At 34.9% G+C, this 57,671-nt stretch carries 42 protein-coding genes (1 of these 42 running past the window's edge); 12 read left to right on the plus strand and 30 right to left on the minus strand.

Features of this window, described 5'->3' with window-relative positions; all coding sequences use genetic code 11:
* Positions 1-232: 232 nt before the first annotated feature.
* From lpdA to truA, 9 genes are all read right to left on the minus strand, one after another.
* On the minus strand, positions 233-1,621 hold the full coding sequence (gene lpdA, locus ACFS3A_RS25725; RefSeq protein WP_379828453.1) for a dihydrolipoyl dehydrogenase: 1,389 nt from the start codon (positions 1,619-1,621) through the stop codon (positions 233-235).
* 460 nt (positions 1,622-2,081) lie between these two features.
* Positions 2,082-2,666, minus strand: coding sequence for an NUMOD4 domain-containing protein (locus ACFS3A_RS25730; protein ID WP_379828455.1), 585 nt, complete (start codon positions 2,664-2,666; stop codon positions 2,082-2,084).
* A gap of 224 nt (positions 2,667-2,890) precedes the next feature.
* Positions 2,891-3,655, minus strand: coding sequence for a LytR/AlgR family response regulator transcription factor (locus ACFS3A_RS25735; protein ID WP_379828457.1), 765 nt, complete (start codon positions 3,653-3,655; stop codon positions 2,891-2,893).
* A 115-nt stretch (positions 3,656-3,770) separates the two neighbouring features.
* A complete protein-coding gene (locus ACFS3A_RS25740) occupies positions 3,771-5,090 on the minus strand; it encodes a RagB/SusD family nutrient uptake outer membrane protein (protein WP_379828459.1) in 1,320 nt (439 codons plus the stop codon).
* A 12-nt stretch (positions 5,091-5,102) separates the two neighbouring features.
* On the minus strand, positions 5,103-8,441 hold the full coding sequence (locus ACFS3A_RS25745; protein WP_379828461.1) for a SusC/RagA family TonB-linked outer membrane protein: 3,339 nt from the start codon (positions 8,439-8,441) through the stop codon (positions 5,103-5,105).
* Between the two features lie 15 nt (positions 8,442-8,456).
* Complete coding sequence (locus ACFS3A_RS25750; protein WP_379828463.1) at positions 8,457-11,054, minus strand: zinc-dependent metalloprotease; 2,598 nt, start codon at positions 11,052-11,054, stop codon at positions 8,457-8,459.
* 85 nt (positions 11,055-11,139) lie between these two features.
* On the minus strand, positions 11,140-12,717 hold the full coding sequence (locus tag ACFS3A_RS25755) for a histidine kinase (RefSeq protein WP_379828465.1): 1,578 nt from the start codon (positions 12,715-12,717) through the stop codon (positions 11,140-11,142).
* 16 nt (positions 12,718-12,733) lie between these two features.
* Positions 12,734-14,488, minus strand: a complete 1,755-nt coding sequence (locus tag ACFS3A_RS25760; RefSeq protein WP_379828467.1) for an ABC transporter ATP-binding protein — start codon at positions 14,486-14,488, stop codon at positions 12,734-12,736.
* Positions 14,489-14,639: 151 nt separating this feature from the next.
* Positions 14,640-15,374, minus strand: a complete 735-nt coding sequence (gene truA, locus ACFS3A_RS25765) for a tRNA pseudouridine(38-40) synthase TruA (RefSeq protein ID WP_379828469.1) — start codon at positions 15,372-15,374, stop codon at positions 14,640-14,642.
* Positions 15,375-15,688: 314 nt separating this feature from the next.
* On the opposite strand from truA, the gene ACFS3A_RS25770 reads away from it, so the two are divergent.
* The gene (locus ACFS3A_RS25770) at positions 15,689-16,183 is read left to right on the plus strand and encodes a metallophosphoesterase family protein (protein ID WP_379828471.1); all 495 of its coding nucleotides are present in this window, start codon (positions 15,689-15,691) and stop codon (positions 16,181-16,183) included.
* 2 nt (positions 16,184-16,185) lie between these two features.
* Here ACFS3A_RS25770 and ACFS3A_RS25775 read toward each other — a convergent pair whose 3' ends face one another.
* From ACFS3A_RS25775 to ACFS3A_RS25785, 3 genes are all read right to left on the minus strand, one after another.
* Positions 16,186-17,103, minus strand: a complete 918-nt coding sequence (locus ACFS3A_RS25775) for a sensor histidine kinase (protein ID WP_379828473.1) — start codon at positions 17,101-17,103, stop codon at positions 16,186-16,188.
* Between the two features lie 11 nt (positions 17,104-17,114).
* Entirely contained in the window at positions 17,115-17,774 is a 660-nt protein-coding gene (locus tag ACFS3A_RS25780) for a response regulator (RefSeq protein ID WP_379828475.1), read from the minus strand.
* A 122-nt stretch (positions 17,775-17,896) separates the two neighbouring features.
* On the minus strand, positions 17,897-18,307 hold the full coding sequence (locus ACFS3A_RS25785; protein ID WP_379828477.1) for a DUF4293 domain-containing protein: 411 nt from the start codon (positions 18,305-18,307) through the stop codon (positions 17,897-17,899).
* A 183-nt stretch (positions 18,308-18,490) separates the two neighbouring features.
* Here ACFS3A_RS25785 and rho point away from each other — a divergent pair, with 183 nt between their 5' ends.
* Entirely contained in the window at positions 18,491-20,329 is a 1,839-nt protein-coding gene (gene rho, locus ACFS3A_RS25790) for a transcription termination factor Rho (RefSeq protein WP_379828479.1), read from the plus strand.
* Positions 20,330-20,493: 164 nt separating this feature from the next.
* Here rho and ACFS3A_RS25795 read toward each other — a convergent pair whose 3' ends face one another.
* From ACFS3A_RS25795 to ACFS3A_RS25810, 4 genes are all read right to left on the minus strand, one after another.
* Positions 20,494-21,510 carry a M28 family peptidase gene (locus tag ACFS3A_RS25795; protein WP_379828481.1) on the minus strand — a complete coding sequence of 339 codons (1,017 nt, stop codon included), beginning with the start codon at positions 21,508-21,510 and terminating at the stop codon, positions 20,494-20,496.
* Positions 21,511-21,520: 10 nt separating this feature from the next.
* A complete protein-coding gene (locus ACFS3A_RS25800) occupies positions 21,521-22,489 on the minus strand; it encodes a DUF3667 domain-containing protein (protein WP_379828483.1) in 969 nt (322 codons plus the stop codon).
* A 40-nt stretch (positions 22,490-22,529) separates the two neighbouring features.
* Positions 22,530-23,303: a dienelactone hydrolase family protein gene (locus ACFS3A_RS25805; RefSeq protein WP_379828485.1), complete on the minus strand. Its 774-nt coding sequence runs from the start codon at positions 23,301-23,303 to the stop codon at positions 22,530-22,532.
* Positions 23,304-23,411: 108 nt separating this feature from the next.
* Positions 23,412-23,864 (minus strand): Lrp/AsnC family transcriptional regulator, encoded by a 453-nt coding sequence (locus ACFS3A_RS25810; protein WP_379828487.1) that lies wholly within the window; start codon positions 23,862-23,864, stop codon positions 23,412-23,414.
* 223 nt (positions 23,865-24,087) lie between these two features.
* Here ACFS3A_RS25810 and rocD point away from each other — a divergent pair, with 223 nt between their 5' ends.
* On the plus strand, positions 24,088-25,341 hold the full coding sequence (gene rocD, locus ACFS3A_RS25815; protein WP_379828489.1) for an ornithine--oxo-acid transaminase: 1,254 nt from the start codon (positions 24,088-24,090) through the stop codon (positions 25,339-25,341).
* A gap of 139 nt (positions 25,342-25,480) precedes the next feature.
* Here the strand turns inward: rocD and ACFS3A_RS25820 are convergent, their stop codons facing one another.
* The 14 genes from ACFS3A_RS25820 to ACFS3A_RS25885 form a co-directional block, all read right to left on the minus strand.
* A complete protein-coding gene (locus ACFS3A_RS25820; protein ID WP_379828491.1) occupies positions 25,481-27,412 on the minus strand; it encodes a family 2A encapsulin nanocompartment cargo protein cysteine desulfurase in 1,932 nt (643 codons plus the stop codon).
* The gene (locus tag ACFS3A_RS25825; protein ID WP_379828493.1) at positions 27,396-28,316 is read right to left on the minus strand and encodes a family 2A encapsulin nanocompartment shell protein; all 921 of its coding nucleotides are present in this window, start codon (positions 28,314-28,316) and stop codon (positions 27,396-27,398) included. Before ACFS3A_RS25825 ends, ACFS3A_RS25820 begins: the two co-directional genes overlap by 17 nt.
* Positions 28,317-28,381: 65 nt before the next feature.
* The gene (gene cysK / locus ACFS3A_RS25830; protein WP_379828495.1) at positions 28,382-29,293 is read right to left on the minus strand and encodes a cysteine synthase A; all 912 of its coding nucleotides are present in this window, start codon (positions 29,291-29,293) and stop codon (positions 28,382-28,384) included.
* Positions 29,294-29,305: 12 nt separating this feature from the next.
* Entirely contained in the window at positions 29,306-30,130 is an 825-nt protein-coding gene (gene epsC, locus ACFS3A_RS25835; RefSeq protein WP_379828497.1) for a serine O-acetyltransferase EpsC, read from the minus strand.
* Between the two features lie 568 nt (positions 30,131-30,698).
* Complete coding sequence (locus tag ACFS3A_RS25840) at positions 30,699-32,351, minus strand: arylsulfatase (RefSeq protein ID WP_379828498.1); 1,653 nt, start codon at positions 32,349-32,351, stop codon at positions 30,699-30,701.
* A 218-nt stretch (positions 32,352-32,569) separates the two neighbouring features.
* A complete protein-coding gene (locus tag ACFS3A_RS25845; protein ID WP_379828500.1) occupies positions 32,570-34,018 on the minus strand; it encodes a RagB/SusD family nutrient uptake outer membrane protein in 1,449 nt (482 codons plus the stop codon).
* Positions 34,019-34,028: 10 nt separating this feature from the next.
* Positions 34,029-37,076, minus strand: coding sequence for a SusC/RagA family TonB-linked outer membrane protein (locus tag ACFS3A_RS25850; RefSeq protein WP_379828502.1), 3,048 nt, complete (start codon positions 37,074-37,076; stop codon positions 34,029-34,031).
* Between the two features lie 701 nt (positions 37,077-37,777).
* On the minus strand, positions 37,778-39,037 hold the full coding sequence (locus ACFS3A_RS25855) for a YeiH family protein (RefSeq protein ID WP_379828504.1): 1,260 nt from the start codon (positions 39,035-39,037) through the stop codon (positions 37,778-37,780).
* A 211-nt stretch (positions 39,038-39,248) separates the two neighbouring features.
* The gene (locus ACFS3A_RS25860; protein ID WP_379828506.1) at positions 39,249-40,871 is read right to left on the minus strand and encodes a sulfatase-like hydrolase/transferase; all 1,623 of its coding nucleotides are present in this window, start codon (positions 40,869-40,871) and stop codon (positions 39,249-39,251) included.
* A 175-nt stretch (positions 40,872-41,046) separates the two neighbouring features.
* Positions 41,047-41,763: a thioredoxin domain-containing protein gene (locus ACFS3A_RS25865; protein WP_379828507.1), complete on the minus strand. Its 717-nt coding sequence runs from the start codon at positions 41,761-41,763 to the stop codon at positions 41,047-41,049.
* 11 nt (positions 41,764-41,774) lie between these two features.
* Complete coding sequence (locus ACFS3A_RS25870; protein WP_379828509.1) at positions 41,775-42,833, minus strand: sterol desaturase family protein; 1,059 nt, start codon at positions 42,831-42,833, stop codon at positions 41,775-41,777.
* Positions 42,834-43,128: 295 nt separating this feature from the next.
* Positions 43,129-45,045: an arylsulfatase gene (locus ACFS3A_RS25875; RefSeq protein WP_379828511.1), complete on the minus strand. Its 1,917-nt coding sequence runs from the start codon at positions 45,043-45,045 to the stop codon at positions 43,129-43,131.
* Between the two features lie 195 nt (positions 45,046-45,240).
* Positions 45,241-46,713 (minus strand): RagB/SusD family nutrient uptake outer membrane protein, encoded by a 1,473-nt coding sequence (locus ACFS3A_RS25880; protein WP_379828513.1) that lies wholly within the window; start codon positions 46,711-46,713, stop codon positions 45,241-45,243.
* A 15-nt stretch (positions 46,714-46,728) separates the two neighbouring features.
* A complete protein-coding gene (locus tag ACFS3A_RS25885; protein WP_379828514.1) occupies positions 46,729-49,860 on the minus strand; it encodes a SusC/RagA family TonB-linked outer membrane protein in 3,132 nt (1,043 codons plus the stop codon).
* A gap of 926 nt (positions 49,861-50,786) precedes the next feature.
* Here ACFS3A_RS25885 and ACFS3A_RS25890 point away from each other — a divergent pair.
* The 9 genes from ACFS3A_RS25890 to moaA all read left to right on the plus strand — a co-directional run.
* Positions 50,787-51,959 (plus strand): molybdopterin molybdotransferase MoeA, encoded by a 1,173-nt coding sequence (locus ACFS3A_RS25890; RefSeq protein WP_379828515.1) that lies wholly within the window; start codon positions 50,787-50,789, stop codon positions 51,957-51,959.
* Positions 51,960-52,064: 105 nt separating this feature from the next.
* Positions 52,065-52,811, plus strand: a complete 747-nt coding sequence (locus ACFS3A_RS25895; RefSeq protein ID WP_379828516.1) for a sulfite exporter TauE/SafE family protein — start codon at positions 52,065-52,067, stop codon at positions 52,809-52,811.
* A gap of 211 nt (positions 52,812-53,022) precedes the next feature.
* A complete protein-coding gene (locus ACFS3A_RS25900; protein WP_379828517.1) occupies positions 53,023-53,595 on the plus strand; it encodes a molybdenum cofactor guanylyltransferase in 573 nt (190 codons plus the stop codon).
* 6 nt (positions 53,596-53,601) lie between these two features.
* Positions 53,602-54,390 (plus strand): uroporphyrinogen-III C-methyltransferase, encoded by a 789-nt coding sequence (gene cobA, locus ACFS3A_RS25905; protein WP_379828519.1) that lies wholly within the window; start codon positions 53,602-53,604, stop codon positions 54,388-54,390.
* Positions 54,391-54,392: 2 nt separating this feature from the next.
* Complete coding sequence (locus tag ACFS3A_RS25910) at positions 54,393-54,632, plus strand: MoaD/ThiS family protein (protein ID WP_379828521.1); 240 nt, start codon at positions 54,393-54,395, stop codon at positions 54,630-54,632.
* Positions 54,633-54,636: 4 nt separating this feature from the next.
* Positions 54,637-55,704 (plus strand): molybdopterin-synthase adenylyltransferase MoeB, encoded by a 1,068-nt coding sequence (gene moeB / locus ACFS3A_RS25915; RefSeq protein WP_379828523.1) that lies wholly within the window; start codon positions 54,637-54,639, stop codon positions 55,702-55,704.
* A gap of 122 nt (positions 55,705-55,826) precedes the next feature.
* A complete protein-coding gene (locus tag ACFS3A_RS25920; protein ID WP_091491608.1) occupies positions 55,827-56,258 on the plus strand; it encodes a molybdenum cofactor biosynthesis protein MoaE in 432 nt (143 codons plus the stop codon).
* Entirely contained in the window at positions 56,258-57,172 is a 915-nt protein-coding gene (gene moaCB, locus ACFS3A_RS25925; protein ID WP_379828525.1) for a bifunctional molybdenum cofactor biosynthesis protein MoaC/MoaB, read from the plus strand. The genes ACFS3A_RS25920 and moaCB overlap by 1 nt, the downstream gene beginning before the upstream one ends.
* Positions 57,159-57,671 carry the 5' portion of a GTP 3',8-cyclase MoaA gene (moaA, locus tag ACFS3A_RS25930; protein WP_379828527.1) on the plus strand. 495 nt of this gene lie beyond the right edge of the window, so 513 of the gene's 1,008 nt are visible here — the first part of the coding sequence; the start codon lies at positions 57,159-57,161; its stop codon lies off the right edge, out of view. The genes moaCB and moaA overlap by 14 nt, the downstream gene beginning before the upstream one ends.

Below are 57,671 nucleotides of genomic sequence, written 5' to 3' on the forward strand. Positions count from 1 at the left end.
GGAAAAAACAAAATGAGCGTTTTAAATGCTGTGAGAAATAAAATAATCCATCGGGTTTTTGCGGTAATAAAAAAACAAACCTCTTATCAAAAAGATTTGGTTTTATCATAGAAATCGGAATGACAAAAATTGTGCGAATAAAAAAATCCGATTTGTGAAAACAAATCGGATTTTATAAATTGAAAATTATATATAACTCCGTAAAGATAATTAATCTTTACATTGTATATTTTTACAAGTGAATTACTTCGCCGTAAGCATCAGCTACAGCTTCCATAACAGCCTCGCTCATTGTTGGGTGAGGGTGGATTGATTTAAGGATTTCATGACCTGTAGTTTCCAGTTTACGAGCTACAACAGCCTCAGCAATCATATCTGTAACACCAGCACCAATCATGTGGCATCCTAACCATTCTCCGTATTTAGCATCGAAAATTACTTTTACAAATCCGTCAGCATTTCCGGCAGCTTTAGCTTTTCCAGAAGCTGAGAATGGGAATTTACCAATTTTTAATTCGTAACCTTTTTCTTTTGCTTGTTTTTCTGTTAAACCAACAGAAGCGATTTCTGGAGTTGCGTAAGTACAACCCGGAACGTTTCCGTAATCGATTGGGTCTACGTGAAGACCTTTGATTTTCTCCACACAGTTAATTCCTTCAGCAGAAGCCACGTGAGCTAAAGCCTGACCTGGAGTAACGTCTCCAATTGCGTAGTATCCTGGAATATTAGTTGCGTTGTAAGCGTTTACTAAGATTTTATCTCTGTCAACCGCGATTCCAACTTCTTCTAATCCGATGTTTTCAATGTTTGTTTTGATTCCAACAGCAGAAAGAACGATATCAGCTTCTAAAACTTCTTCTCCTTTTGCCGTTTTAACGAACGCTTTAACTCCAGCTCCTGATGTATCGATACGTTCAACAGAAGAGTTTGTCATTACTTTAATTCCGGATTTTTTCAAAGAACGCTCAAATTGTTTTGAGATATCTTCGTCTTCTACAGGAACTACGTTTGGCATAAATTCTACGATAGTAACATCTGTTCCCATTGAGTTGTAGAAGTGAGCGAACTCAACTCCAATTGCTCCGGAACCCACAATGATCATAGATTTTGGCTGAGTTGGCAATGTCATTGCCTGACGGTATCCAATTACTTTTACACCATCTTGAGGTAAGTTTGGTAACTCACGAGAACGAGCACCAGTTGCGATGATAATGTGATCAGCGCTATATTCTGTAACTTTATTGTCTTTATCTGTAACGTCAAGTTTTTTTCCTGGTTTTAGTTTTCCAAAACCTTCGATAACGTCAATTTTATTTTTTTTCATTAAGAATTGAACTCCTTTGCTCATTCCCTCTGCAACACCACGGCTACGTTGAACAACAGCTGGGAAATCTTTATCGAATTCAGAAACTTTCAATCCGTAATCAGAAGCGTGTTTAAGGTAATCAAAAACCTGAGCTGATTTTAGTAATGCTTTTGTTGGGATACATCCCCAGTTTAAACATACACCTCCAAGGTTTTCTTTTTCAACTACAGCTACTTTGAAGCCTAATTGTGAAGCTCTAATTGCTGTAACATATCCGCCAGGACCACTTCCTAAAACAATAACGTCGTATTTCATTTTTTTTGCTTTTAGTATTAACTATCGAAAAATGAATTCTACAATTCCGAAACTCATCTTTCGATTTATTCTTTTGTTATTTGTGCTTGCGAATTTAAGGATTTATTTTAAATGAACGCCCGAAAATTTGTTTTTAAAGTCGGAGATTTTGACCTTTTCACAGAAACTGAAGGAATTGTGAATTGTAAATTGTGAATTATGAATTGATTTTTGTGATTTAATGATTAGTTCTTAGTAATTAGTTCTTAGTAATTAGTCCTTAGTCCTTAGTTCTTAGTCTTTAGTGAATAGAGAGAAGTGCTTTTAATTAAAAAAAAAGCCACAGATTATAAAGATTAACACAGATTTTTTAAAAATCCTTTTAATCCAAATAATCTGTGGCTAAATATAAGTTAAAGCGTTATAAGTTAAAGATTAAGCGTATTTAACTATAAACCAAAAACTATAAACTGTAAACATTTTAAACCTTAACGTGTCCCCAGTTTTCACCGCTGGCAATTCTTCTGATTTGCATTTCGCTTACGCCGAATTGTTTGGCGATCATTTTAAGACGTGTTTTTTGTTCCGGTCTTGCTAATATTTTCTTGATTAACATGACTTTTGTTGTGGTCAGTTTTCTTCCGTCTGCTTTTAGGTTATGTTCGATCAGGTTCTTTTTGGCCTGAATTACACGTGGACTTTTACGGCTGTGCGCCATCATTTCCTGTTTGGTTGCCCAACGTAAGTTACTTATGTCATCATTGCTTCGGTTGTAATCGAGGTGCAATACATAAGTTTGGTCTTCAGATTGTTTTGGGATGAAATACTGGGCAACTAACTTGTATAAGAAAAGATATTTATTGACGATTTTATCATCTTTTTTAACCTTAAAACGGAAAGTTGGGTATCCGTCACTTAAACCGCCTTTTAAGATTCGGCCGTTTTCAATTTCGTCAGTAAAGCTTATTAATCTTCCTCTGTTTGAAATTGCATATTTAAGTTGTAATGAGGCGTTTATTTCTATTTCTTTAAATTGTTCATTCGGATAAAATCGATTGTGTGGCATATTCTTTTACATTTGATTTCTATACTCTCAAAGATAAAGAATAAACGAAAAATTTTTGCTATCTCATTGATTGTGAAACCTCAATTTTATGATTTCTATAACGCTAATTTAACGTTTTAAAGTGTTTTTGACAGTTTTTAGTGGGATTTTAAATCACAAATTATCAAATATGCAGTTTTTTAATTTTGAAATTAACATCAAATTATGGCTAAATAATGATTAAATTATTGATCGAGCCAGTTTTTAAAGTTGTGGATTTCCTTTTTACTGATAAAAATAGGATCGTTTTCTACAGATGGAACAGTCAAAATGAGTTCTACTTTCTGATGAGAATGTTTCACAACTTCTTTAATACTATTTCGATGAACGATATACTTTCTGTTTATTTTAAAGAAATGGAAAGAATCTAAACTGTTTATGATATCGGTTATCGTACTATTGTATAAATAACTGTTTCCTGATTTTAAGTAGATAAATAAATGTTTCCCAGTTGCGGCAAAATAAGTGATTTCGCTTTCGCTGACAGAAATTAGTTTATAACCGTGATTAACTAAGAAATGACGCTGTATTTTACTGCTTTCGGGATTTTCTATTGCTACTAAAGATTGAAGCGTAGAATTGCTGTTGAAGCTGTCTTTAATTTTTTTGAATTTGTGAAGCGCTTCCAATAATTCTGATTCTTCAAAGGGTTTTAAAAGATAATCAATGGTAAAATGTTTGAAAACAGAAATGGCGTAAGAATCGTAAGCCGTAATAAAGATGACAGGGCAGGCGATAATCGTTTTTTCAAAAATTTCGAGACTTTTTCCGTCTCCCAAATGAATGTCCATAAAAGCCAGATCGACTTTGTTTTCGCTAAAAAAAATAACAGCTTCTTTTACCGATTTTAGAACACTGATTTCTGTAATTGGTAAAATATCCTGCTGTTCTAAAATGGATTTTAGATAACTGGACGCCAGATATTCGTCTTCGACGATTGCAACTTTCATTTTTTAGACATTTGGTTTTCTCTAATTATTTGCAAAGATAATTCAGTAATTAGTTTTTCCAATAAAAAAAGGTCCAGCTTAAAAAAACCGGACCTTCTTAAAAAACAAATAGGTATTATAGATTGGGATTGTTCAATCTCGCGTTTGCAGGATAGATAATCGTATAACGCGGATCATTTTGTATCAAAGTATATTCGTCTCCATCTACAGTGTGAATGATTTGTTTTTGAGAAGTTCTTCTCAAGTCAAACCAACGGTGTCCTTCGGCAGCAAATTCACGGCGTCTTTCGTCACTGATAAAAGTTGCTAAATCTGCAGCGTTCATTGCGTTAACAGAAGCTGTAAGGTTGCTTAGACCTGCAGGAGTATAACGTTTTGCAATAAAAGCTAATACAGTCGTTTTCGCATCGGCCATATTATTTAACTCCAATAAAGTTTCTGCTTTTGTCAGATATAATTCAGAAGATCTAAAAGAACATTTTTGAGCATCTTCTCCTCCTTTTTGAATTCTGAAACGGCTTCCGTTTGCTAAAAAGTAAAGCGAGTAACGTATATCTGTTGTTTTGTTGTAAGCCGAAAGTAAATCAGGAGAAGCATATGAAACTGATTTCAAACTATTATTAAATACATTTTCAAGTGCTAAGATCGATTCTACACCATCAAATCTGTTGGCTAAAACTTTAGTTGAATTTAAATCAACTAAATCATTCTTGATTGCCAATGCTTTGTTTGCAGCTTCAAGAGATTTTTGCCATTGTTTTTGATACAAGTAAATACGGCTTTCTAAACTATATAAAGAAACTTTTGAAAAACGATAATTTAATCCTTTTGGCTGAGATGCTACATTAAGTAATTTCTCTGCTTCATTGGTATCAGAAATAATTTGGTTGTAAATTACTTCTACACTTTCTGGAATAAACGCCTGTTCTAAATCTATTTCTAATGCTAAAGGAACTGCTTTGTCGCTTGCTGCAGTTGCTGCATTGTAAGGTTTTGCAAAAAGGTTAACCAAATCAAAATAAGCCATTGCTCTCAATGCATAAGCTTCTCCAATTAATTGATCTCTTTCTGCAGAAGCTTCTATTTTTTTAGACGCTTCGTTGATTAATACATTCGTGTAAAAAATTACAGTATATAAATTTTGATATTGAAAAGAAGTGGTAATCTTATCGGGATTTGCATCTTTCCAAATGTAAATATCTCTGAAATAGATAAAATCGTCGAAGAATTCATTCAATGTAAGCTCGTCTGCACGAACTGCGCTCAATGATTTATGTTGTGGATAAGCAGAATATCCTGTAGTTAAAACGGCACGAAATTGTGGTAATGTTTCCGGAATTACTTTACCAATAGGTGTTACATCCAGATAATCATCACAGCTGCTTATGGTTAACGCTGCGATAAAAAACAATATATATTTTGAGTATTTTTTCATCTTTTGATAGTATTAAAAAGTAACATTACAACCTACAGTAAATGACTTAGGAACGGGCTGAGAATAAATATTTCCATAAGTTTCAGGATCAAAGTAACCTTTGAAATCAGAACTAATTACAAATAAGTTTCTTGCTTCAACATTAAGTCTAATACTCGAAATATTAATGTGATCTGTAAACGCTTTTGGAAGTGTATAACCTAAACGGATACTGTTCAGTCTCATATAACTCATTTTACGAACCCATGTATCCAGATAATTCATAGTTATAATATTGTTTCCTCCAGAATACCATTGGTATGCCATCCAAGAATCTCCTGTTCCAGAAGTCATGCTTGTAATTCCTGGTAAGTTAGAAGATGTATTAGTTGGTGACCAAGCATCTAAAATTCTACTTGAATAATTTCGTCCTCTGTCTACTTCAGCTCCGTTGTAAGGTGGAGTTTCTACAACAGTTTGGTCTAAAGTAAATGAAGCCACAACTGCTAAATCAAAATTACCCACTTTGAAAGTATTGGTAATACCTCCTGTAAATTTAGGGTCTCTATCTCCTAAATAAGTGAATAAATCTCTAAACTCTGCAGCAGATAATTTTGATTGCGAAAATTCTCCTGGTAAGAAATCTGCAAATAAATCATATAAGCCAAAGAAAGTCTGACTGTTTACTGTTTCTCCTTTTTTGTTTACGAATAAAGGATTTCCGTTTTCGTCGATTCCGTTTGTTTTAAATCCGAAAACTGCATTTACAGGACGACCTTCTCTGCTTGGCATATAATCAGTATCACGAACTTCTATACGGTCAATATTACTCTTGTTTTGTGCAAGATTGAAGTTGGTAGTCCATTTAAAATTTGGACGATCGATATTTCTTGTTGCAATAGAAAGTTCAAAACCTTTGTTGGTTACCTGCGCCCAGTTCATGTTTGTAAATTCAAAACCATTTTCTAGAGGTAATGCTCTATTACCTAATAAATCGGTACTTTTTCTTCCGTAAACATCAGCAACAATGCTAATACGGTTATGAAACAATCCAAGATCTGCACCAAAGTTTGTATTCGTAGTTTTTTCCCAACGCAATTTTTCGTTCGGAGGACTAACCACTACAATTGTAGGTTCTGTTTGTCCTGGAAGAATAGTTGTAGTTTTGTTTTCTCCTACAACAAATGGAGAAGTATTTTTGTCGATATTTCCTTGTAAACCATAAGAAGCACGTAGTCTTAAGTTAGAAATAACGTTGCTGTCTCTTAAGAAGTTTTCCTGAGAAACCAACCAAGCTCCAGAAGCAGACCAAAGTGGCAAGTATTTGTATTTCGGGTCTACACCAAATAAATCTGAACCATCATAACGTGCACTTCCAAAGAAAGTATATTTTTTGTTATATGTGTAAGAAGCAGTTGCAAAGAAAGAAGCAAAAGCATTTTCATTTTGAGATTTCAGGTACGTTCTGTATTCAGGGTTGTTTGCAAAATCCGAATTTGGGAAAACGATTTGCTGAGTTGTCAATGTATTTTCATCAAAACCGAACCCTCTAGTTTCTATAATTGTTTGGTAATTTCTTCTCAGCTCATTACCAACCATAATTTCAACTTCGTGCTTGTCAGCAAAATTGTTCGAGTAATTAAGCGTTGTTTTTAAATTGTATTGAAAAAAGTCGTTATTAGAATTTTCGATTACACCACCTGTCGGAAGGAAATAATTGAAATTACCATTCGAAAAATAACGTGATTTTTCTTTGTATCTTCTTGTATAATAACTGTTTTGACCAGCAAATTTATCAGTAGAAGTCTGGTCCAACTGAAGACCAAGCTGACTATTTGCTTTTAAATGATCTGTAATTTTATATTCAGCATCCAAAAGTGCTTTTATGGCTCTTGCTTTCAGCTCGTAAGAGGTGTTTGCTCTTTCTTCAAAAAGATTATATGGAACGTAACGGTCAGAATATCCTGTAATATCCTGGTCGTAATTGTAACTTCCGTCAGCATTATAAGGCGTAAGATACGGATTTACGTTTCTTGAATAATTAGCAGGATTTGTATTTCCACTTGCTTCTGTAAGGTAAGATTTTTTTATAGATTCTGAACCAAAAAGCCCAACACCAACTTTAAATCTGTCCGATATTTCGTAGTTGTTTTTTAATGTTAAATTGTAACGTTTGAAACCAGTTCCAATAGTAGTTCCTTGTTCATCATAAAAACCTGCAGAGAAATAGTAATCTGATTTTTCGCCTCCACCAGACATGCTTAAACCATGCTGTGTATTGATTGCATTTTGGTAAATTAAATTACCCCAGTTCAAATTATTGTTTCTTAAAGCATTAATAGAATTTTGAGTAGCTGGACTCAAAGCAGAGAATCCGCCAGTTCTGAAAGCGCTTAATTCATTAGCTCCATTTAAAATACGAGCTACCTGTCCACCAGTATCTCTGTATGTTAAATCTGAACGACTAGCCATGCCAAGTTCAAAATCAACTTTTTGGTTAGAGTTCATTAAATTCAATTTATCGAAATCTGGTCTTTGCGTGATAAAAGTGTTAGTGTTGATATTGATTACCATTTTACCGCTTCTTCCTTTCTTAGTGGTAATTACAATAACTCCATTGGCAGCACGTGCACCATAAATAGAAGTTGCAGCAGCATCTTTTAGAATGGTAATATCTTTAATATCATCAGGGTTTAATCCTGCGATAGAATAATTTGCCAATAAATCTATGTTGTCTTTATCGTAGTTTGTAGGAACATCTCGACCTTCTAATGGCAATCCATCCAAAACCCAAAGAGGATCCTGAGAACCATTAAGTGAAGCAGTACCTCTAATTCTAATTTTAGCTGGTGCTCCTGGTGCTCCGGATGGTGTGGTCACAACAACCCCCGCCACTTGTCCTAATAACATTTGGTCAACACTGGCAACTCCGGCTTGTTGGATGGAAGCCATATCAACTTTCGCAATTGCACCGGTAACTTTTCTTTTTTCAATTTTTTGATAACCTGTAACTACAACCTCCTGAAGTTTTGCTGTTTCAGATGTTAAGTTAACGGTATAATTTTTTTGACCGTCTAATTCCAAAGTATACGATTTGTATCCCATGAAAGTAACTCTCAAAGCAGTAACATTTTTGGCAACTTTCAAAGTGAATTTACCGTCGAAATCTGAAGTAGTTCCAATAGCTTCACTATGAATAATTCCTGCCATAGCAGTTTTGTTTGAAATAGAATTATTCTCAACGAAGATGGATGCACCTGGAATTGGCGAAGAATCTGTCGCATCTTGAATTATCCCCGAAATGGTTCGGGATTCCTGCGAGTATCCTGCGATGGCAAGGAACAGCAGTAAGGCTTGTAAAATTTTTGTCATGTTTTTTGTTGTGTATTAAAAGGTTGTATTATTTAGGGCTTTATCGATTCGTTGTATCAAATCGCGGTAATGGTTTTGAGTAGATTGATCTCCGGTACTTTTTTTAGTTTTTAATAATTGAAGGATTTTATTTAGTTCTCCTTTTTTATCAGAAGTCACTTCAGTAACTCTTTTTAAAGAAGACTGATTAATGTTCCTCGCCATATGAGCATCATCTAAATAACTGCACAAATGAGGCATATTTAAAGTCTGCTGAATATCCAGTAATTTTTTAGCATCTGTTTTTTCAAATAATTTGTTTGTTGAAACAATTAAAACATCCACATAATTCTTTTGTGTCATTCGTTCCAAAATGCTCAAAGATTTATTCTGAATCGTTCCCGCAAAAACACTTTGATGCATTTTTTTAAACAAGTCATTTACGGTAAAAACAGGGTCTTTGGTTTTGTTACGCTGATACAATTCGTTTTCGGTCATTCGAAGCAAACGATCATCGCTAAACAAATCGTATAAGATGCTGTACTGCAATTCTCTCGAAAGTGTGTAAGGCGTATATTCGTAAGGACCAAGAGGAGAATCTTTCAACGGATTGGTTTTGTCTAAAATGTCATTAAAAAATAACCACTGCGGAATTGTAATGACATTTTTAGCTAAATAATCAGTCGCTCTTTTCTGCATTGCTGCCGGAACCGGAACGTAACTTTGTTTGTTGTCTCCATGAACCGTTTCGTTTAAATAAACACCACCAATATTGTTCATCACATGACGATTGTATAACTGCCATTGACCAATAGTCCCGATGTATAATTTTCCGGTTTCATAATACGACTGATCTTTGTCGTACGTCCAGCTTAAAATATTATCGACAACACGTTTTAGGTTTTTCAAGCCATATTCACTCGCTTTTACAGCATCATTTCCTAAATCTTCAGATTGAGAACGTGGATCAACAATAGTTTCCTGTTGTTCTCCGTAAAAGTAAATCGGATCATTCTGATGTTTTGTAATTAAAGTATTTAGGTTTAAAGTCTCATTATCATTTGGACCATACCATCTATATCCCCATTCGATAGCATATTTGTCATATTCACCAATTTTTGGCGTAATTACAGTTACGTTATCTTCTGGCTGTGCTACATAATTATAACGGGCATAATCCATAATAGAAGGAGCAGTGCCACCCATTTTTGCTGTAAATTCTTTAGAACGCAAGGATTCAACATCATAAGCAAAAGAAGAACCCATATTATGTTTTAGACCAAAAGTATGACCCACTTCGTGAGACGAAACAAAACGAATTGCCTCTCCCATATGCTCATCACTAAACTTATTGCCTCTCGCTTTTGGATCGATTGGTCCAGTCTGAATGCGCATCCAGCTTTGAAGCGAAGTCATCACATTATGCCACCAAATGATGTCGGCTTCAATAATTTCACCGCTTCTTGGGTCAACCACAGATGGTCCCATTGCATTCGATTTTGGAGAAGCCGCATACGTAATTACAGAATAACGAACATCATCAATATCAAAATCTAAATCTTGTTCAGTAGGTTCTTTTGCAATAACAGCATTTTTAAATCCTGCTTTTTCAAAAGCTGCCTGCCAATCGTGAACTCCATCAATAATATACTTTCTCCACTGCTTAGGAGTAGAAGGATCGATGTAATAAACGATTGGTTTTTTCGGCTCTACTAATTCACCTTTTAAATAACGCTCTTCGTCTTCCTTTTTTGGTTCAAGACGCCAGCGTGTTATTAATTCTTTTTCAAGCATTGCCTGTTGTGCATCGGCAAAATACCAGTGTTTTTCTGAAAAAAAGCCAATTCTTTTATCAGAAAAACGAGGTTTCATTGGCGTTTTATCCAATAAAATAATATTACTTGTTACGCCAAGAGTTACCGACAATGCCGGACCGCCTTCGCTTACAGAAGTTGTCAGTTGAGATTTGACAACAATATTTTTTGGGAAAGATTTTAAACCTTCAATATAAGAAAGCTCAGATTTAACAGAACCGCCAAAACCAATGTTGCTTAAAACATCATTGAAGCTTTTTTGTTTTCCGTCAAAAATCTTATTTACTTTTATTACAACAGCAGTCGAATCATTGTTTTTGGTTTCAATATCAAAAACTTCAATGATTGATTCTGCAAAATTGTCCTGAACCGATTGTGTAATTGCGTCTTCTTTTGGTGAAGAAACTTTAGGTACATACGATTTTACCCAGACTTTCTTTGCAATTGTATCTTTATAAAAACTGATAATCTTGTTTTCATAATTCATTCCTTTATTTAAACCGGCTTCATTTACCTGAAAAGGAACCTGAGATAATTTGTTTACAACCAAAAACTCTCTTTGGAATAAGCTGTCCTGAATTTCAAAATAAACATCTGTTTTTACCTGAATAATATTGAAAAGCCCTTTTTTAACGGTTCCCTTTTTGACAAGGTCACTGTATTTTTTACCTTTTTTAGAATCGGTAGAATCTTTTTTAATTTCAGTTGTTACCTCTTTTTTGTCTTTCTTCTTTTTTTGAGATTGAACAGTAAGTGGAGATAATACTAATAGAAGTATGCAAATTGTTATCAAATTATGCAGGAATGCCTTTTCCTTCATCAGATGTTAAGTTTAGGTTAATTTTTGGCCGAAACTATTTTATTTTCGTGCAGCAAAAAAAAAAAAAGGAGTGAATGGATTTTTTTCAGGAGTGAATGGATAATAATGGAAGGATACAAACAAAATAGCCATCTTTTTCTGATGTCTTAAATTCGTTTTTTGAATAATAATTGTAAATGCTTTGGAGATAATTTAATCCAAATTTGGTGCTCGGTTCAGCATTCAGTTTCTTTTGAAGATTGTTGCTGATAATTACCTGATCTGCTTTAATCAGGATTTTTGTAGTAAGTGGATTTTCGGGAGTAGCCGAGTTATGCTTAATAGCATTTTCGACCACAACCTGAAAAGCAAGATAGGGGATATGTTTGTTTAATGCCGATTCGTCTTCGATTTCTATCGAAAAGAATAATTCTTCCTTAAAGCGAGTCTGCTGTAAAAAGATGTATTTTTCAATAAATAGTAATTCGTCCTTTAAAGGAACAATGTTTTTTTCCGGCGGATCAATTAAATAACGATAAATACGGGATAAGTTCAGCGTAAATTTTTGTGCTGTTTTAATATCACTTCCAATTAACATATAAAGTGAATTGAGTGAATTGAACAGAAAATGCGGATTAATCTGTTCTTTTAATTGCTGAAGTTGAATTAATGCTTTTTCCTTTATGATTTTTTCATTTTCAACGAGGAGTTTGTTTTTTTCCTGTATGACAATTCCTTTTTCTCTATACGCACGTCTGTTGGCATAAGAAAAAAGATAAAAAATCAAAAGAAGCATTACCGTGGTAATCGAATAAATCCAAGTCGAGTACTTTTTAATCAAAGCCACATTTTCATCTGAGACCATTTTAGGAACGTTAACGCACACAAACCAGTTGGAATGTTTGATGTCCAGTTTTTTGGTAAAACGAATGACATCTACTTTTAAAAATTCAGATAACGTTGTTCTTTTTGCAAAATCTTGTTTCTTACTGTAAATAGTATCAGACGGACTGAAAGTTGAGATCTTAAATATATTCTTTCCAATAAAAGCAATTTCCGGATGGTAAACACAGGTTCCGTTTTTGTCAAAAACAAAAGCGTAGGTAGTAGCTGTTTTTGTTTTGTCTATTTTAGAAATATAACTATGAAGTAATCTCAGATTGATATCATAACCGTATTTTACAGTCGTATTATTTTCTGAAACTAATTTAAAATAAATGCGCCAAACCCATTCTTTTCCTTGCGGAAGAACGACGCTGAGATGTTCTGCGTTTTTATTTTGAAGAAGAAATGCTTTTACATCATTTTTTATTTCGTCCGAAATAGCATTGTTTCCATAATGAATAGCATTGTCATTAATCTGAAACCAATTGTTTACAATCAGTTTATTGTTCGCCTGAAGCGAAGACAAAAGTTGTAAATTATTGTCAAGATTTGCCGAACTGCTTATTTTTAAAACATGCTCAATTCTTTTTTCCTGCTCCCAAAACTTCGTCAGTTCTTCAGACATGAATTCCTGCTTTTTAAAGAAGTTACGCGTCGCCAGATCATCATTCGATTTTTCGGTCAAATCCGTAATCAGATTACTCAAAAAGTAAACCGATGTAACCGTAACCAGAATTGAGACAATAACGTATATTAAAAAAGCACGTCTTGAAGTAATATTTTTTAATCTAAATTTCAAAGAATACCATTATGACTTAGTTCGCCACGGCGAACTGAGAGTCATATAAATTTTTATAGTAACCATCAGTTTTAGTTAATAACTCCTGATGCGTTCCCTGTTCAACAATCAATCCCTTATCCATCACCACAATTTTATCTGCATTTACAATTGTTGCTAATCTATGCGCAATAATAATAGAAGTTCTTCCTTTTGTAATCGTTTCCGTCGCGCGCTGAATCATTTCTTCTGAATAGGTGTCAATAGAAGAAGTAGCCTCATCCAAAATCAAAATACTCGGATTACTCACATACGAACGTAAAAAAGCAATCAGCTGACGTTGTCCGGACGACAACATAACACCGCGCTCTTTTACATCAAAATCGTAATTATTTGGCAGGTTCATAATAAAATCATGAACGCCAATTTTCTTTGCAGCATCAATTACCATTTCTCTTGTAATTTCAGGATTGTGCAAAGTAATATTATTGTAAATCGTATCGGCAAACAAAAATACATCTTGTAAAACTACAGCGATTTGTTTTCTAAGCGAAGCCAAAGTATAGTCTTCTATATTTTCACCATCAATACAAATCGTTCCGTTGTTAATTTCGTAAAAACGATTGAGTAAATTGATAATCGTAGATTTTCCGGCACCCGTAGAGCCAACAATTGCCACAGTTTGTCCTGCCGAAACCGACAAATCAATTCCTTTGATAACTTCTTCTTCAGGAATATAACTAAAACGAACTTGCTTAAATTCGATGCTCCCGTTAAAAACTGGTGCTTCAATTTTACCCGTATCCTGAATATGATCTTGTGTGTCGATAATATCAAAAACACGATTGGCAGCAATCATTCCCAACTGCATTTCGTTAAATTTATCCGCAATTTGTCTTAACGGATTAAATAACATCCCGATAAACATTGTATATGAAAATAAATCTCCAAAAGTCGTAAAATGATCGCCGTTTAAAATTCTAAAACCGCCGTAAACCACAACCAAACCTAAAGTAATAGACGAAATAATATCAGCTATTGGAAAGAAAATTGAGTTGTACAAAATCGTTTTAATCCACGCCACTCTATGTTTGTTGTTGATGTCTTTAAAGTTTTCGGCTTCGATTTTTTCACGGTTAAAAAGCTGTACGATTTTCATTCCCGTCACACGTTCCTGAACAAAAGAGTTCATATTGGCAATCTGCGTTCTTACTTCTTCAAAAGCTACCTGCATTTTGCGTTGGAAAATTCGGGTAATGTAAACCAAAATAGGCATCGCAACGATTACAATCCAGGTGAGTTTCCAGTTCATGTAAAACATAAAAAGCAGCACAACGACCATTTTCATCAAATCGCTTATAATCATAAACAATCCCTGACTGAAAATACGTGCAATCGATTCAATATCCGAAACAGCTCGCGTAACCAACTGTCCAACCGGAACCAAATCAAAATACTTCATTCTAAAACTCAGAATGTGCTTAAAAAGTTTCGTTCGAATATCTTTTACAATATCCTGTCCGAGCCAGTTGGCCCAGTATACAAAGTAAAATTGAGAGAAAACCTCCATCAGTAAAACCACGCCCATTAAAATGATGTACATTAATAATCCCATTTTGTCGTGGGTTTTAATATAACCATCAACTGTTTCTTTCAGTAAATAAGGACGAAGTGCGGCAAAAATAGAAAGCGAAACGGCAAAAATAATTACGCCGTAGTAACGCCATTTATAAGGCCTTGTATATTTTAAAATTCGTTTAAATAATCCTGTGTCGAATGCTTTTGCTTTCATTTATTTTTAGGAGCTGTTTCCTGCTTTCCGTTACAAGTTTTTCTCAAAAATAGGTTTTTGTATTATTTTTATAAAGCTTCCGTTGGTCGCTCTATAAAAATTACAAAAACAATATTTTTTTCAAAAAAGCTTTTCACTTCAATCAGGGCTATTAAATGTAATCGTAATAAATATTGGTTAAATATAAACCATGTGCGGGAACCGAAAATCCCGCTTTTTCTCTGCTTTTGCTGGCAATAATGTTTTCTAAATCCTCCAGTGTAATTTTGTGTAAACCGATATTAATCAAAGTTCCCACAATGGCCCGAACCATATTCCTCAAAAACCGATTTGCCGAAATGGTAAAAATCAGTTTTCCTTCTTCCTGTTTCCAAAATGCCTCAAAAATCGTGCAGTCAAATGTATTGACATCTGTATTGGTTTTCGAAAAACACTGAAAATCCGTATACTTTAGTAATAACTGCGCGGCTTCATTCATAAAATCCACATCCAATTTTTGATTGACATACCAGCTCAATTCCTGCAAAAACGGATTCTTAATCGTATTGATATGATATTCATACGTTCGTTTGGTAGCATCAAATCGACAATGCGCATCCTCATGAACCGGAATAATGTCAAAAATGGCAATATCTTTTGGTAAAAAAGAATTCAGCTTATGAACCAAAATAGGAACATTCAAAGTCTTTTCTGTATCAAAATGCCCAAACATTTCAGTTGCATGTACGCCAGTATCTGTTCTTCCGGCACCCATAATACTTATAGGTTCATTCAATAAAACCGAAAAAGCCTTATTTAAAGTTTCCTGAACAGAAGAGGCGTTAGGCTGTATCTGCCAGCCATGATAATGTGTTCCGTTATAAGCAAATTGAATAAAATATCTCACTTTAGAGGTTCAAAAGGTTCAGAGTTGCAAAGGTACAAAGGTTTTTTTTAAAAGTTGCTAAGGTTCTGAGATACTAAGGTGCTAAGTTTTTTCTTTTTAGGGACAAAGGTTTAAAGGTTTTTCTGTTAGGCATATCTGTAGAGACGCACCGCAGTGCGTCTAACGTTAGATTGGAAAAAAGAATAGCACGAAAGACGTACCATGATACGTTTCCAGGAAAAAAAACTTAGCACCTTAGTATCTCAGAATCTTAGCGTCTAAAAAGAAAAAATCTCAGTATCTTAGCATCTCAGAACCTTAGCCCCTTCAAAAAAATGACCAAAATCCTCCTGCTCTCAGATACACACAGTCATATAGATGATACCATTTTAAAATATGTAAATCAGGCTGATGAAGTTTGGCATGCAGGTGATATTGGAGATTTGGTAGTTACGGACACGATTAAAAAACTAAAACCATTAAGAGCGGTTTACGGGAATATCGACGATGCTAAAGCACGATTAGAATTTCCATTAAATAATCGTTTTTCCTGCGAAAATGTTTCGGTTTGGATTACTCATATTGGAGGTTATCCGGGAAAATACAACCCGAATGTTAAAGAAGAAATAGCTCAGAATCCGCCGAAGATTTTTATCTGCGGACATTCCCATATTTTAAAAGTGATGTTTGATAAGAAGAATAATCTATTACACATGAATCCTGGCGCAGCGGGGAAAAGTGGTTTTCACAAAGTGAGAACAATGCTTCGATTTGTAATAGATGATGATAAAATCAAAGATTTGGAGATCATTGAAATTGGAGAAAAATAGTTTTAATGTGGCAACGGAATCTGAATCTTGATCTTGGTTCCTTTATTCTCTTTAGAAGTTATAGTCAGACGACCTTTATATTTCTTGATGCGTGCTCTGATTCGGTTTAAGCCAAAACCTTCGGCATCTTTTAGTTGTTGCGTTTTAAACCCAATTCCGTCATCGTGAATTGTTAATATTAATTCATCATTTTTCTCTGCTAAATTAATTTTGGCTCTTGCTGCTTGGCTATGCTTGATAATGTTGTTGAATAATTCACTGACAATGAAATAGATTTTCATTTCAAATTTTTCAATATATCTTTTACTGGTTGGAATGGAACTTGAAAACTCAAAATGGATGGCAGAATTAGAATGTTTTTCGCATAAATCTTCCAAAGCATAAATTAATCCAAAACGCACTAAAAGAGAAGGAACAAGATCGTGAGACATGTCCCTTAAAAGTTCATGAACTTCAGATAGAATGGCTTTTGCTTTTTCTATTTCATCAGCTTGTATATTGTGCTGAACTTTGAAAGTGTTTAAATGCAATCCAGCCGATGACAAAAGGGAATTGATATTATCATGTAAAAAAGAAGCAATTTTTTTTCGTTCTATTTCCTGAGTATCAATACCGGAATTAATAATGTTGAGAAGGATTTTCTGTTTGGTGTCTTTGCGTTTTATTTTCTGTTTTAGTTTATTGTTTTGATAAAGAAAATAGAATAGAAGAAAGATAATAATGATCAGTAAAATAGATAAACTGACTATTTTTTTGTTGCGTAATTGTTCCGGTTTTTTAATCTGGTCCTGAATCGTTTTATTTTTGATTTGCTTTTGAGTCGTAAGTAGGCTTTCGTTTGCGGTAGCATGTTGCGAAAGAGAAGTTGCCTTAATGGCAATACATAAAAACAGAGACAGAAGAAGATTTAAACCAAACATAAAAGTTGTTCCTAAGGATTAATCAAATTGTTTTTCAGTGCGTATTTTACCAAACCAATCGTGCTTTTTATATTTAGTTTTTTCATAATATTTTTGCGATGGGTCTCTACAGTATGCGAACTAATAAAAAGCTTCTCGCTAATTTCTTTTCCACTGTATTCTAAAGCAATCAAAATAATAATCTCAATTTCACGCGGACTTAAAATTGGGTTTTCGATAACAGCATTTTGATTCAGTTTTGGATTATCTTTAAAAGTATTAAAAATTTTTTCTCTAATAGCGTCACTAAAATATTCCTGACCCTGATAAACAGCATTGACAGCTTCAATAATGTTTTCTCCGGCACAGTTTTTTGTTAAGTATCCTTTTGCGCCGAGTTTCATAACTTCTTTTATGATTTTTAAATCATCATAACTAGATAAAATAATGACCTTACAGGCAGCTTGTTTTTCGTTGAATTCTTTTAAGGTTTCTATGCCGTCTTTTTTAGGCATGCTGATATCTAAAATCAAAACGTCGGCTTCGTCAGCAAGAACATCGTAGTAAACAGTTGTGCCGTCCAATGAGCTTCCAACTACTTCAAAGTTAGAAACAGTTCTTAATAAGTTCGAAAGTCCATCAATTAAAACCTGATGATCGTCCGCAAGATGAATTTTTATTTGAGATACCATTCAAGAGAGTGTTAATTGGTAAAATTATGAAAATTATCTTACATTAATTTTATTTTGGATCAAAAAAAACCCGAATGTAAAATTCGGGTTCTTCTTCGCGCAATAAACTAAAGTTTATAGGTTTATCTCAAACGATCTACAGATTTTACAAGATCTTCGTCCTTTTTGATGGCCTTATTAGCTAAAACTAATAACACGATAGCAACAATTGGAAGAAACATCCCAATACCTTTCTCAGAAACTTCCGCTTCTCCAGATAAATTTAGTGATCGGTAAACAAATAATCCTAATAAAATTAAATTTAATATGATGTTCAGTCTGTTCATCACAAACTGATTTTGTCTCTTTTTAAAAGAAATTATACTAATTACTGTAAGCATTGTTGTTAAACCTAATAAAATAGTATAAATAGGATCCTGCATAAAATAAAACGGTTTTCCTGCGCTTGTTGTCCATAGAGGAAGAAAAAGCATTAAAACGCCTGTCGCAACAAAAGCCAGAAATAAATATACAGTTTGAATTCTTTGTATCATGGTCTAAAAATGTTTTACAAAAATATATTTTCTTTTTTTAAAATACTATTGTATGATAAAATTTTATTCGTATTATTGCATCATAATACCGTAAGCACTTCATACTGCGGTCAATTCAAATTAATTATCTACCTATTCTTTTTACAGTATTTCCTTTAAAATAATTAAATTCATAGAACATTCATGTTTGATATTTCTGCATTAAAAGAAATGAAGCTTGCTGAGCTTCAAGAAATAGCTAAGTTAGCTAAAACAATAAAGATTACTGGTGTCAAAAAAGAGACTTTAATTAGTCAGATTTTAGCACACCAAGAGAGCACAAATGCACCAGCTCAAGCTCCTCAAACAGAAGCGGTTTCTGATGCTAAAGAGGACAAACCGAAACGCGCTAGAATTGCACCGGCTAAAACTAAAGCAGCAAATACCAAAAATACTCCCGTTTTAGAATTTGATAAAGTAGAGGAAACTGTCTCAAAAAACGATACTGCCGAAACAGCTCAGCCAATAGCAGAAACTGCAGCTCCGGAAGTACAGGAAGAAAAAACACCAGTAGCAAAAAAAGAGCCTAAAATTGTAAAATTCAATAAGTCGGCTTACGAGAAAAAAGTAGCTCTTAAAAAAGGAAAAGAAGCTGTGCAAGATGTTGCAGTTGAAGAAGTAGTAGAATCAACTCCGGCAGCACAAACTGTTTCTGAGCCAATAGCCGAAACAACTGAGAAAACTCCACCAATTGCTCCTGCAAAAAAGATTAACCCGAATCAAAATAAAAATCAGAACCAAAATCAAAACCCAAATCAGAACCAAAATCAAAACGGGAATGGTAATGGAAACGGGAATCACAACAACCAAAATCCTAATCATAAAAATAAAAAGAATACTAATAATTTCAGAGATTCAGATTTTGAATTCGATGGAATTATAGAAAGTGAAGGTGTTCTTGAAATGATGCCTGACGGTTATGGATTTTTACGTTCATCAGATTATAATTATTTAGCTTCTCCGGATGATATTTATTTATCAACATCTCAAATCAGATTGTTTGGTTTAAAAACCGGAGATACAGTAAAAGGAGTGGTTCGTCCTCCAAAAGAAGGAGAGAAATTTTTTCCTTTGGTTCGTGTACTAAAAATTAACGGACATGATCCTCAAGTCGTTCGGGACAGAGTTTCTTTCGAACATTTAACACCGGTTTTTCCTTCAGAAAAATTCAAACTTGCCGAAAAAGGCAGTTCTATTTCAACCCGAATTATAGATTTGTTTTCACCAATAGGTAAAGGACAGCGTGGTATGATCGTTGCACAACCTAAAACAGGTAAAACAATGCTTCTTAAAGATATAGCAAACGCAATTGCAGCCAACCACCCGGAAGTTTATTTAATTGTTCTTTTGATTGACGAGCGTCCGGAAGAGGTTACCGATATGCAAAGAAGTGTAAGAGGAGAAGTTATCGCTTCGACTTTTGACAGGGAACCACAAGAACACGTGAAAATTGCTAATATCGTACTGGAAAAAGCAAAACGTTTAGTAGAATGTGGTCATGATGTTGTTATCTTATTAGATTCGATTACACGTTTGGCAAGAGCTTATAATACAGTTCAGCCAGCATCCGGAAAAGTATTAAGTGGAGGTGTTGATGCAAATGCATTGCAAAAACCAAAACGTTTCTTTGGAGCGGCCAGAAATGTAGAAAACGGTGGATCTTTAAGTATCATTGCAACAGCATTGACAGAAACAGGTTCTAAAATGGACGAAGTGATCTTCGAAGAATTTAAAGGAACAGGTAACATGGAATTACAATTAGATCGTAAGATAGCCAATAAACGTATTTTCCCTGCAATCGATCTTACGTCTTCAAGTACACGTCGTGATGATCTGTTATTAGACGAAAAAACACTTCAAAGAATGTGGATTATGCGTAAATACTTGTCAGATATGAATCCGGTAGAATCTATGGATTTCGTAAACGACCGTTTCAAGAAAACCAAAAATAACGAAGAGTTTTTGATTTCGATGAACGACTAGTTAAAGATGCTAAGGTTCTGAGATTCTAAGTTTTTTAGTTTTTTAGTGTTTTAAGGAATATAAAGTAGAAATATAAATAAAAAAGGATGAGTTTTAACTCATCCTTTTTTTTATTCATTCCTAAAAGAAAACTTAGAGACTTAGAATCTTAGTATCTCTGAACCTTACTTTTTATCAACCACTGGTCTGTTTTCTCTGTTAGCTAAATCCCAGGCCAAAACGAAAGCCAGTTTTGTTCTTTTGGTTAAAGCATCGTATTCGATTTTTTCGGCAGTATCATCTTTTCCGTGGTAATCTTCGTGTACTCCGTTGAAGAAGAAGATAGATGGAATTCCGTGTTTTGCAAAGTTATAATGGTCAGAACGCTCGTAAAAGTGATTTGGATCTTTTGGATCATTAAATTTAAAATCCAGGTCCATTTTAATGAATTTCTCATTTTGAGCCACAACCGCATTGTGTAGGTCAGAAGATAATCTGTCGGCACCAATTACGTAAACATAATTGTTTGTGTTAGCATGTTCCACATCACGGCGTCCTATCATGTCGATATTGATATCGGCAATAGTATTCGCAATTGGAAACAATGGATTTTCAGAATAAAAACGAGATCCGTGTAAACCATGTTCTTCTCCGGTTACGTGAAGGAATAAAATAGAACGTTTTGGTCCTCGTCCTTGTTTTTTAGCTTTAGCAAAAGCTTTAGCCATTTCTATAACAGCAACAGTTCCGGAACCATCATCATCAGCTCCGTTATATACTTCACCATCTTTAATTCCAACGTGATCATAGTGAGCAGAAATTACTAAAATTTCATTAGGTTTTTCAGAGCCTTCAATAAAAGCCCAAATGTTCTCTGAATCAGGTAAATTTTCGTTTCTTCTTGCGTTTAAGAAAGCAGCCGGAATATGCTGATAGTAATCAGAAGCTCCTTTTGGAAAAGTTATACCGTTTTTTTTGTATTGCTCAATCATATAAAGACCAGCTTTTTTCTGTCCCGGCGAACCTGTTTCACGGCCTTCCATTTCATCTGAAGCAATAGTATAAAGCATTTTCTTTAAATCTTTTTCACTGATTGCTTTTACATACTTAGTAGGATCAGAATTGTCTTTAGGTGCGGTTGACTGTGCAGTTTTGCACGAATATGCTGAGGCGATTAATAATAAAAGGAGTAGTTTTTTCATTTCCTAATAGTTAGTGTAAATTAATAAATGTGTATAGAATATATAAAGTCAGTAAAAATAGAATAAAAAGCGAGTTTATGATAAAAAGTAGGAAACTTTTTATAAAAGAAATAATTCTGGATTCACCATAAAAACGATGATGCGCCGGATAAAAGTAATAGCACATCCAAATTGTTCCTGCAAAATTGATTATTCCCGAGATGTAAGACAATGGGCTATCCTCTCCAAAAAGACCAATTAAGCGGTCTACAATAAACATGATGAGGAAAATCAATAGCAGGAAAGAAAAATAATGAAGCGTAAAAATTCCATGGTCAAAATAATACCATTTCTTTTTGTTGTGAAAAAGCCATAAGAAAAAAGCAAAAAACGGCATGATTATAAAAAGAATTTTAGGGAGATTATGAAAAAAGGATTCAACAAACTTTTCATAAATCTCTTTTTTGGTATATTTTTCAGTAACCGGAATTGCTTTTTTAGTAAACCAATACGAAGAAGCATTTAACTTCTCCCTTTCTTTTCCATATTTCTGAATCGAATCAATTTCTTTCATCGTTTTAAAATGGAAATATCTCTTGTCTTCTTTCTTATTAATACTATCAACAGTTTTAGAGATTTCTTTGTTTAGTGCTTTTTCACTTTTATCAATTTTTTCGTTTACGTTAGTCGGAAACATGGCAATTAAAAGAAAAGTAATAAAACTGATAAAAATATATAATCGGACAGGAGCCAAATAAGATAAACGTTTTCCCGAAAGATATTCTTTTGTAAGGGTTGAAGGCTTAAAAAGAAGATTTTTTATCGTTTTCCAGAATGCATTTTCATAATGCGTTAAATCTTCAAAAAAGTGAACAAATAAATGATGAAAAGTTTTTCGGCTGTCGCTGTTTTCCTGACCGCAGTTTGGACAGTATTTTTGCTCAACAACATGCCTGCAATTCAAACAGGTTTTATCTTCTCTAATTTTACTATGTGACATTGGGTGGTTCGATTAATTTGTTTTTGGCAGGGTTTTGTTATTATTTCTTCAGGACTTCATTCAGGAAAAGCTGTAAATGATCAAAAGAGCGTTTTGCTGCAACAGCATTATAAGCCGCTCCTTTAGAATTATCATTTCCTGCTTCAGGGTTAGTAAAGGAGTGTACAGAATTAGCATAATAAATCATCTGCCAATCGGCTTTTGAATCACGCATTTCCTGTTGGAATGAAACAATTTCGTCTTTTGGAACAAACGGATCATCAGCTCCGTGACAAACTAAAACCTTCGTTGTAATGTTTTCTGTTTTACGACTTGCATCTTTACCCAAACCTCCGTGAAACGAAGCCACTCCTTTTAGATTTAAATGACCTCTCGCAGCTTCCAGAACGCCGGTTCCTCCAAAGCAGTAACCAATTGCAACAATATTATCGGCATTGGCTCCGGATTTTATTAACTCTTTTAAAGCAGTATCAATACGTTTTTGATAGGCTTCATAATTTGTTTTATAAAAACCGGCTTGTTTTCCTGCTTCACCAGTATTTTTAGGATAGTTTCCTTCTCCATAAATGTCAGCGATAAAAACATGGTAGCCTAGTTTAGATAATTCTTCAGCAATTCCTTTAGAAGCATTATCAATTCCGAGCCAGGCCGGCAAAAGTAATATTCCCGGATTGTTGGCGCTTTTTTTAGCAGATTTAATAAATAAGCCATTTAATTGCTGGCTTCCTTCGGTATATTTTACGGGTTTTAATTGCGCATTCATAAGGTTTGAAAATAAGATTGCACTGAATAAAATTAGCACTGTATTTTTCATAATTCTACAATTTTTAACAAATATCAGAAATATTATGTTACAAAAAAACCTCACAAGTAAATTCTTGTGAGGTTTGTAACCAATTATTCCGGTATACGAATACTATATTTATAGTGAAATATTTCTTTTAAATGCACATCCTAATTCTACAATCGAATCGGTTTTGGCGATGCCGGGAATTCCATCAATTTTTTCGTAAAGAATACGACGCATATGCTCGTGATTTTTGGCAATAATTTTAATGTATAAAGTAAACGAACCCGTAACATAATAACATTCTGTGATTTCAGGAATGTCTTTCAGTGCTTCAATAATCCGGTCAGAATCAGAATCTTTGTTCAGCGTGATTCCGGTAAATGAAGCCCAGTCGTAACCAATTTTCTTTTCCTGAATAATCGGTTTTATTCCGCCGATTACACCTTGCTCAATCATTCGGTTAATACGCTGATGCACCATTGTATTTGATATTTTCAGATTTGCAGCAATTGCAGAAAATGCCATTCTGCCATCCTTTTCTAATTCTTTAATAATGCTGATATCAAATTCGTCTAATAAATCCATTCAGTAAAAATCTTTAAAATTCTGTTGTTGATGATTTATAAAAGTAATTATTTTTTTTAATAATTGGTCATAAAATGCTATTTCTATCTGAATAAATATTTGCTTTTTATTGGTTTTAAAATGTAAATTTTGACTTGTATTTTGTTATTTTTAAGTCAAAATCGTATTTTTAGACTCGTAATAATTTAAATTTTAATATTTTTGTAAAAATAAAAAGCAGATTATGATTAGTACAGAAAAAGCACTTTCGTCAAAATCAGAAGTTTTGATTGAAAAAGAGAATAAATACGGCGCTCACAATTACCATCCGCTTCCGGTAGTTTTAGAACGCGGAGAAGGAGTATACGTTTGGGATGTTGACGGTAAAAAATATTATGACTTTTTATCAGCTTATTCTGCTGTAAATCAAGGGCACTGTCATCCAAAAATTGTAAACGCAATGGTAGAACAAGCGCAGAAACTCACTTTGACTTCTCGTGCTTTTTACAATGATAAATTAGGAAATTACGAAGAATACGTGACCAATTATTTTGGTTTTGATAAAGTCCTTCCAATGAATACGGGTGCTGAAGCGGTTGAAACAGCTTTAAAAATTTCAAGAAAATGGGCGTATGAAGTGAAAGGGATTCCGGAAAATCAGGCACAGATTATTGTATGTGAGAATAATTTTCATGGAAGAACCACTACAATTATTTCATTTTCTAATGACGAAACCGCTCGTAAAAACTTCGGACCTTTTACTGATGGTTTTATAAAAATTGAATATGATAATTTAGAAGCGCTGGAAAATGCTTTAAATTCATCTAAAAATATTGCAGGATTCCTAGTTGAACCAATTCAGGGAGAAGCTGGAGTTTATGTTCCTTCTGAGGGTTATTTAGCGAAAGCGAAAGCACTTTGCGAAAAACATAATGTACTGTTTATTGCAGATGAGGTTCAGACAGGAATTGCACGTACAGGAAAATTGTTAGCCGTTCATCACGAAAATGTACAGCCGGATGTTTTAATTTTAGGAAAAGCAATTTCTGGCGGAGTTTATCCGGTTTCGGCTGTTTTGTGTAATGATGAAATCATGAATGTGATTAAGCCAGGACAACACGGATCTACTTTTGGTGGAAATCCTGTTGCGGCTGCTGTTGCAATTGCAGCTTTAGAAGTTGTTAAAGACGAACAACTGGCTGAAAATGCAGAACGTTTGGGAGTTATTTTAAGAGATGGATTAAATAAAATCGCCGAAAAAAATAACCTAATTACACTGGTTCGCGGAAAAGGGCTTCTAAACGCTATCGTAATCAACACAGATGAAGAATCTGATCTAGCTTGGGAAATCTGTCTGAAATTCAGAGACAACGGATTATTAGCAAAACCAACTCACGGTAACAAAATTAGACTGGCACCGCCTTTGGTTATGACGGAAGAGCAGATTAACGAATGTCTAGAGATTATCGAGAAATCTTTGAATGAGTTTAGAAATTAATTATTTCTCCGTAACTTTAATGATATAAAAAGGCGACTGTAATTAAACAATCGCCTTCTGGTTATAATTACTTAAAATATCAAAAAAAGTAACTATTTCTTATGAGTCAATGTTTTTAAAGCATTGACTCATTTTTATTTTAGAATCTCACTTTCTTCAATTCCCATAAGGTTTTAATAAAAGTATCGACATCCTGAGTTGTATTGTAAAATGCCAATGAAGGACGAACTGTAGTTTCGACTCCCATTCTGCGTAAAATTGGCTGCGCACAATGATGACCCGTTCTTACTGCAACTCCTTCTTTGTTTAAAGCCTGTCCAACCTGATCGTTAGAATAGCCTTGAAGATTGAAAGACAAAACACTGGCTTTATCTTTTGCAGTTCCAATTAATCGTACACCAGGAATTTCTTTTAAAAGTCTCGTAGCATATTCTAATAAATAATGCTCGTACTGACCAATAGCTTCAATTCCTAATTTGGTTACGTAATCAATTGCAGCGCCAAGACCAATAGCATCGGCAATATTTCCTGTTCCGGCTTCAAAACGATTGGGTGCTTTGTGGTATTTGATTTCCTCAAAAGTCACATCCTGAATCATGTTGCCACCAGATTGATACGGCTGCATTTCGTTCAATAAATCTTCTTTTCCGTATAAAGCGCCAATTCCCGTTGGACCAAATAATTTATGACCAGAGAAAACCAGCCAATCCGGATTTAGATGTTGCACATCGACTTTCATATGCGAAACCGATTGTGCTCCGTCAATCAAAACTTTTGCGCCGGCGGCATGAGCCATTTCAACTATTTTTTTAGCAGGCGTTACGGTTCCTAATGCATTTGAAACTTGTGTAAAAGCGACTAAACGTGTTTTAGAATTCAGCAGTTTTGCATATTCATCCAGTAAAATTTGCCCATCATCATCAACAGGAATGACTCTTAATTTCAAACCTTTTTTATCGGCAAGACGTTTCCACGGAACGATATTCGCATGATGTTCCAAATTACTGACAATGATTTCGTCGCCCGAATTTAAATTTTGATCGCCCCAAGTCGAAGCAACTAAATTTATTCCTTCTGTTGCGCCTCTCACAAAAACAATTTCGTTTACAGAACTAGCATTCAAAAATGTTTTTACTTTTTCACGAGCTGCTTCATACGCATCAGATGCGCGAGCCGCTAATTCGTGTGCAGCGCGGTGGATATTCGAATTTTCATGTTCGTAGAAATACGCAATTCGATCAATAACCGATTGTGGTTTTTGTGTCGTTGCAGCATTATCAAACCAAACTAAAGGCTTTCCGTTAACGGTTTCTTTCAAAATTGGAAAATCCTTTTTTACCAATTCGGCGTTGAAATGATGTCCTTTGTAAAGATTAATTTCTTTAGCATCAAAAGAATTTCCAACAATAATATCTGTACTTCTTCTGTCGAAAGCAAAAGGATTTTGTTCTAAAAAGTAATACGAAGCCCCTGATGCATTTTCATTAAACTGAAAATCTTCGCGCTTTTTAAATTGCGTATCAACAGAAGCCAAAGCCGCCTGTAATTCAATTTCAAAAGAAGAATTCTGTGTTTGAAATGGCAGGTATTGATTGTTTAATAAAAAAGATGAAAAAATCGATTCTTCATTGAGTTGCGGACTTCCATTATTCAAATTTACATCATGAAATCCGGTATGAGGATCGTTGATGTTTAAATCATGGTTTTCCTGAACTCCTGAAGAAGTATTTTGAGTCTGCGGATCAAATCCTGCTCCAGCATTTGGGTATAAGGCAGAAGCTCCCGTATTTCCGTAATTTAATACAGAAGGAGAAACGCTAAATCCGCTGAAGGAATGCTGTGCCGGCTGTACATTCGACGGAACTGCCAAAGGAAGCTGATCTAACGGATCAACATGTCCTGTCTGCAATATCGTTTCTGCAATTTTTGTCGCACGCGGGTGTTCAGCTTTGTCTGGACTTAACGAAATTTCTTTTGGAAACTCGTTAGGCAAAGCTTTGAACAACTCGTTTGCTAAATTTTGCAAATCGTCGATGTTAGGTAAACCGTTGTTGTTAATATTTGTACTCATGATACTTTCCTATTTCTACATCTTCTAAAACGGCAATAGCATCATCTACCAAAATAGCCAAAGAGCAGTAAAGAGAAACCAAATACGAAGCAATGGCTTTTTCATTGATTCCCATAAAACGAACAGATAATCCAGGAGATTGCTCGCCTTGTAATCCCGGCTGAATTAATCCGATAACGCCTTGACGGCTTTCTCCGGTTCTTAAAAGAATAATTTTTGATTTTCCTTTTACGATCGGCAGTTTATCAGAAGGGATAAGCGGAATTCCTCTCCAAGTTAAAAACTGAGATCCAAATAAAGAGATAGTTGGAGGCGGTACACCACGACGTGTACATTCGCGGCCGAAAGCAGCAATGGCTAACGGATGCAATAAAAAGAAACCGGGTTCTTTCCAAACTTTTGTCAGCAATTCATCCAAATCATCTGGAGTTGGTGCGCCAGTTCTGGTTTTGATAATTTGAGAAGGTACAACATTGCTTAATAAACCATAATCTTTATTATTGATTAATTCGCTTTCCTGACGTTCTTTAATCGTTTCAATTGCCAGACGAAGCTGTTCTGAGATCTGATTGTATGGTTTGCTGTACAAGTCAGAAACACGAGTATGAACGTCAACAATGGTCTGAACAGCAGCCAGATTGTATTCTCTTGGATTTTCTATATAATCCACAAAAGTATTTGGTAAAACTCTTTCGTCGCGTGCCGAACAATCTACTTCGATATGGTTAGCATTTTTTACTTTATTCAAACGAAATACACCCGATTCTACTGGTGTCCAATGCAAAAGATGTGTTAACCATCTCGGTGTAACGGTTCCAATTTGAGGTACTGTACGTGTTGCTATTGCGAGTTGCCTTGCTGCAACATCGCCTAATGCGGTCTGTTGTGGTTTTGTTTCTGCCATTTTTTTTGGTTGTTTAATAGATTTATAATTTATTTTTTTGTTTGCTTAAAGTTATTCATAAAATTTTAATCAAATAACTCATCTACAGATAAATATCTTTCTCCTGTGTCATAATTAAAAGTGAGTATTCTGGCATTTTCCGGTATACCTTTTATTTTTTTTGCGATTGCGGCCAAAGCAGCTCCCGTCGAAATTCCGGAAAATATACCTTCTTCTCTCGTTATTCTTTTGGCATAATGAAAAGATTCATTTTTCTCCACAGTGATAATTTCATCCACATATTCTCGGTTAAAAACTTCTGGTATAAAACCTGCGCCAATTCCTTGAAAGGGATGCGGAGAAGGTTGTCCACCACTTAAAACAGGTGACAAAGACGGCTCAACAGCAAAAGTTTTGAGTTTTGGAAAATGTTGTTTTAGTATTTTTGAAACCCCGGTTATATGACCGCCTGTTCCAACTCCCGAAATCAGATAATCGATACCGTCCGGAAAATCGGTCAAGATTTCCAGTGCTGTTGTTTTTTCGTGAATGGCAACATTGGCATTGTTGGTAAACTGTGATGGAATAAAAGAGTTTTTGGTAGTTGAAGCCAGTTCGATTGCTTTCTCGACGGCACCAGAAGTTCCTTTTTCTCTTGGTGTTAAAACGAATTCGGCTCCATAAGCATTCAGAATTTTTCTTCTTTCCAGACTCATCGATTCGGGTATAACAACAATCACTTTATAACCTTTTACAGCGGCAACTAATGAAAGTCCGATTCCCGTATTTCCAGATGTTGGTTCAATAATAATGGTTTCTTTATTGATGAGGCCTTTTTGTTCAGCATCTTCAATCATCGCGAGAGCAATTCGATCTTTGATGCTGGAACCCGGATTTGTTTTTTCTAATTTAATCCAAACCTCATGTGACGTAAAAAGCTTATTTAATCGAACATGCGGCGTATTTCCAATCGTTTCTAAAATGTTTTGATATTTCATGGCAATCGGATATTAAATAGAATAAAAAATAGGTTCAGGAAAAGGATTGTTGTCTTTGACCTTCATTTCATTTTTATGATAAACAACCGAATTAGAAGGAACTGAATACGTCAACCATACATTTCCGCCAATAATAGAATCTTTCCCAACTGTAGTTTGACCGCCAAGAATGGTACTGTTAGCATAAATAACCACATTATCTTCAATAGTAGGATGTCTTTTGATGAAAGCTTCTTCTTTTTTAACGCTCAAAGCACCAAGCGTAACGCCTTGATAAATCTGAACATTATTGCCAATAACAGTTGTTTCTCCAATTACAATTCCGGTTCCGTGATCGATGGCAAATTCGTCTCCGATTTGTGCTCCGGGATGAATTTCTATACTGGTTTTAATATGTGCATATTCTGAAAATGTTCTAGCCAAAAGTCTTAATTCTTGTTTCCATAACTGATTCGAAAAACGATAAACCGCAATGGCTAAAAATCCGGGATAAGCGTAAAGCACTTCTTCGATAGATTTTGCTGCGGGATCTTTAGCATAAATCGTCTCTGCATCGTTTAATGTTTTTCTATATAATTCTGGAAGTGCTTCAAAGAATGTTATCGATTGCCTAAAACTGTCATTTTTGTCCGAAGTATAATTTCTAACAATTTCATTAAACTCCTTTTCCAATACTTCAAACTTATGTTCGATAATGGGTAAGTGGCCAAAAGATTTTGAAGTGTTTGAAAATAAGACAGAGAATAAATCTTCTATAAATTGATGAATGTCTTTTTTTTGAGGTAATATTAATAAGCTTTGATGCTTTTTGGCTATTTCTTGATAAAATGAATTCATAACAGTTTGTTTTTGGTTTGTAATTAATGCCTCGCCATAATTCAATTTAAATAGGTCAACAAGCATATAAATGACTTGTGGACATAATATTTTTTGATGCAGTAAATGCTTCAAAGTAATTGAATGATACAGTAGGGAAGTGTTTGGGTTATAAGGGGATTTCGTTTTTAAGCCGATTTTAAAATCGACTAACGAGATTATAGAAGAATTAACAACAGCTGCACATATAACAAAAAGTGTTATATGTCAATTTTTTAGAAGAAAGGTAAAACGATATTTTTTCTGCTGTTTTCAAAATGTAGTTCTTTAATTGTTTAAACTCTACTAATTCTATAGACAAAGTTAAATTTATTGTAATGAAATCCAAATATTTTTTCAATTTTATTTGAAACGATAGGAAAGTATTCTGTGATAAATTAAAATTAAATATTTTAAAGCGTTGAATTTTAGTGTTTTGTGGTTTTGCTGGAATAATAAAAAAAGGATTAAAAAATAAGTTTTAGGCTCATTTTTTAATCCTTTCTGCGTTTTAAAATTCAATTAATTTGAATTTCTTTAAAAGTTCAAATTATTTCTTAGCTGCAGCGCCCGGAATTAATTCACTTTTTTGCTTGAATTTGCTGTATTCAACAACTCCCGTTTTGTCTGCCCAGTCAAAATATTTTGCTGAAAGGTCATTTACAATTCCGGGATTTTGGGCAGCAACATTGGTTGTTTCTCCACGGTCTGCTTCAAGATCGTAAAGTTCCCATTGGTAAGACGGATAAATAGAAACCAATTTCCATTTACCTTCTCTAACTGCTCTGTTTCCTGCTCTTTCCCAGAATAACGGAGCGCCTCTGTTTACTTCAGATGCATTGTCAAATAAAACAGGAAGTAAACTTTTTCCCGGAAGCGGATTAGAATTTACGCCATTTAAGTTTTTAGGATATTCAATTCCGGCCAATTCGTAGAAAGTTGGAGCAAGGTCAATAATATGTCCCGTTCCTTTATCAATTCTTCCCGCTTTAATTTTAGAAGGATACCATGCGATAAACGGAGAACTGAAACCACCTTCATGCATATTATTTTTATAATCCTGTAATGGAGTATTAGACAAATAAGCCCAGTTTTGTTCCTGATAATCAAACGATCCGGAAGTTCCGATTGGTCCGTCGTTACGAACTAAACCTCTTTTTAACGGATTGTATGTATTGAATCCGCCTTGAGCACCGTTATCTGCAATGAAAATAATTAAAGTGTTTTTGTCTTTCTTTAACGCTTTTAGTTTGTCTAAAACTTTCCCCACGTTTTGATCCATGTTGTCAACCATTGCAGCATAGACTTCCATTTTAGCTTTCCAGAATTGTTTTTCGTCATAGGTCAGTTTATCCCATTCCGGCACTTCAGGATCTCTTGGAGCGATTGTCTGATTTGGGAGAAGAATTCCGTTTTCTCTTAGTTTCTTAATTCTTTTTTCTCTTAAAGCATCCCAGCCTTCGTCAAATTTTCCTCTGTATTTTGCAATGTCAACTGGTTTTGCCTGCAATGGCCAGTGTGGAGCAGTAAAAGCCAAGTATAAAAAGAATGGTTTGTTTTCTTTGTTTTGTTCGTCTAAGAAAGTAACGGCATTGTTTCCGATTTCATCTGTGAAATAATACGAATCATCTTTTGGATGCAGTTCTTCATTATTACGGATCATTTTTACTGGATAAGCTGTTTTCCCGAAAGGAAGCGGTTTGGTATCAAAATAATTCGCAGCACCTTTTAAGATTCCGTAAAATTTATCAAAACCTCTTTGATTTGGCCATTGCGCCTGATCTTCAGAACCTACGTGCCATTTTCCGGACATTAAAGTGCTGTAACCTCCGGAACGGAAAACTTCTCCTAAAGTCAAAGATTCTTTGTTTAAATAGCCTTGATAAGCTGGTAAACCCAAATTCACATCAAAATAACCAACTCCCGCTTTGTGCTGATATTGCCCAGTTAATAAAGAAGCTCTCGTAGGCGCACAAATCGAATTGTTGTAAAACTCGCGAAGACGCGTACCTTCTTTCGCTAAACGGTCTAAATTTGGCGTTTTAATTTCTGAACCGTAATTTCCTAAATCCGAATAGCCCATATCGTCCACCATAATTAGGATTACATTGGGTTTTGATGATGAGGTTTGCGCTTCGGCTTCATAAGAACCTATTATTCCCGTCAGTAGGACAGAAAATAAAATTTTTATTCTTTTATTCATCTTATTATAATTTACTGTTAGTATATTTTTAATTCGTTAGTTTTTTGAAACACATAGAAACGTAGTTTTTTTGCTTTTGAAAAGAGTGCAAAAGAGAAATACATTTCTTCGCACATAGCTTTGCGTTTAAAAGCTAGGCCAACACCTATGTTTATTGAAACAAGTGAAACGCCTTTATACAGCATTAAGAACTATGTTTCTATGTGTTAAAAAAAAAATTATCTCCAAGCCGGAACCTGCTTTAAATTAGGATTTAAATCTAATTCTCTTTGCGGAATAGGAAAGTGAACGTGTTTTGGCTGTGCATTCGTTTTTCCTGCCGCTTTTAATTTTGCCACAAAATAATCCGGGCCTCTTCTGGCCAGGTCAAACCAGCGTTGGTATTCATAAACCAATTCTTTTCTTCTTTCTTCAAAAACAGCTTCTCTAAAAGCGTCCTGACTTAAAGCAGGAGAAGTTGTTGACAATAAGGCAATTCCAGCTCTTGTTCTTACACGGTCAACTGCTGCATAAGCTTCTACTGTTGGGCCGCTGTTTTGTTCGTTTAGTGCTTCTGCATAAATCAATAATACTTCTGCAAATCTGATAATTGGCGTATTTTTAGAAGATTGTCCTGGCGAAGCTGGTGTTGCAGGATCGAAATATTTATTGAAATGTGGTGCCACTTTATACGTTTTTCCATCCGTCGGACTCACAAATTCTACTCCAAAAGTGATGTACTTTCTCTTGTCAGTTTCGGCGAAAGCCTCAAAAAGACCGCCTTCTTTGTGTAAAGCATCGGCTTGATCTCCTGCAATTCCAGGAACAGTATTTGGTGCAGATGTAGAAGCTAGCATGTTTCCGTTCCAGTTGGTCAAACCTTTAAACTGAGCCGAGAAAATATGTTCTTTTCCGTTTTTGGTCGCTACATTAAAGACATCAGCATAATTTTCGAATAAATCATATACTTTGCTGTCAATGATTTCTTTGCTTTTTTCAGCTGCTTTCTGCCATTTCTTTTCGGTCAAATATACTTTTGCCAAAATACTTTTTGCTGCACCTGCCGTAACACGTCCTTTATTTTGCTGAACCACAGGAAGCGCTTCGGCATCAATTAAATCATTTTCAATTTGTGTATAAACAGCTGCTTCAGGCGTATTAGAAACGTTAATAGCTTCAGGCGTTAAAACCGTTGTTTCATGCAAAACCAACGGAACATCGCCAAACCATCTCACTAAATTGAAATATAAAAGCGCTCTTAAAAACTTCGCTTCATTAATTAAATCTTTGTCTTTCTGTGAATTAAGATTTGGGTTTTTAGCAATATTATCAATCGCAACGTTGGCTCTGTTGATACCGTCATAACTTTGTCTCCATAACTCGATCATACGGTCGTTGGAAGCATCGTGAGTAAGATTTGATAAAGCTCTAACATGTGCGTTTCTGGCTCTTGGACCTGCTTCATAATCGTCTGTTGCCATTTCAGTAGCAATCTGGATCAATCTATTGTACAAAGTGTGAGTTGAACTGTTGATGGCGTTATGAATCGCAATTACAGCAGCATCTGCATCTTCGGTAGTTTTATAAAAATTGGTCGAAGAGATGAAAGCTTTCGGATCTTCGTCCAAAGGATTGCAGGCACTTATTAAAAATAGCACTGCTAAAGTGAATATGATTGTCTTTTTCATGATAAATCTTTTAGAATGTTACGCTTAGCCCGCCTGAAATGGTTTTAGATGCCGGATAAATTCCAGTATCTGTTCCCGGAGAAATTGTAGTTCCGTTGGTTACTTCAGGATCATAACCTGTGTATTTTGTCCACGTTAATAAGTTTTCTCCAATGACACGGAATTTTACTGAGGTCAGACTAAGTTTTTCAGATAATTTCTTAGGCAAATTGTAACTTAAAGTGATATTTTTCAATCTCACGAAAGAACCATCTTCCACAAATCGGTTAGAGAATACCGGAGCAGGATCTAATTTGGCTCTAGGCGTTGTGTTACTTGGATTTGTAGGTGTCCAGGCATCTAAGGCAGAAGTGGAAGCATTTTGTTGTCCGTTGTATAATTCCAAAGCTTGAAGATTTCCGTTTAAGATTTTATTTCCAACAGAACCATTTACTAAAACAGCTAATTCAAAACCTCTGTAAGTGAAATTATTTGAGAATCCGAAAACGAAATCAGGTTGAGCATCGCCAATACTGGTTCTGTCTGCAGCCGTTGTAAAAGCGCCATCTCCGTTAATATCTTTATACAAACGATCTCCGGCTTTTGGCGTTGCATTTCCGGTAAAAACTCCTTTTGTTGCTACTTCATCGGTTTGTAAAATTCCGTCTGTAACGGCACCGTAAAACGTTCCTAAAGATTGTCCCACTTTTAGAATATAATTTCCGAAAGTGTAAAATTCAGCACCATTTCCTAAAGCAATAATTTTGTTTCTGTTGAAGGCTATATTGAAGTTGGATGTCCAGGAAAAAGCAGTATTTCCAAGAGAAGCATTCAATCCTAATTCGATTCCCTGATTTTGAACTGAACCAAAATTTTGTAAAGAAGAAGTAAATCCGGTTGTGTACGGAAGCTGTACATCTAACAATAAGTTTTTGGTGGTTTTGCGATATACATCAACCGTTAAATTCAATTTGTCATCGAAGAAACCAACATCAACACCGGCATCAAACTGATTCGTTAATTCCCATCCTAAATTGTCGTTTGCAATTCGCGTAGGCGTAAAACCAGTGTAAATTTGATCTCCAAAAAGGTATTTTACACTTGTTAAAGTAGATAAAGACTGATATTCTCCAATTTCCTGGTTTCCTGTCGCTCCCCAGCTGCTTCTAATTTTCAGACTGTTGACGACACTTTTTACAGGAGTAAAGAAATCTTCATTGCTAATCTGCCAGGCCGCTGCAACAGAAGGGAAGTAACCCCATTTATTGTCTTTTCCAAATCGGGAAGAACCATCGGCACGAATACTTCCGGTTAAGAAATATTTCGAATCATAATTATAATTAATCCTTGATAAATAAGAATTTAATGCCCAGGTACTTTCTCCGGAAGATGGCATTAAAGCAATATTACCACTTTGCAAACTGTAATAACCTGTAATGTCGTTTACGAATTGCTGTGATCCAGCAGTTGAGAACTCTCTTGTAGATCTCTGCTGAGTATAACCTGCCAAAGCGTTCAAATGATGTTTTTCTCCAAAAACGGTTGTATAGGTTAACGTATTTTCATTTAACCAGCTTTTAGAATCCGCATTACCAATTTTTCCTTCACCGTTTGTGATCGAACCTTCGTAAATACTTGCCGGCAAATAACTTTTTTCTTTGTTGAAAATAACATCAGTTCCAAAAGAAACTTTTAAAACTAAGTTTTTTAAAATGTCATATTCGCCATAAACAGTTCCTAAAATACGATCAGTAATCGATTGATTTTTGCGTTCGTTTAAAGTCGCAATCGGATTAGCAAAAATATTCTCAAACGGATTTCTTAAAGTGTAACTTCCGTCGGGCTCGTAAATCGTTGCAGTAGGGGGCATGCTAATTAAAGCGGTAACTAAACCGCTCGGAGCTACTTTTGCTTTGGTTTCTGCAAGAGTTAAGTTCAATCCGAATCTTGCTTTACTGCTTATTTTTGAAGTTAAATTAACACGTGTACTGAAACGCTCAAAGCCGGTATTTTTGATAATTCCTTCCTGATTGTAATAGTTTCCGGAAACCGCAAATTTGGTCTGATTGTTTCCGCCTGAAATACTTAATTGATGGTTCTGTGTCAATCCTTTCTGGAAAGCGGCATCCTGCCAGTCGGTTCCCTTTCCGAGTTGAGCAATCTGTGCTTCACTCAAATATTGATTTGGTCCGCCTGACGGATTAGAATCGTACAAAGCTGCATTTCTTAATCTGGAGAAACCCTGAGCATCCAGCAAATCAATCTTTTTACGAACTTCCTGCTGTCCAATTGTAAAATCGTAATTGACAGTTGTTACCGTATTGGAGCCTTTTTTGGTAGTAATAATAACTACTCCGTTGGCACCTCTGGAACCATAAATGGCAGTTGATGAGGCATCTTTTAAAACGGTAATAGATTCGATATCAGCTGGATTTATTGTAGAAAGAGGATTGGTCGGTGTACCGCTCAAAACCCCTGAAGTTACTTCTGAATTGTATAAAGGAAATCCGTCGATTACATACAAAGGTTCATTTCCTCCTTGAATTGAACTTCCACCGCGGACACGAATACTCATTCCTGCGCCTGGCGCTCCCGACGTCTGCGTTACATTTACACCCGCAACAGAACCCTGAAGCGAACTTTCTAATGTTTTCTGAGTGGCTTTTAATGACATTTGAGCGACAGTTTCTGCTGCTCCTGTATAGTCTTTTTTAGAAGTGCTTCCGTATCCAATGATTACAATTTCATTTAATTCTTTTACATCTTCTTTTAAAGAAATCTGAACGAAATCTTTGGTTGCGATATGTTCTGTGGTGATATAACCTAAATAACTTACAACTAATGTGTAAGGGAATTTCTGTCCCGTTTGAAAATAGAATTTTCCGTCTAAATCGGTTACTGCTGCGTGCGTTGTTCCTTTAATTTGAACAGTAACTCCTGGAATGGGCTGGTTGGTTACCTGATCGATTACGGTACCATTTAAGGTAGAATTGATTAAGGGTTGTGTATTTTGCGCTTTAATTCCCGTAGAAATTAAGAACACAAAAATCCACAAAAAGGCTTGTAATTTCTTGTTCATTACTTTTTGGATTTAAATAATAAGCAATCCGAAAAATTGATTCTTCAATTTTCGAAGGCTTTCTTTAGTGATAAATGTTCTTTGAGTCTTGCCATTTCTGTTGCCGCAGAAATGGTTTTTGCTATAAAAGAGTAGGGCAGTGCATTGTTGTCATTTTAGTCTTGTTTTAGTTATTGTTTTTTTAGTTAATATGATTTCGACATGTTTAGTCTCTTAATGCAGTAAAACATTAATGGCTTATTTGTCAGTATGAAATTTTGGTTGTGATTTTATTTTCGAATTGAAAACAAAAATGGAATAGGATTTTAACAGCACATACACATATAACCGAAGTTGGTACAAGTGATTTTTTTAAGAAGAATGTAATGCGATGGGTAAGCTGTTGTTTTCAAAATGCAGTTCTTTATTGTTTAAACTCTACTAATCCTATAGACAAAGTTAATTTTATTATAAAGAAAACCAAAAGATTATTTAATTTTTTTGAAATTATGAAGAATTGAGATTGAGAATGTTAGTTGTGTTTTGGGTGTAAGTATTTGATATTTAGTGTTTTGTTTTGGTTTTTAAAAAACAGGAAAGCAAGTGGAAACTGATTTGATTTATACAGTTTTTACTTGCTTTTTTAGGTTTAATATTTGAATTACAGTGATAAACCCGACAGGTTTTTAAAACCTGTCGGGTTTAGTTAAGAGAAAATCGTTTTAAGGTTTAAAAAGTAAAAAGGCAATAATCAGTGTAATTATAATATTGAAAAGCTGAGCCGCCAAAAATGCAATTAATGGCTTTCGACTATTATTCTGTAATAAATCTTTAAAATTAGTTTCTAAACCAATACTTGTAAAAGCCAAAGCAAACCAAAGGCCTTGAAGGTTTTTTAAACTTTCTTTTACTGTATCGCGAGTTTCAGGAGTAACGAAAAACGAAAAGACAATCGAAGCCAAAATGAAACCGATGACAAACTTTGGAAAACGTTCCCAAATGACACCAAGCGTTGGTTTGGATTTTTGAACTTCTGATGATTCATTGTGTGTATAAGTCCAATAAACGGAAATCGCAAAAGCAGCTAAGCCAAGAAGGACATTTTGAGAAAACTTGACAATCGTACTTATTTTTAAAGCAGTTTCACCAACTAAACTTCCAGAAGCGACAACAGCTCCAGAAGTATCAATACTGCCACCAAGCCAGGCGCCGGTTACTTCTTCGGGAAAGTTGAAATGACTCGCAATAATCGGCATAAAAATCATCATTGGAATCGCAGTAACCAAAACCATCGAAATCACATACGATAGTTTTTTAGAATCTCCTTTTATTGCACCAGAAGTGGCAATTGCCGCTGAAACACCGCAAATGGAAACGGCACTCGAAATCATCATCGTTAATTCGTCGTCTACTTTTAGTTTTCGGCAAAGCCAAAAGGCAAAATACCAGACAGATAAAACAACCACCAAAGCCTGAATTAAGCCTAATGAACCCGCCTTTAAAATATCTGAAAAAATCACGCTAGTTCCCAACAAAACCAATCCGATTTTGACAAAAAGTTCGGTCGCTAAAGCAGAGCGAAACCATTCTGGAAGTTTGAAAAAATTCCCAATAATCAGCCCGATTAATAAACTGAAAATAACAGCTTCGAGATTTAGCGCTTTTACTTCTGAATTCCCAGCAATAATTAACGCAAGAATCGTAAGAATATAAATAATAGGAAATCCGAAAAGGAAATTTTTAATGGATTTGCCCACTAAAAAAGTACCAATAATTCCGATAGAAATAAAATAAAGAAATTGTAAACCAATAAGTTGAATGTTTTTGGTTTCGAATACATTAGAAATTAAATCGTTTGCATTTGCCCATTTGAAAACGGGAACTTGAGGAAGAAAAATAAAAAGAGAGATTCCTATAATTAGAAAACCGAGAATAACGACTGTCCAATCTTCGTTAAGGGTAAATTTTGTTGAGGTTGACATTTTGTATTTAATTAATTTGTTATCCTAACAGGTTTTAAAAACCTGTTAGGTATTATTTGCAGGTCATTAAAATAATAACTCTAATATAATTGATTTTGAATCTGGCTGAATTTTCTATTGTGTCTGGACTGACTTAGAAGTAAATACCTAACAGGTTTTTAAAACCTGTTAGGATATTCTAATGATTGAGTGTGTAATGTTTGTAGATTAGTTACAAATCGACAAAGTATTTTTGTTTGCCAAAGTCAAATTCATAATAGGTTAAATTAGGCCAAAGCGGCTTAATTAATCCTTTTTCCCAGTTTTGCAGCGCAGTTTGCAGTTCTTTTACTTTTTCTGGATTTTTTTGTGAGAGGTCTGTTTTTTCAAATTTATCAGAAGCCAGATTATACAACCAGTTTTCATGTGTTTTGCCACTGATTACTAGTTTCCAATCGCCGCTTCGAATGGCTTTTGCATCGCCAGAACGCCAATATAAATCTTTATGGGCGACTTTATTTTCATTGACAGTTTTTACTAAATCAACACCGTCATAAACTCTGTCTTTTGGTAAATCAGAACCAATAGCCGATGCAATCGTCGTGAAGAAATCTAAAGTACTTACAGGTTGTTTATAAATGGTATGAGGTTTAATTTTTCCTTTCCACGAAAGTGCAAACGGAACATTGATACCGCCTTCAAAATGCGAAAATTTACCGCCTTTTAACGGGGCATTTGTAGTTGCAAAAGTATAATCGGCACCGCCATTATCACTGGCAAAAATGATTAAGGTATTGTCTTCCAAACCTTCCTTTTTGACTTTGGCACGAATTCTTCCAATCGCATCATCCAAAGCGCTAATCATGGCAAAATAAACACGTTTGTTCTCGTCTTTTACATTCGGAAAACGATCGTAATATTTTTTACGAACCTGAAATGGTGTGTGCGGTGCATTAAAAGGAATATACAACAGAAAAGGTTTGGTTTTATTTTTATCAATAAAAGCTTCGGCTTCGTCAGCAAATTTTTCGGTTAAATATTCTTTTTCATCAATGATTGTGCTGTCTCTACGAATTTGTCCAATTCCGACACGGCCTTTGCCCCAAATCATCTTATCGGTAAAATCTTTATGATGATGATTGATAATGTCTGGATTATTGTCTTCTGGAGCAAACAGTGAGAAAGCCTGATAAAAGCCATAATGATAATCGAAACCACGGTCTAATGGAAAAAATCCTTTGTTATGTCCCAAATGCCATTTTCCGATAATTCCGGTAGCGTAACCTTGTCTTTTGGCTAAATCGGCAAAAGTGATTTCAGATTTCGGAAGACCTTGTGTTGCAATTGAGGCCTCATTTGGATATTCGATTTTATTATTTAATCTCCAATTATTGGTGTTCAATAAATATTTGAAAGCATAATATTCTAAATTGTTTTTCGGATAACGATCTCCGGGCTGATATTCGTGTCCAAAACGTTCCTGATATCTTCCTGTAATCAATCCCGCACGAGACGGTGAACAGATTGCAGCCGAAGCGTAGCCATCAGTAAACGTAACCCCTGAAGCTGCCAAAGAATCAATCTGTGGAGTAGGAGTAGATTTTCCGCCGTAGAGAGAAATATCATATTTTCCCAAATCGTCTGCAAGAAGAATAATAATGTTGGTCTTTTTTCCGGAAGCAGAATCGGAAGTCGCTTTAGAAGCTAAAAAAGCTTTTTTGCCTTCAGCTAATTTTTCATTTTCTTGTACTAAAGTGCCATCAGTATTAATTGGCCAGAATAAAAATGCTGCTATAATGAGGAGCACTATCAAAATGGAGGTAACAATTTTGGTTATTTTTTTATAGGTTGCCATAGTTTGGTTTTTGGTTAGTTTGTATTGATTTTGCCAGTATTTTGTCATCCTAAGGAACGAAGGATCACACACGTAGCTCTACAAAGATTGTCAACTCTCATTACGGAATTACTAGTGTGATCCTTCGTTCCTCAGGATGACATACTTTACGTTGAAACTGTATAAATGATTGTGATTACTTCGAAGCCAATGCCACATCAACCTCATTTTTCAAATCACTGATCCCTTCTTTCTTGAAAATAATTTTCCCGTTTTCGTATAAAATCAAAGTAGGAAAGACTTTTACCGTTTTTAAGTCGGCAATAACCTGCGGACTGTCTTCTAATTCGATTTCTACAATTTTTAAATTCGAACCGTATTCTGCTCTGATGGTTTCTAAAACAGGTTTCACTTTTTTACAAGGGCCGCAGTATTTAGAACCAACATCAACCAAAACGGTTTTGTTATCGGCAATAATTTTATTGAATTCCTTCAAGGATAATTTACTTTTCAGATTAGAATAAAAAGGTTTTCCGTTGCCAATCCAATTCGCAATACCACCTTCTAAACTGTAAGCTTCTGAAAATCCTGTTTTTAGTAATTCTTTTTCTAAAGCAACACTTCTTCCGGAGCCGATAGAATAAATAAAGACGGGTTTCGATTTGTCTAGTTTCGCGACATACTGATCGTAATTTTCAGACTGAAGGTTAAAGTTTACTGCACCTTCAATATGATTTAAAGCAAATTCTTCCGGTGTTCTAGCGTCAACAATCTGTGGATTTTTTTGACTTTTTATTTTCGAATAAAAGGAATCTAATGCTAATGAACTGTGATTTTCATTTTGCGAAAAAGCAGCAATTGCCCATAAAAAGGCAATTGCTGTTAAACTGGTTTTTAAGATTTGATTTTTCATATTCAAAATTTTTAAGCCTGCTCTAAAACGGGAGATTGTTCAGCAGTTTCTACAACAGGTTTTGATTTTAATGGAAAAGCTAAAACGCCTTCTGCTAATGCACTTCCTTCTTTTTTAGATTTGAATATTGGCCAAAGAAATTGTGCATACCATTCTTCCTGTTTGTATGATTTAGTTCCGAATGATTGCGGATATTTACGGGTGATTAATCCCGTTCCGAAAATCATATCCCAAATGAAAAACATGTTTCCGAAGTTTCCTTTAAAGTGGCCAACTCCATCTCCGCTTGTGTCTGCATGATGGGCTTGATGCGTTGCAGGAGTAGAAATTAGTCTTTCTAAAACCCATGCAATTGGATGCAGCACTTTGTATTTGTAGAAAGGTTTATCCCAAGGAATGCTTGAATGTGCTCCTAAAGTGATGAAACTTTTGATTACTAAAACAAATAAAGCGGGAAGTCCTAAACCTAAATAAGTCAACGTCGCAGTCAAATAAATTTGAGAAAAGAAAACGGTGTAAATAAAGTTTTGTCTGGAAGCCATTGCCATTCCCATATACGGAGCTGAATGATGTGTTCTGTGGAAACGCCATAAAAACGGAACTTGGTGGTGTAATCTATGGTACCAATACTGCGTTAAATCGTCTGCAATTGCGATTAAGAAAAAACCTCCCCAAAACGGAACCCAAGATAACGCATTAGCTGCGTTTGGTAATAAATAAGGCAAAGCCGTTAAGCTGAAAAAAGCAATTACGGGTGGTAAAAGTAATTTTGGAGCTAAGAAACAAACAATATCAATTTTACGTTCTTCGCCAGTCCATTCGTCATCGTATAAACCTGCTGCAAATTCTATAATTCCTAAAACGATCATAAATACCGTTAATCCCCAAGTTCTGATATTGGCAAAAACTGGCTGTGCAAATTCGAGCCAAGTAGGAAGTGTTAAATGTGATTCGCTTACAGCTCCTCCTGTTAGTTTGAAATAAAGGTAAATTGCCAATACCGGTAAGGAATAAATAAAAAAACTTATCGTTAAGTCTCTCGTTAATTTTTCTTTTTGAACTATTGCCATGATTTCTTATTTTAAAAATTGATTAATTAATGTTAATCCACCGGCCAAAATAGCTAGCGGAACTAAAAACAGGATTATCCCAACGACAATCTTTTTTCCTATAATTTCATAATCTATCCGTTTCATATCTTTTTGTATTTGAATACTTTAATGTAAAAATAAACAATTTAACTACTAATTCTATTGATTTAGTATAGTTTTGTTTTGTAAATTTTCACTAATTTGTTAGAATCTTTAATTTTTATGGAAATTTAGAACCTGTAAGGATAAACCTTGCAGGTTCTGTACACATGTATTAGTTATTACTTCCGCCAGGTTTAGTAGCCTGTTTAATTAAATCAGAAACTGTTTTTCCTTTGTCGGCTCCGGTATTGTGAATTCTTCTGTTGTACACATCCTGCCAGTCTATCAATGGATAGACGTTATTTTCTTTTGCCTGCTCATCAAATAATTTTTGAAGTTCAGCCAGTTTTTCAGGATATTTTTTCGCCAGATTATTACGTTCGTTGAAGTCTTCATTTAAGTTATACAATTCCCAAACATCGGTATCGAAATTACTTGGTGCAGGTTTTTCATTGCTTCCTAAAGATTTTTTTACAGCAAATGAATCTGGTAAATGTGCTGCAGAAGCTTTCCATCCATCTTTATAAATTGCTCTGTTTCCAAAGATGTAATAGTATTGAACTTTATGTAATGACTCCGCTTTTGGGTTATCCAAAGAAGCCTGAAACGAAGATCCTTGAATAATATCCTGCTTGATTCCTTTGATATATTCCGGTGCTTTAATTCCGGCAATCGCTAAAGTTGTTGGAAGCAAATCAGTCACATGGCTGTATTGATTTCTGATGCCGCCTTTATCTTTAATTCCGTTTGGATAAAATACAATCAATGGGTTGCGAGTACCACCTTCTGAATGTGCATCTTGTTTCCAGTTTTTGAAAGGAACGTTTGTTGCCTGCGCCCATCCTAAAGGATAATTCGTATTTAAACCTTTTGCCGTTCCAATTTCGCCGATATTATTCAGATTGCTTTGGAAATTTTCTTCATCTGTTTTTCCTTGCGAGAATAAACTTTGGTTAATTGTTCCTTGTAAAGTTCCTTCTTTACTAGCTCCGTTATCTCCAATTGCCACGAAAATTAAGGTATTGTCCAATTGCCCGCTTTCTTTTAGATAATTTACAACTCTTCCAATTTCATAATCCGTATAGGTCAGGAATCCAGCATAAACTTCCATGAATCTTGCATAAACTTTTTTCTGATCTGGAGATAGTTTTTTCCATTCTGTAATAAGTGCGTTACGATCCGGTAAAACGGCATTGGCAGGAACAGTTCCTAATTTCTTTTGGTTAGCCAAAACTTTTTCGCGGTAAACATCCCAGCCTTCGTCAAATTTTCCTTTGTAAGGTTCAACCCATTTTTCAGCAACCTGATGAGGTGCATGAACTGCTCCTGGTGCATAATACAAGAAAAACGGTTTTCCTGGCGCTGCTTTCTGCTGTTTCTGAATATAGCTGATCGCTTTATCTGTAATCAATTCATTCAAATGGCGTCCGTCAGGTTTTATATGAACTTGGTCTTCTACTAAATCAGGATTGTATTGATCGGTCTGCGAACCTAAGAATCCGTAGAAATGATCGAAACCTTTTCCAGTTGGCCATCTGTCAAATGGTCCGGCATCTGAAGCTTCTTCATCTGGTGTTACGCCATATTTTCCAACAGCAAAAGTGTTGTATCCGTTAGCACGAAGAATCTCCGCGATAGTTCCTTTATCAGACGGAATTCTTCCGTCCCAGCCCGGAAAACCTGCTGATAAAATAGTGTGTGAAAATCCGCTTACGTGTACTCTTCCTGAATTTCTTCCAGTTAATAAAGCGGCACGGGTAGGAGCACAAATCGCAGTGGTATGAAAGTTTGTATAGCGCAAGCCGTTATTAGCCAGATTATCAAAAGTTGGCGTATTGATTAAACCTCCAAAAGAGCTTGAAGCGCCAAATCCAACATCATCTAATAAAATCCAAACCACATTTGGAGCGCCTTTTGGAGCTGTTACAGGATCTGGCCAATATTCTTTAGAATCTGCCAGCGTTTTACCGATTGTCCCTTTAAACTCTTGTGTGTCTTGTGCAAATCCTAATTGTGCAACCAGTATTGCAGTAATCAAAAATCCCTTTTTAGGACTTTTGATCAAAAGGTTATTTTTTAAATTTTTCATGATTTTATAGTTTTTTAGTTATAAGGTTTTCTAATCTTCAATCTTTTTTAAACACATAGAATCATAGTTTTTAGAATCGATAAAAGGCGTTGCGCTTATCTCAATTCACATAGCAACTATGTGTGGAGAAATGAGTTTCTCTTTTACTTTCTTTATTAACAATTAAAAATCTATGTCTCTATGTGTTTAAAACTTTTAATATCCAGGATTTTGAGGCAAACCATTCGGATTAATATTTCTTTCGCTTTGCGGAATTGGATAAAGATTATTTCTTTCTGAAACAGAGTTTTTAGCTGTTACTTTTTTTACTTCAGTAACCAAAGTTCCCCAGCGTACTAAATCGAACCATCTTTGTCCTTCCTGAACAAACTCTTTCTTACGTTCTTCCTGAATTGCAGCTCTAAATGTAGCTTGGTTTAATCCGGTTAAATCTACCGTTGCATCCGGAGTAGTGATTGCTTTTCCGAAAGCTCTTCGTCGTATTTGATTGATCAATTCATAAGATTCAGCCGTTGGACCGCTTTGTTCATTTATCGCTTCCGCTAAAGACAAAAGAATATCTGCATAACGAATAACCGGAAAGTTGATTGCGACATTTCCAGGAGTTGCCAGATTCGTTAAATCCAGATATTTTTTGAAAATTGGTTTCGGAAAAGTATAAAGCGTTCCGGTTGCCGGATTCAATAATTGCTTTGCATAACTTACATCTCTTCTTTTATCACCGGCTGCATAAATATCATAGAATAAAGCTACGTCTGAGATAATATCTGCAGGTTCTGTCGCGGTAAATCCGGTAAAAGAGGTTGCCTGAAAAGTACTCCCACTAGAACCGTTTCCTGCCTGATTTGGTTCGAACTGGACAGAGAAAATATGTTCTTTTCCGTTCTTTTTGGTTTTGGTAAAGATGTCCTGAAAATCTTCGAACAAAGCATATCCGTAACCTCCGTTAATTACTTCTCTCGATTTTGCAATCGCATTCGGCCAGTCTTTTCTAGTTAGATATACTTTTGCCAAAATAGCTTTTGCAGCTCCGGAAGTAGCTCGTCCTGCATCTGCGGCCGTATAAGTAGCTGGCAAAGCTTCTGCATCTGTTAAATCTTTAATGATTTGATTATAAACTTCTTCAACTGTTGCTCTGTTTGTTTTAAGACCTCCTAATTCAATAGAAGTTGCTTCGTGTAAAACAATTGGCACACCGCCCCAAAGACGTACTGCCTGAAAATAAAGCAATCCTCTAATGAATTTTGCTTCATTAATTAATCTTGTCTTGATTACCTCGTTACCAGATACTTTCGGAATATTATCTATAGAAACATTGGCTCTGTTGATTCCTGCATAGATTTGTCTCCAGGCTACCTGAACACGATCAGTTGTAGCATCGTGTGTCAAAGCGCTCATAGCTCTAACCTGCGGATTGGTTGCAGAAACTCCGGCAGCAGCATAATCAGAACCCATATCCGTTAAGAAATAAAGATTTCTTCCGAATAAACTCTGCTCTCCCGGATCAAGGCTTAAAGAAGCGTAAACTGCAGTTACACTTGCAACAGCATCGTCCTGAGTGATAAAGTAATTCTCTTCGGTTACAAAAGAGTCTGGAGTTACCTCCAAATCTGTGCACGATACCAATAGTCCGGCACTTAAAAGGAATGTTATAATGATCTTTTTCATTTTATATTTTTTTACTTAGAAAGTTACGTTCAGACCCGAGATGAATGTTTTGGAATTTGGATAAGAACCAAAATCAATTCCCGGATATAAGTTGTTTTGTTCGTATGAACTTACCTCCGGATCATAACCGGTGTATTTTGTCCATGTAATTAGATTTTCTGCTGAAACATAGAATTTCACGCTTTTCGTTCCCAGTTTTTTAGAAACACTTTTAGGTAAGGTATAACCTAGTGTGATTAATTTTAATCTTAAGAAAGAAGCATCTTCAACATATCTTTCAGAAACAATTCCTAGCGGAGAACTAGTTGCTCTCGGAATTTCATTGCTTGGATTTGTTGGTGTCCAGCGGTCGTTTAAAGTTGTGGCAGCATTCGTTCCAAGAGTAGAGATTTCTAACTGCTGATTTAAAGCATTGAAGATTTTTCCGCCATAAGATCCCTGGAAAGAGAAATTCAGATCAAAATCTTTGTATGAAACAGTATTACTGAAACTGCCGACAAATTTTGGCTGAGAAGTTCCCAAATTTCCTTTGTCCAAAGCATTAATTACGCCATCACCATTTGTATCCACATATCTTCTGTCTCCTACTTTTGTATTGGCTAAACTGTTGATTTTTGGCTGCGTATTCACTTCTTCCTGAGTCTGGAAAATCCCGTTTGTTCTGTATCCCCAGAATGTTCCAAGAGGAAGTCCGACTTTAACAATAACGGGTTGCTGTTGTAATAAAGAACCGTTTGGTACTACGGGGAAAAATTCATTTACGCCATTTCCAATTTCAGTAACCTTATTTTTGTTAGCAGAAAACACTATGTTGGAATTCCATGCAAAGTTTTCTGTTTTGATATTTTCAGTGGTTAAACCAATTTCCAAACCTTTATTTTCAACACCACCAATATTTTGAAGCACTGTTGCATAACCAGAACTCAACGGAACCGGAACACTAATTAATAAATCGTTTGTCTTTTTGTAATAAACATCAAAAACAAAATTGATTTTTCTGTCCAATAAGGATAAATCCAATCCAACATTATATTGAGTTGTTTTTTCCCATTTCAAATCCGGATTTGCTAATCGGGTAGGGGCTAAACCAGTGTATAATGTTCCTCCAAAAGAATAATTTACAGAACCCATTGCCGGTAATGAAAGATAATTTCCAATTTCCTGGTTTCCTGTTGTTCCCGCTGTTAATCTAAGTTTAGCCTCGGTTACACCTTTGATGTTACTGGCAAATTCTTCATCCGTAATATTCCAGGAAAATCCTGCGGAAGGGAAATAACCCCAAAGTGATTCAGCACCGAATCTTGAAGACCCGTCAGCACGTCCGGATAAAGTGAAGTTGTATTTTCCTTTATAAGAATAATTGACTCTTGCCAGCCAGGATTTCAGCACACTTTCATAAGCATCGCTGTATGGTTTTACAGCAACACCATCTTGTAAAGCATTGTAAGTATTGGCATCATTCACAAAAGTCTGCGCTCCTGCATTTACAACTTCGCCTTTTGTATATTGAAGCGTATAACCTCCTAAAGCAGAGAATTTATGGCTTTCGCCGAAATTGGTGTTGTAATTCAGTGTGTTTTCATTTAAAACTGAACTTACGACTCTTTCCCCAACAGAAGCTAAACCTTTTGTTCCTGCGCCAGTTGTAGTATTGGCAGGAGCATAATAGTTTTGTTTGGTGTTTAAAACATCGCCGCTTACAGCCACTTTCGCCGTTAATTTTTTAGTGATTTTATATTCGCCAAATAAACTGGTTAAGATTCTGTTCAATTTAGTTTCGTTGATAGTATTTTTTAAATCATTAATTGGATTGGGAACGTAGCCATTTACAGAAGTTGCATATGGGTTGTTAGTTACGTTATAACTTCCATCAGCATTTTTAATTGGAACTACTGGAGCTGTTAATAAAACACTTACAAGAGGATTTGGATTTCTTCCTGCACCTGCGCCACCGTTTGTTCCTACACCGTTAGAAATTGAATTCGTATAATTGGCATTGACACCAAACTTAAAATTCTGAGAATAATTTCTTTCATAGTTTGCACGAAGAGAAATACGTTTAAAGTCACTACCTAAAACAATTCCGTCCTGATCAAAATAACCGGCAGAGATAGAATATCTGGATCTTTCATCTCCACCCGAAAAAGACAGGTTATGACTTTGTATTGGCGCAGCCGTTACAAATGCAGCATCTTGCCAATTATAACTGCCGGAAGTTTTTAAGGCTTCGATTTGAGCATCAGAGAAAGATGGTGCCTGACCAATACTTGCCTGAACATCGTTTCTTAAACTTGCCCATTCGCTGGCATTCATTACACTTAGTTTTTTAGAAATATTCTGGAATCCGAAATAACCCTGGTAGGAAATATTATCCTGTCCTTTTGTACCTTTTTTAGTAGTAATAATGACAACACCGTTGGCACCGCGAGAACCATAAATAGCTGTTGCCGAAGCATCTTTCAAAACTTCGATAGATTCGATATCCGCTGGATTTATAGTAGACAAAACGTTAACGCTTGCTCCGGCATAAGCTACTCCGGCCGAACTGTTTGAGTTATCATTGTAAATTAAAATCCCATCTACAACATAGAGAGGTTCATTACCGGCAGTAATAGAGTTTCCTCCACGGATACGTACACTTGAAGAAGCTCCGGGGCGTCCTGAACTTTGTGTAACTACCACTCCTGAAATTGCTCCTCTTAAAAGATTATCTGCAGATGAAGTTACCTGAGATAAATTGGCTTTTGGAACAGAGGCAACAGAACCCGTAATATCTTTTCTTTTCTGAGTTCCGTAACCAACAACAACCAATTCATCCAGTTCCTGTCTTTCTTCTTTTAGATTAATGATTACAGGATTTTTTTCGACTATTACTTCGGCTTTTTTATATCCAATGTAACTTACAATTAAAGTGTAAGGAAATTTCTGTCCGGTCTGAAAATAAAATTTTCCTTCAGCATCCGTTACAACACCGTGAGTTGTTCCTTTAATAGTGACTGAAGCGCCTATAATGGGCTGATTTGTAATGGCATCGACAACAGTTCCATCAAGTTTAGACTGTATAAGAGGCGTGGTATTTTGGGCATGTATTCCCGCCGTTATCAAGAGTAGAAACAGCAGTATGTATATGTTTAACTTTTTTTTCATTTCTTTGTATTGGTTTTAAGTAATTAACAAGACGCCCTGAGCACTGTTTATACAGCACTCTAAAAGTGTTCTTGATTTAGTGATAAATGTTCTTTAAGCCTTGCCATTTCTGTTGCCGCAGAAATGGCTTTTTTTATTTACAGCAACAGCTTTGTATTGTTTTCATTTTAGTTTTCTTTAGTTGTTAGTTATTTAATTTCTGAATAATAGGTATGGTTTCAAGAACCTGTCCAGAGCAGAAATAGGCTTCGGAAAGATTTTTGGGTAAATTCAATAAATATTTTTGGTGGTGTGTTTTTAAGAAATTTGCTTTTATGTAAAAATTAGCAAACAAAACAAAAGTAGATTATTAACAACAGAAACACATATAACAAATAGTGTTATAAGTGTACTTTTTAGGAAGAATGTAATGCGATATGCTTTCTGTTGTTTTCACAATAATAATTTTTTAGTTTGAAATATTATTTTAAACTCTACTAATCCTATAGACAAAGTTAATTTTTATATAATAAAAACCAAAAGTTTGTGTACTTTTTTTTGAAAAATATACAGCTATGTACTTGTTATATATAGACTTTAGTTTGATAAGGCCTTATTTTAAAAGGGATTTAAAGGGATGTGGAATCGTGGTAAATGTTAAAATAAATTTTTAAACAGATATAAAATTGTAGTATTTTATACTTGGTTTTCGGGTTGTATACCAAATTTAAATTCCTTCTTTGATCTAAAAAGAGATTGTAAAACGCCTCAAAAAGCTTTTGATGTATTTATTTTATAAAAATCAGATAAGATTTTTAAAGTTGATTTTGAATAAATTAGAGTAATTTTATAGAAATTAAAATAAAACCAAAAAAAATGTTCATCGTAAGCAGAAATACTTATATTTGTAAATAAGTATTTTTACTTAGTTTTATATCTAGATAAAAATGATTGAAGTTAAAAAAGCCTTAGAAATTGTTGCAGCGAACAGCTCAAATATGCCAAAACAGAAAATACAAGTACATAAAGCACTTGGTTACGTTCTTGCAGAAACAATTTATTCGCCCATTGCTATGCCTCCGTTTCGTCAATCTGCTATGGATGGATATGCCTTCATTCATTCCGGAAGACATCAGTTTGATATCGTTGGTATTTCTCAGGCAGGAGATCATTTAAAGATAGAACTAAAAGAAAATGAAGCCGTTCGTATATTTACAGGGGCTCATGTTCCTAAAAATGCAGATACTGTCGTAATGCAGGAAGATGTTATGGCAAGCGAAGATTCGATTTTGATTGCCAAGATGCCCGAACCTTTTTCAAATGTTAGAAATAAAGGAGAACAGATTAACGAAGAAGATGTTGTTTTTGATGCCAATACATTGATTACACCGGCAGCAATTGGTTTTTTAGCTTGTTTAGGAATTACAGAAATAGAAGTTTATAAAAAACCTAAAATTGCCATTTTAGTCACGGGAAATGAATTGGTGGAGCCAGGCAAAAAGCTAAAAAAAGGAAAAATTTACGAAAGTAATTCCATAATGCTTCAGGCTGCTTTACAAACAATTGGTATTAAAAATGCAAAAGTTTTTAGAGTAAAAGACAGTCTGAAAGAAACCAAAAATGTTCTGAAAGATCTGCTGAAAAAAAATGATATTGTTTTAATTTCTGGTGGAATTTCAGTTGGAGATTATGATTTCGTAAAAGAGGCTTTACTGGAAAACGGAGTTCAGGAACTTTTTTATAAAATAAATCAAAAACCAGGAAAGCCAATGTTCTTTGGTTCTAAAAAAAATACTTTGGTATTTGCGCTTCCAGGAAATCCGGCTTCGTCATTAACGAATTTTTATATTTATGTTTATCCGGCAGTAAAAAATCTGATGGGTTTTTCAAATACTCATCTTCCAAAAATCGTAAGGAAACTGAATAGCGATATACAAAATACAACGGGCAAAACATTATTTTTAAAAGCATTGTATGATGAAACCAGCGTTACGATTTTAGATGGTCAAGCTTCTTCAATGTTAAACTCTTTCGCTATAGCGAATGGTTTAGTGATAGTAGAACAGGATTGCGAAAAAATGAAAAAAGGAGATTCAGTAACGATTCTTCCGATTGATTAGCAATTCCATAGAATAGAGAATAGAAAATAGAATAAAGAAAAAAGATTTTGGTTGAGACAACAGCTGAAACCTGAAACCTGAAACAAAAGAAAACAAAATTAAAAAATGAATCTTCTAAATTCCGAAAACATACTATTATTCAGTTTTGCCTTAATTGTAATTGCATTTTTATATTCCAGTGTCGGGCACGGCGGAGCATCGGGTTATTTGGCTTTAATGAGCATTTTTGCTTTTCCGATTTCAGTAATGAAACCGTCGGCATTGTTGTTGAATTTATTTGTATCAAGTATTTCGTTCTTATTTTATTATCGAAATAATTATTTCAAACCAAAGCTGTTTTATCCGTTTGCAATTGCATCGATTCCGGCAGCTTTTATTGGCGGATTTATCACTTTGGATAATGCGGTTTATAAAATAATTCTCGGAATTGTATTGGTTTTTGCCGCGCTGAGATTATTTGGAGTGTTTAATTTTAAAGAAAAAGAAGAAGTAAAAATCAATCTTCCTTTTGCTTTGGCGATCGGTTTTGCAATTGGATTATTATCCGGAATGCTTGGAATTGGTGGTGGAATCATCCTGAGTCCGATTTTATTATTTTTAGGATGGGCATCAGTAAAAGAATCGGCAGCGGTTTCGAGTTTGTTCATTTTTGTGAATTCATTCGCTGGAATGTTAGGTTTCTTTTTAGGAGGAAAAACAATCCCGATGGAAAGTTTTTATTTAGTTCCAATTGCAATTGTAGGAGGAATGTTAGGCGGATTTTACGGAAGCGGAAAATTCTCGAACAGAACATTAAAAATGGTTTTAGGAACAGTGATTTTAATGGCAAGTGTTAAATTGATTTTTCCTTAAAAATAAAATAAAATTTAACCGCAAAGAACGCAAGGTTTTTAGGTTAAGTTAATTTTATCAAAAATAGTAAAGTACGCAAAGCTTTATGTTGACCCAGCTTTGCGAACTTAATTTAAAGGAAGCAAAAAAAAAAACTTAGCGCACTTTGCGGTAAAAAAAAACTCATCGCAACCTGAAACCTGAAACAAAGAAAACTTGAAACAAAAATATCATGAAAACACTAACAGTATTTATTCTTTGTGGAGGAAAAAGCTCCAGAATGCAGTCAGAAAAAGGATTGGTTTTGTTTCAGGAAAAACCATTCATAGAGCATATCATTCAGGCTATTTTACCAATTACCAATCATATAAAACTGATCACGGCATCTAAAGAATATGATTATTTAGATTATGAAAAAATACCGGATTTAATAGAAGATAAAGGCCCTTTGGGCGGAATCTATACCGCTTTATCATATTCAGAAACCGAATTCAATCTGATTTTAAGTTGTGATATTCCGCTGATTTCAACAGAATTATTACAAGAATTAATATCAAAACATACTAATCAGGCCGGAATCACGGTTTTTGCTTCAGAAAGTAAAACCCATCCGTTAATCGGAATTTATTCAAAAGAAATTGTTCCGGTCATAAAAGAAGCTATCGATTCTAATGAATTGAAAATGATGGATCTGCTGGCGAAAATACCGCATCAGATTATCAATATAGAAGAAAGCGAAAATTTCCATCTGACCAATATTAATTCGGCAGACGAATTAAACGATTTAAATATCAATTCAATTTAAAGCAATATGAAAACTTTAAAAACACCAAAATTAACTATTGTCGGGGCAGGCCCGGGCGATGTTGAATTGATTACGATGAAAGCCATAAAAGCTTTAAAAAGCGCCGATGTAGTTTTGTATGATGCTTTGGTAAACGAAGAATTATTAGAATATGCATCAAATGCCGAAATTGTTTTTGTTGGAAAACGATTAGGCTGTCACGCTTATACCCAAGATCAGATTAACGATTTGATTGTTTCGATGGCAAAATCACACGGACATGTCGTTCGTTTAAAAGGTGGCGATCCGTTTGTTTTTGGAAGAGGAAGCGAAGAAATCGAATTTGCAGAAGATTTCGGAATCGAAACCGCTATTGTTCCCGGAATTTCATCGGCTTTAGGAGTTCCTGCTTCGGTTGGAATTAGTTTGACACAACGAAAAGTTGCCGAAAGTTGTTGGGTAATTACTGGAACAACTTCAGATCATAAATTATCTAAAGATGTTCAGTTAGCTTCAAAATCGTCTGCAACAGTGGTGATTTTGATGGGAATGCATAAGTTGGATGAAATCATTTCTATTTATGAAGAAAACAGAAACGATGATCTTCCGATTGCCATTATTCAAAACGGAACCAAAAATTCAGAGCAAAAAGTGATTGGAACTATTAGCACAATTACTAAATTGGTAGCTGAAAAAAATATATCATCGCCCGCAATTATTGTTATTGGCGAAGTAGTAAGAAATACATCAAGCTGGATTTCCTATTTTCAAGAGCATTTTGAGGACGAATTTATTTTTCAGAATTTAAATTTATAAAAATGATTGAGGTTAAGTATTTTGGAGCTGTCGCTGAAAAGACGAAATGTGAATTCGAAAAATTATCTTTTTCTGAAGAATTGTCATTGCAAAAGCTTTTGCAGAATTTGAATGATAAATATGAGTTTGAATCACTGACTTTCAGCGTTGCAATAAACCAAAAAATCGTTTCAAAAACATCCGATTACACTTTACAGACAAGCGATATTGTAGCTTTATTACCACCATTTGCAGGAGGCTAAAAACATGGAAACATCAAATCGATATAACCGACAGATTATACTTCCTGAAATAGGAGAAAACGGTCAGCAAAAGTTAGCAGAATCAAAAGTTTTGGTAATTGGAGCAGGTGGTTTGGGCAGTGCAATTCTGCCTTATTTGGCTTCAGCCGGAGTTGGAGAAATAGGAATTGCAGATCATGATGTTATTGAGATTTCGAATCTTCAGAGACAGGTAATTTATAAAACTTCTGCAATCGGAAAATCAAAAGCTAAGGAAGCTAAAGCCTTGATTTCTGAATTGAATCCTTTGGTTAAAGTAAAAGCGATTTCCGAAAAATTATCAGGAAAAAATGCCCTTTCATTATTCGAAAAATATGATATTATCGTTGATGCAACCGATACTATTTCGATTAAATATTTAATTAATGATGCCTGTTTGATAACCAATAAACCAATGGTTTACGGATCGATTTTTAGGTTTCAGGGACAAGTTTCAGTTTTTAATTATCAAAACGGACCAACTTACAGATGTTTATATCCAGATGAAAACTCGAATGCTTTAAATTGTGAAGATGCAGGCGTAATTGGAGTTTCGGTTGGAATTATTGGAATGCTTCAGGCAAATGAAGTTTTAAAAATGATCTTAGGTATCGGAGAAGTTCTCAGCGGAAAAATATTGGTTTATAATACGCTGAATAACGAACAGCAAAAATATGGTTTCGAAAAGAATGAATTCAAATCAGTTGACAGAGAAGCATTCGAAGAAAAATATAATAAAGCAGAAATTGAGGAACTAAATTTTGTTTCGGTTTTAGATGAAATAAACAATCAAAATGTTCTTTTTTTGGATGTTCGAAATATTCATGAATCACCAAAAATTAGTCTGCAGCATCAAATCCAGATTCCATTAATGAACTTGGAAAAAGAAATTGAAAAACTAGATAAAAATCAAAAAATATATGTTTTCTGTCAATCCGGAATTAGAAGTAAAATCGCAGTCGAATTGCTTCAAAAGCATCAATTTAAAAATGCAAAAAGCATTGCAGGTGGAGCTTTGGCAATGAAGAATATATTGAAAGAAGAAATGATATAGCCACGAATTCACGAATTATCACGTAGTAATTTGTGTGATTTAAATTTCACGAATTTATTTTTTAAAATTTATCCGCAAAGTATTGGATTAATTCGTGAATTCGTGGCGAAAAAAAATAAAAAATGAGTAAAAATGTATTTGTAGAAGGTCCAATCTCGCCTGAGTTTATCGCCGAGTCGATTGCCAAACATCAATCCAAACATACCATCGGGGCGCATAACATCTTTTTAGGACAAGTTCGTGCCGATGTTATTCACGACAATACAGTCGTAGCGATTGATTATTCTGCTTACACTGATATGGCGAATGAAGCTTTGTATACGATTCGTGAAAAAGCTTTTGCTAAATTCGATTTAACCTGCATGCACATTTATCACAGTTTAGGCGTTGTTAAAGCAGGCGAAATCTGTTTGTTTGTTTTTGTATCGGCAACACGACGCAAACAAGTTTATGAAGCGACAGAAGCCATCGTAAACTGGATTAAAACTGATGTTCCGATTTTTGGAAAAGAAATGTTTGAAAACGATACATTCACTTGGAAACAAAATAGTTAATGGTAGATATTACGCATAAAATAACCACTTTAAGAAAAGCAACCGCAACTGCAATTGTAAAAGTCAGCAAACAGGAAACAATTGATGCTGTGGTAAATAATCTTGTGCCAAAAGGAAATGTGCTCGAAATGGCAAAAACGGCAGGATTATTTGCAGTAAAAAATACGCATTTATCGATTCCGGATTGTCATCCAATTCCAATTGAATTTACATCGGTTGAATATATAATTGAAGGATTGGAAATTCAGATCATTTTCAATGTAAAAACGGTTTATAAAACCGGAGTTGAGGTTGAAGCTATGCACGGCGCATCAATTGTGGCATTGACAATGTATGATATGCTGAAACCAATTGATAAAGAAATTGAAATTTCAACCATCAAATTAATCAATAAAGAAGGCGGGAAATCGTCTTTCAAAAATAAATTCCCGAATGCGATAAAAGCGGCCGTTTTCGTTTGTTCGGATTCGGTTTTTGCTGGTGATAAGGAAGATCATTCTGGAAAAACTATTGTAGAAAAATTAGAATCGTACGGAGTTGAAACTTCGCATTATGAAATCATTCCAGACGAATTAGATATTATTCAAGAGAAAACTAAGGCTTTCGCCAAAGACAATCAGCTAGTTATTTTTACTGGCGGAACCGGATTATCTCCAAGAGATGTTACGCCAGAAGCCTTAGAACCAATTTTAGAAAGCAGAATTCCAGGAATTGAAGAAGCGATCCGCAATTACGGACAACAAAGAATGCCGTATGCAATGCTTTCAAGAAGTGTTGCAGGAACTTTAGGCAAAACATTGGTTTTGGCTTTGCCGGGATCAACAAACGGAGTAAGAGAATCGATGGACGCTGTTTTTCCACATGTAATGCATGTTTTTCATATTTTAAAAGGTAAAAACCATGACAGCCTCTAACACAATTTTGACGGACGGTTTTGGGCGCAAACACAATTATCTGCGCATTTCGTTGCTGGAAAAATGCAATCTGCGTTGTACGTACTGCATGCCGGCTGACGGAATTGCGCTTTCTCCAAAAGCCAGTTTAATGACGGCTGATGAGATTTTTGGTATCGCTCAGACTTTCGTACAAAATGGTGTAGATAAAATCAGGTTAACCGGAGGGGAACCTTTACTACGAAAAGATTTTCCTGAAATTGTTTCTAAATTATCTGCTTTAGATATTTCACTTTCCTTAACCACAAACGGAATCTTAATTGATCGTCATATTGATGTTTTAAAACAATTTAAAGTCAAAAAAATCAATTTGAGTTTAGATACTTTGGTTTCATCAAAATTCGCTTCGATAACGCTTAGAAATCAGTTTGAGAAGGTAATTGACAATCTGCATTTGCTTTTGAATAATGATTTTCAGGTAAAAGTGAATGTTGTTTTAATTAAAGGTTTTAATGATAAC

The sequence above is a fragment of the Flavobacterium notoginsengisoli genome, from assembly GCF_042686225.1.
Lineage (GTDB): Bacteria > Bacteroidota > Bacteroidia > Flavobacteriales > Flavobacteriaceae > Flavobacterium > Flavobacterium notoginsengisoli.

Excerpts from the sequence above, each read along its gene's own strand:
- lpdA (WP_379828453.1), bottom strand. The coding sequence starts at position 1,621 with ATGAAATACGACGTTATTGTTTTAGGAAGTGGTCCTGGCGGATATGTT.
- ACFS3A_RS25730 (WP_379828455.1), bottom strand. The coding sequence starts at position 2,666 with ATGCCACACAATCGATTTTATCCGAATGAACAATTTAAAGAAATAGAA.
- ACFS3A_RS25735 (WP_379828457.1), bottom strand. The coding sequence starts at position 3,655 with ATGAAAGTTGCAATCGTCGAAGACGAATATCTGGCGTCCAGTTATCTA.
- ACFS3A_RS25740 (WP_379828459.1), bottom strand. The coding sequence starts at position 5,090 with ATGAAAAAATACTCAAAATATATATTGTTTTTTATCGCAGCGTTAACC.
- ACFS3A_RS25745 (WP_379828461.1), bottom strand. The coding sequence starts at position 8,441 with ATGACAAAAATTTTACAAGCCTTACTGCTGTTCCTTGCCATCGCAGGA.
- ACFS3A_RS25750 (WP_379828463.1), bottom strand. The coding sequence starts at position 11,054 with ATGAAGGAAAAGGCATTCCTGCATAATTTGATAACAATTTGCATACTT.
- ACFS3A_RS25760 (WP_379828467.1), bottom strand. The coding sequence starts at position 14,488 with ATGAAAGCAAAAGCATTCGACACAGGATTATTTAAACGAATTTTAAAA.
- ACFS3A_RS25770 (WP_379828471.1), top strand. The coding sequence starts at position 15,689 with ATGACCAAAATCCTCCTGCTCTCAGATACACACAGTCATATAGATGAT.
- ACFS3A_RS25775 (WP_379828473.1), bottom strand. The coding sequence starts at position 17,103 with ATGTTTGGTTTAAATCTTCTTCTGTCTCTGTTTTTATGTATTGCCATT.
- ACFS3A_RS25780 (WP_379828475.1), bottom strand. The coding sequence starts at position 17,774 with ATGGTATCTCAAATAAAAATTCATCTTGCGGACGATCATCAGGTTTTA.
- ACFS3A_RS25785 (WP_379828477.1), bottom strand. The coding sequence starts at position 18,307 with ATGATACAAAGAATTCAAACTGTATATTTATTTCTGGCTTTTGTTGCG.
- rho (WP_379828479.1), top strand. The coding sequence starts at position 18,491 with ATGTTTGATATTTCTGCATTAAAAGAAATGAAGCTTGCTGAGCTTCAA.
- ACFS3A_RS25795 (WP_379828481.1), bottom strand. The coding sequence starts at position 21,510 with ATGAAAAAACTACTCCTTTTATTATTAATCGCCTCAGCATATTCGTGC.
- ACFS3A_RS25800 (WP_379828483.1), bottom strand. The coding sequence starts at position 22,489 with ATGTCACATAGTAAAATTAGAGAAGATAAAACCTGTTTGAATTGCAGG.
- ACFS3A_RS25805 (WP_379828485.1), bottom strand. The coding sequence starts at position 23,303 with ATGAAAAATACAGTGCTAATTTTATTCAGTGCAATCTTATTTTCAAAC.
- ACFS3A_RS25810 (WP_379828487.1), bottom strand. The coding sequence starts at position 23,864 with ATGGATTTATTAGACGAATTTGATATCAGCATTATTAAAGAATTAGAA.
- rocD (WP_379828489.1), top strand. The coding sequence starts at position 24,088 with ATGATTAGTACAGAAAAAGCACTTTCGTCAAAATCAGAAGTTTTGATT.
- ACFS3A_RS25820 (WP_379828491.1), bottom strand. The coding sequence starts at position 27,412 with ATGAGTACAAATATTAACAACAACGGTTTACCTAACATCGACGATTTG.
- ACFS3A_RS25825 (WP_379828493.1), bottom strand. The coding sequence starts at position 28,316 with ATGGCAGAAACAAAACCACAACAGACCGCATTAGGCGATGTTGCAGCA.
- cysK (WP_379828495.1), bottom strand. The coding sequence starts at position 29,293 with ATGAAATATCAAAACATTTTAGAAACGATTGGAAATACGCCGCATGTT.
- epsC (WP_379828497.1), bottom strand. The coding sequence starts at position 30,130 with ATGAATTCATTTTATCAAGAAATAGCCAAAAAGCATCAAAGCTTATTA.
- ACFS3A_RS25840 (WP_379828498.1), bottom strand. The coding sequence starts at position 32,351 with ATGAATAAAAGAATAAAAATTTTATTTTCTGTCCTACTGACGGGAATA.
- ACFS3A_RS25845 (WP_379828500.1), bottom strand. The coding sequence starts at position 34,018 with ATGAAAAAGACAATCATATTCACTTTAGCAGTGCTATTTTTAATAAGT.
- ACFS3A_RS25850 (WP_379828502.1), bottom strand. The coding sequence starts at position 37,076 with ATGAACAAGAAATTACAAGCCTTTTTGTGGATTTTTGTGTTCTTAATT.
- ACFS3A_RS25855 (WP_379828504.1), bottom strand. The coding sequence starts at position 39,037 with ATGTCAACCTCAACAAAATTTACCCTTAACGAAGATTGGACAGTCGTT.
- ACFS3A_RS25860 (WP_379828506.1), bottom strand. The coding sequence starts at position 40,871 with ATGGCAACCTATAAAAAAATAACCAAAATTGTTACCTCCATTTTGATA.
- ACFS3A_RS25865 (WP_379828507.1), bottom strand. The coding sequence starts at position 41,763 with ATGAAAAATCAAATCTTAAAAACCAGTTTAACAGCAATTGCCTTTTTA.
- ACFS3A_RS25870 (WP_379828509.1), bottom strand. The coding sequence starts at position 42,833 with ATGGCAATAGTTCAAAAAGAAAAATTAACGAGAGACTTAACGATAAGT.
- ACFS3A_RS25875 (WP_379828511.1), bottom strand. The coding sequence starts at position 45,045 with ATGAAAAATTTAAAAAATAACCTTTTGATCAAAAGTCCTAAAAAGGGA.
- ACFS3A_RS25880 (WP_379828513.1), bottom strand. The coding sequence starts at position 46,713 with ATGAAAAAGATCATTATAACATTCCTTTTAAGTGCCGGACTATTGGTA.
- ACFS3A_RS25885 (WP_379828514.1), bottom strand. The coding sequence starts at position 49,860 with ATGAAAAAAAAGTTAAACATATACATACTGCTGTTTCTACTCTTGATA.
- ACFS3A_RS25890 (WP_379828515.1), top strand. The coding sequence starts at position 50,787 with ATGATTGAAGTTAAAAAAGCCTTAGAAATTGTTGCAGCGAACAGCTCA.
- ACFS3A_RS25895 (WP_379828516.1), top strand. The coding sequence starts at position 52,065 with ATGAATCTTCTAAATTCCGAAAACATACTATTATTCAGTTTTGCCTTA.
- ACFS3A_RS25900 (WP_379828517.1), top strand. The coding sequence starts at position 53,023 with ATGAAAACACTAACAGTATTTATTCTTTGTGGAGGAAAAAGCTCCAGA.
- cobA (WP_379828519.1), top strand. The coding sequence starts at position 53,602 with ATGAAAACTTTAAAAACACCAAAATTAACTATTGTCGGGGCAGGCCCG.
- ACFS3A_RS25910 (WP_379828521.1), top strand. The coding sequence starts at position 54,393 with ATGATTGAGGTTAAGTATTTTGGAGCTGTCGCTGAAAAGACGAAATGT.
- moeB (WP_379828523.1), top strand. The coding sequence starts at position 54,637 with ATGGAAACATCAAATCGATATAACCGACAGATTATACTTCCTGAAATA.
- ACFS3A_RS25920 (WP_091491608.1), top strand. The coding sequence starts at position 55,827 with ATGAGTAAAAATGTATTTGTAGAAGGTCCAATCTCGCCTGAGTTTATC.
- moaCB (WP_379828525.1), top strand. The coding sequence starts at position 56,258 with ATGGTAGATATTACGCATAAAATAACCACTTTAAGAAAAGCAACCGCA.